We start from the raw sequence: 55,454 nt of genomic DNA, 5'->3' as shown, positions 1-55,454 counted from the left end.
TGATTTGCTCCTTCCCGCGCTCGTCCGATCCGCGTGCCTTCACCGACAAATACCTTGCCGGGGAAATCGAGCTGGAGCTCGTGCCGCAGGGAACGCTCGCCGAGCGGATCCGCGCCGGCGGAGCCGGCATTCCTGCTTTCTTTACGCCGACCGGCTATGGGACCGATCTTGCAGAAGGCAAGGTCATCGCCGAGTTCGATGGCCGCCACTATGTGCAGGAACGCTGGCTGAAGGCCGATTTTGCGATCGTCAAGGCGCATGTCGGCGATACCCACGGCAACCTCACCTACAACAAGGCCGGCCGCAACTTTAACCCGCTGATGTGCATGGCGGCTGCCAAGACGATCGCGCAGGTCTCGAGCATCGTGCCGGCCGGCGGCATCGATCCTGAGCATGTCGTTACACCCGGCATCTTCGTCGACCGCCTCGTCGAGATCGCCAATCCGCAACAGGAAGAAGAGCTTATTCGAGCCGGGGTGGCCTACGTATGACCGTCGACATCAGAGAAGACATCAAGCTCTCCAACGCCCAGATCGCCTGGCGCGCAGCACAGGACATCGCCGACGGCGCCTATGTGAACCTCGGCATCGGCTTTCCGGAAATGGTTGCCCGCTATCAGCCGCCGGGCCGGCAGGCTATCTTCCATACGGAAAACGGCATTCTCAACTTCGGCGAGGCGCCACCATCAGGCGAAGAGGATTGGGACCTTATCAATGCCGGTAAGAAGGCAGTGACGCTGAAGCCGGGTGCAGCCTTCTTCCATCACGCCGATAGCTTTGCCATGGTACGCGGCGGCCATCTCGATGTCGCAATTCTCGGCGCCTATCAGGTCGCTCAAAACGGCGATCTCGCCAATTGGCGCGTCGGCGCCAAGGGTGTGCCGGCCGTCGGCGGCGCCATGGATCTGGTCCATGGTGCCAAGCAGGTCTGCGTCATCACCGAGCATGTCACCAAGAATGGCGAGCCGAAGCTGGTCGACAAATGCACCTTCCCGCTGACGGGGGTGGCTTGCATCACCCGCATCTATACGAGCCATGCCGTCATCGACATCAAGGACGGACGTTTCGTGCTGCGCGAGAAACTTGGCGCGATGTCGGTCGAGGAACTGCAGGCCATGACCGGTGCGCCGCTCCATATCGAGGGGCCGGTTGCCGATCTCGTCGTTCCCGAACTCTGAGGACAAGTCCATGACCGAAGCCTTTATCTGCGATTATATCCGCACGCCGATCGGCCGCTACGGCGGCTCGCTCTCCTCCGTTCGTGCCGACGATCTCGGCGCCATTCCGCTGAAGGCGTTGATGGCGAAGAACGCTTCCGTCGACTGGGAAGTGGTCGATGACGTCGTCTTCGGCTGCGCCAATCAGGCGGGCGAGGACAACCGCAATGTCGCCCGCATGTCGCTGCTTCTCGCCGGCCTGCCGGTCTCGGTGCCGGGCACAACGATCAATAGGCTCTGCGGCTCAGGCATGGATGCCCTCATCACCGCGGCGCGCGCCATTCGATCAGGCGAAGCCGAACTGATGATTGCCGGCGGCGTGGAAAGCATGTCGCGAGCCCCCTTCGTGATGCCGAAGGCCGATACCGCTTTTTCACGCTCTGCCGAAATCCACGACACGACGATCGGCTGGCGCTTCATCAATCCTCTGATGAAGAAGCAGTATGGCGTCGATTCCATGCCGGAAACCGGCGAGAACGTTGCCGAGGATTACAAAGTGAGCCGCGAGGATCAGGACGCCTTTGCCGTACGCTCACAGGCCAAGGCTGCGGCCTCCCAGGCGAGCGGCAGGCTGGCCAAGGAAATCACCTCGGTGACCATCCCGCAGCGCAAGGGCGATCCGATCATCGTCGAGAAGGATGAACATCCGCGCGCAACCAGCATGGAAGCGCTCGCCAAGCTGCCGACGCCCTTCCGTCAGGGCGGTACGGTGACAGCCGGTAATGCCTCGGGCGTCAATGACGGAGCGGCTGCCCTCATCATCGCTTCGGAAGCGGCGGCTAAGAAATATGGCCTGACGCCGATTGCCCGTATTCTCGGCGGTGCGGCCGGGGCCGTCCCGCCGCGCGTCATGGGCGTTGGACCTGTCCCGGCTTCCCGCAAGCTGATGGCGCGGCTTGGCATGAAGCAGGAACAGTTCGATGTGATCGAGCTTAACGAGGCCTTTGCCAGCCAGGGGCTTGCCGTTCTGCGCGAGCTCGGCATTGCCGATGACGATCAGCGCGTAAACCGCAATGGCGGCGCGATTGCGCTCGGCCATCCGCTCGGCATGTCGGGTGCCCGCATCTCCGGCACCGCAGCACTAGAGCTTGGTGAAACCGGCGGTCGTTATTCGCTATCGACCATGTGCATCGGCGTCGGCCAGGGCATTGCTGTGGCGCTCGAACGGGTCTGAGAGGGGCCTATTCGGGGATCGACTGCATCATGATTTCGCTGCGCAGGGCCGGTGCCTCGGCGCCGAAATAGGCCTTGAGCAGTTTTGGGAAATCGTTCGAGGTGTAGAAGCCCGTCAATGTGCGGTCGACGAGAAGCCGGAAGGCGGAATCGTCGCGCCGCATCGCGATGCCATAGGGTTCGTGTGTGAAAAGGCGGCTGCCGAGCTCGAGTTCGGAAGGGTTGCCCGCCCGGTCGGTAAGGCCGATGAGAAGGGACCGGTCGGCGAAGTAGGCATCGATCTTGTGATCCTCGAGCGCCTTCAAACCGTCCTCATGCGTCGGGAAATCGACGATGCGGGTCTGCGACACGTCGGGACCAATGGCATCGCGCAGCGTTGCACTGGTCGTCGTGCCGGCGCGCACGCCGATCGAGCTCTGGGCGGGCGACTTCAGGTCGACGGCGCTGACGGGGCGCTTGTCGAGAAAGAGAATCTGCAGGTAATCAGGCGAATCCTTGCGCAACAGCGCACTGGCACCTGTCAGGAAGATAGGCTGGGAGAAGTCGACGCTTTCACGCCGGGCAAGATTGATCGTGGTCGCACCGCAGAGCAGATCGATCTTGCCGTCCTTCACCGCGCCGAAACCATCAGACAGCGTCGTCTCGATATAATTCTGCCTGAGGCCTGAAACGTTAAGGCCGACCTCATCGGCGATACGGCGGCAGAGATCGATCGCATAGCCAGCAGGGCTGCCATCCGCCTTCTTGAAGGAGAAGGGCTTCTCGTCGGCGATATAGCCGAGACGGATGATCTTGCTCTGCTTGATCGCGTCGAGTGTCTGGGCATCTGCAGCCCCATAGGCAGAAGGACCGAGGGCAAGGCCCAGAAAAAGCAGCCATCTCACGCGCTTGAGCATGTCTTCCCCTCAAAGAGCGGTAACCCTCACCGCGAACCGAAGGCCGAGACTATGGGCTGCCGGTCATTTGTCAACGGGAGCACCCGTTGCCGCAGGCATGCCATCTCGCTCTTTCGTGCATTGCCCTTCTGCAATCTCGCCTGCTAAGACTGGCACATATCGTTTCATCACCTATGTCCTTGGTTTTTCGGGAGGCTATCGTCGCCATGGCAGATCTTGCTCAATTGCTTGCATCCATCAAAATTCCAGACCTCGCCGGCAAGGCCGTGCTGATTACTGGCGCTTCGACGGGCATTGGCGCTGCTGTCGCCCGCGCTCTGGCCGCTCAGGGCGTCAAGGTCGGCGTGCACTATAATGCCAGCCGTGAACCGGCCGAAAAGCTTGTCGAAGAGATCAGGGCAGCCGGGGCTACGGTGCATCTGGTGCATGGCGACGTCTCGCGGGAAGGTGAAACGGAGCGTGTCGTCGAAGAGACGGCCAAGACCTTCGGCCATCTCGACGGCCTGATCAACAATGCCGGCGGCATGCTCGGCCGCAAGCCGACTTCGGAATATACCGATGAGCATTATGAGAAGGTCATGAACCTCAATGCCCGTTCGGTGCTGGCGGCAACACGCGCTGCCCATCCCTGGCTGAAGAAGCAGGGCGGTTTCATCATCAACACGACCTCGATTGCGGCGCGCAACGGCGGCGGTAACGGTGCAATTCTCTATGCTGCTTCGAAGGGTTTCGTCTCGACGATCACCCACGGCCACGCCAAGGAATTCGTCGCCGACAAGATCCGTGTCAATGCGGTCGCGCCGGGCGTCATCGCCACGCCCTTCCACGAGCGCTATACGAATGACGAGCAGATGGAACTGCAGCGCAAGTCCATTCCAATGGGCTTCGTTGGCACGTCGGAAGATTGCGTCGGCGCTTATCTCTTCCTCGCCTCGCCGACCTTGTCAGGTTACATCACCGGTCAGATCATCGAGGTCAATGGCGGCCAGCTGATGCCCTGATCTGGGCCAGAACGACGCAAACTGAGGGAACTTTCGCACTGCAATGACGTTTCCCGCTTGGCCATTCAGCAAACGGGGGCGTCATGAGCTTTTCCTTCTCCGAACTCGACTTCCTGAAACCGGAGCTGGGGGCGGAATATATCGGTTCGGGCACACATTTTGCGGTTTTCTCCGCACACGCAGAACAGGTGGAGCTCTGTCTGTTCTCTCCCGATGGCAAGAAAGAGATTGCCCGGCTACCGCTGCCGAAGCGCGAGGGTGATATCTGGTCGGGCTACATCGCCGGCGTCGGCCCTGGTACGGTCTATGGCTACCGCGCGCACGGTCCGTACGATCCGAAAAACGGCCATCGCTTCAATGCCAACAAGCTGCTGCTCGACCCCTATGCCAAGCAGGTGCTCGGCGATCTCAAATGGGACGACGCGCTCTATGGGTATACGATCGGCAAGGACGATCTTTCCTTCGACGAGCGCGATAGCGCGCCTTACATGGTCAAGGGTGTCGTTCAGGATCCGGAATTCGACTGGGCCGGCGAACAAGCGATCCGGCGGCCATGGCCGGAGACGATCATCTATGAGGCGCACGTCCGGGGACTGACGATGCTACATCCGAAAGTGCCGGACAGATTGCGTGGCACCTTCCCCGGCATGTGCAGCGATCCGATCATCGATCATCTCTTGAAGCTCGGCATTTCCGCGATCGAGCTGCTGCCGATCCAGTTCTTCCCGAACGACCGCTATCTCGAAGAGAAGAAACTCACGAATTACTGGGGCTACCAGACGCTCGGTTTCTTCGCACCGCAGGCACGCTATCTCTCGGGTGACAAGATCACTGAGATCAAGACCATGGTGAGGAAGTTCCATGCCGCCGGCATCGAAGTCATCATGGACGTCGTCTATAACCACACGGCCGAGGGCAGCGAGAAGGGGCCAACGATGTCTTTCCGCGGTCTCGACAACGCAAGCTACTACATCCTCTCGCCCGACGATCCGCGCCATACTTTCGATACGACAGGCACCGGCAATACGCTGAACGTCGCTCATCCGATGGTCATGCGTATGGTGCTGGACAGTCTGCGTTATTGGGTCGGCGCCATGCATATCGATGGTTTCCGCTTCGATCTTGCCAGCACGCTCGGCCGCCAGGATATGGAATTCGACCGGCAGGGCCTGTTCTTCGGCGCGATCCGTCAGGATCCGATCCTTGCAGGGGTCAAGCTGATCGCCGAACCTTGGGATGTTGGAGCCGGCGGCTATCAGGTCGGCGGCTTCCCGCATCCTTTCCGCGAGTGGAACGATAAGTTCCGTGACGATGTACGCCGCTTCTGGAAGGGAGACGGCGGAATGGTGTCGGAGATCTCGCAGCGCATCACCGGCTCGGCGGTGCAGTTCAATCACTCGGCTCGCGGGGCGACGTCATCAATTAATCTGCTATCGGCGCATGACGGCTTCACGCTGACGGATACTGTTTCCTTCGACGACAAGCACAATGAGGCAAATGGCGAGGACAACAGGGACGGACATTCAGACAATCATTCGGACAATATGGGTGCCGAGGGCGTGACCGATAACGAGGACATCAACAGGCTGCGAGTACGCCGGCGCCGTAACATGATGGCAACCTTGATGCTCTCTCAGGGCGTGCCGATGATCCTTGCCGGCGATGAGGTCGGCAACGGTCAGGGCGGTAACAACAATGCCTATTGTCAGGACAATGAGATTGGCTGGACAAAATGGGACGGCCTCGATGATCCTTTCCTTGATTTCTGCCGCAAGGTCGTCGCGTTCCGCAGGGCGCATCCGGTGCTGAGGCAGGAACGCTTTCTGACAGGTGACAGTACCGAAGACGGCCGGATCGAAATCGCCTGGTACAAGCCGGACGCCAGTTTCATGGATGACGGCGCCTGGAACGACGACGGACTTCAAGTGCTCGGCGTCTACCTCTCGAAGAGTGCGCATTCCCCAGATACCGAGGAGATGGACGATCTCTATCTGGTTTTCAATGCTGGCGGCGATTGCGAGGTGCATTTGCCCGAGGTCAATGGCCTGAAGCACTGGGCGCGTGTACTCGATACCGGTGCTGAGGAGGATGCTTTCAAGCTCCATGAGCAGGAAGGTCCCGTCATGGTTTATGCCCAAAGCATTGCAGTCTTTGCGCCGAAGGGGCAGACCCGCCCGCCAAAGGATGCAAGCAAGGCCGAACGGCGCAGGTGGTTCCATTTCGGTCGGCGGAGCAGGTGACGGATCAATAGCAAGCAATGAATGCCAACGTCATCGCCGAGCTTGGTCTGATTTATGTCAGCGATACCGAACCGGGTATCCGCAGACGACGAAAAGGCAAGGGCTTCAGTTATACGCTGCCAGACGGGAAAACACTGGCCGACGAGGTCCAGCGGGCGCGTATCCATGCGCTCGGCCTGCCGCCGGCCTATGAAAATGTGTGGATCTGCATCGACGAACGGTCATCTGCAGGCCACCGGCTTCGATGTGCGTGGCCGCAAACAATACCGCTATCACAAGGATTGGCAGGCCTTCCGCAGCACCGGCAAATTCCATCAACTCATCGAGTTCGGCAATGCACTGCCAAAGATCCGGCGAACAGTGCTGCGCCATCTCGATACCGGCGCAGAGGACATCAACGGTGTGCTTGCCGCGCTGACGATATTGCTCGACGAAGCGCATCTGCGCGTCGGCAACCAGGCCTATGTAAAGCAGAATGATACCTATGGTGCAACAACACTGCTGAAGCGCCATCTGAAGATCGTTGACGGTCGCATCGAATTGAAATTCCGCGCCAAGGGCGGCAAGCGCGTGCAGCGCAGTCTCAAACATCCACGCCTGCAGAAGATATTGGAGGAGATCGCCGATCTGCCGGGCAGGCAGCTCTTCGTCTGGAAAGACGAGACAGGTGCGCTGAAACCGATCGATTCCGGCCGACTGAATGCCTATCTCGCTGACATCTCGGGCATTGCCATTTCCGCCAAGACCTTCCGCACATGGGCAGGTTCGCTTGCCGCTTTCTGCGCGGCACGCAGTGCCGCCTCAGAAGGACGACGGCCGACCGTCAAGGAGATGTCGGAAGCTGCGGCCGACGTCCTGCATAATACGCCGGCGATCTCGCGCTCCAGCTACATCCACCCGGCAATCATTGCGCTTTCATCCAAGGATGAGACGCTGGAGGAGGGCAGTAGCGAGCCCCTGCGTGGGCTTCGGGCGGATGAGAACCGCATGCTGGATTTCCTGGCACGCCAGAGCGTTCCCGAATGAACAAAAGAACCCGAGGTTGCACCGCAGGTTTTTGAGTTTACAGGAGGGTAAATGTCAGGCGGCGCACTTCTCGTCGCAGCCTTCCTCGACCTCTTTGGTATCTTGAAATCGGGATCGAAGGCAAAATCGATGGCGCTCCTAATCGTTCCCGAAATACTTAGCAATGCGGCTCAGGACGCATCGATATCGAGTTCTGGATAATGGCGGAAAATCCCCTCGGTACTGAAGGGAAGACGGCGGTCGGATTTCAGATAGCGGGCTATGTTGGGACGCTGCTCGACGCTGTCATGGAGGGCCGCAAGCAGCGGATATTTGCTGCGGTAGCTGCTCATCGCTCTCGGGAAGGCATAAAGCAGTCCCTCGACGACCTGGAATAGCGAGAGGTCCACATAGGTCAGCGCATCGCCGGCTATATGTTTCGCGCCCTCCGGGTTCTGTTGCAGAACGCGTTCGAAATAGTTGAGGAATTTCGGGACGCGTTCCTTGATGAAGTCGGCTGAGCGCGCCTTCGCTTCGTCCTTCTGATCCTCATAGTAGAGCGAGGTTGCAATCGGGTGATGTGTGTCATGCACCTCGGCCACGAAGTCGGTGATTGTCAGCTGCAACCCGTTCACGACATAGCGCAGCCCCTCGTCATCAGGCGCAAGCCCAAGTCTGGTGCCGAGATAGAGGAGGATGTTGGCGACATGCGGAATGATGAGATCGCCGTCCCTAAGGAAGGGCGGGGCGAAAGGGATATGTGCCTCGCTGTCGCTCTGCATAATGGCGAACATCGCGCCGGTGCCACGCCCGCGGCCGGATTGGCGGGTAATGTCGATATAGTCGGCACCCGCTTCCTCGAGTGCCAGCCGCACAAATTCTCCACGGCCCTGGATGCCGTCCCAATAATAAAGCTCGTAAGTCATTTGCCCTCGTAATGTCTTTAACGCCTTGTTTCGCGGCCGAAATCCTTGCGAAGTTCGTCCTTCGTCTTTTCAAGTGTGTCCTTCTGCTTCTTCGTCAACTGCTCTCCGGCACGGTTGATGTAGAAATTCAACATCGACATGGCCGACCGAAAGGGGCTCGATTTGCGCCGGTCGCTGTCGTCGGCCGAGTGTTTCAGGGAAGCGGCGATCTTCTTCGGATCGTTGGATGTGAAGACACCTTCCTTGAGGTCCATGGCGTCACTGTTTTCGGTGACATCCTGTGACCATTTCTTCTTGCTCTTCGCCATTGCGAGTGTCCTTTAGAGCGGCGGCTGGTGGCCTCGCGCCACCTGCCGCGTTGCTGGCGCCTGATGGTGCCGTCAGTGATGGGCGTGGTGTTCGTTGCGCTTGCGGGTGGCGGCTGCCTTCTTGGCGGAAGCGGAGCGTTCTTCTTTCGAGCGGGATGCGGAGGCATGGCCGCCGATCCGTCCGCCTTTTTCGGAGGATTCGTTCGTATCCTTCTTGCCGCGCCCGGAGCCTGATTTGTTGCCGCCGCCGCTTTCCTTGTTGACGGTTGCCCATGCACGGCGTTCAGCCTCCCCTTGGGATACGCCGCGGTCCTCATAGCCTTCCTCGATATGCTCGGCCTTTCTCTTCTGCTTGTCGGTATAAGCGGATTTGTCACCTCTCGGCATGGCTGCCTCCTCTGGTTCGAAAGAGGCTCAACCGCCGGCCATCCAAAAAGTTCCGAGGCCGTCTCGGCCGCCGCCCGTTTGGGAAATATCCGCAACTTGAAGGTTCTGACGCAGTCGGGGCCTAGGCAATGGGACGCTGGCGGGAAGCGGTCTTCACCGCGCGGTCGAGTGCTGCGGTGGTAAACGGCTTTGGCAGCAGCACGGAACCGGAAAAGCGGTTCGCATCCGGCGGATTGCTGTTGCCAGTCGCAAAGACGAGGCCGACCGACGGGAAGGCTTCGCGCGCCAGCGCTGCGAAGGCCGGGCCGGACATGCCCGGCAAGCCGACATCGGCAACGATAATATCTGTATTCGTATCTGCGCTGCGCAGGAGTTCGATGCCCTGTTCTCCGCTGTCGGCTTCGATCACGTCATAGCCGAGATCCCGCAGGATTTCGGCAGTATCCATGCGGATGAAGGCATCATCCTCGACCAGCAGAAGCTTCAGCCTGGGCTGGACGATGCCGCGCGGTTGCTCGCTACCCGGCAGCGGTGCCGGGTTGGTATGGCGGCGTTGCACCTGGTTGGCAAGGACGTGGCGGACTTTCCGCGCCAATGCCTCCCGTGTGTATGGCTTGGAGAGGAGCTCCAGGCCAGGATCGAGCCGGCCGCCATGGACGATCGAGTTTTCGGTATAGCCTGACGTATAAAGCACGGCGACGTTGGGCAGGCGCTCGCGGGCCATGCGTGCGAGCTCCGGGCTCTTCAGCGGACCAGGCATGACGACGTCGGTAAAAAGCAGGTCGATATGCGCGCCGCTTTCGATCACGGTCAATGCGCTTTGCGCGTCCTTGGCCTTAAGTACGTGGTAGCCGAGATCGATCAGCATCTCGACAACGGCTGCGCGCACACCTTCGTCATCCTCGGCGACCAGAATCGTCTCGGTGCCGCCGGTTGCGGGAACATTGTCGCCAGTGGTGATCCGGTCTTCGCTTTGGAAGGAGCGGGGAAGATAAAGCTTCACCGTCGTGCCTTCGCCGATCTCGCTGTAGATCTTCACATGGCCCCCGGACTGCTTGGCGAAACCGTAGACCATGGAGAGGCCGAGACCGGTGCCCTTACCCTCCGGTTTGGTGGAGAAAAACGGTTCGAAAGCCTGCTCGATGATCTCCGGTGGCATGCCTGTGCCAGTGTCGGTCACAGCGAGCACCACATATTGGCCGGCTGCGACCTCCGGATGAGTGCGGCTATAGGAGTCGTCGAGAAAGGCGTTGCCCACTTCGATCGTCAGTTTGCCTGCTCCATCCATTGCATCGCGGGAGTTGATCGCAAGGTTCAGCAGCGCGTTCTCGATTTGGATCGGGTCGGCGAAACTGTTCCAGAGGCCGCCGGAGACCATGGTCTCCACTTCGATTTCCTCACCGAGCGTGCGGCGCAGCATGTCATCCATTGCGGAGACGAGGCGGCCGATATTGATCACCTTCGGCTCCAGAGGCTGGCGGCGGCCGAAGGCGAGAAGCTGGCTGGCGAGCCGCGATCCGCGCTCGACGGCGGATAGAGCGTTGGAGATGCGATCCTTGGCCCGGCCATTATTCGTCACATCCTTGCCGAGAAGCTGGAGATTGCCTGAAATGACCTGCAACAGGTTGTTGAAATCGTGCGCGACACCGCCGGTGAGCTTGCCGATCGATTCCATCTTCTGCGCCTGCTGCAGGGCTGCTTCCGCCTGCTGGCGTTCGAGAATTTCGGCGGCGACACGGACTTCAAGCGTTTCGTTCAGCTTGCGGAGCTGATCCTCGGCCTCGCGGCGCTGGACGATCTCAAGCTCGGCAGCGCGGATGAGCCGGGCGTTGTCGATTGCGACGGCAGACTGGCCAGCCACGCTGACGAGGCTTGCCTCCGCCGCATCCGAAAAGCGGGCGGGCTGGCTGTGACCGAAGAACAGCCCGCCAATGACGTTGCCGTCGCGCGACTTGACCGGCACGGCGAGATAGCTGCGCACAGGAAGGTGGCCGCTCGGCATCCCGGAATGCGGCGCATTCTGCCCGTAGCGGGGATCAAGCAGGATATCGTCGGAGCGCACGACGCCCTCGCCGCTGAAAGTCGGTGCAAAAACCTTGGTGTTGCGCGGCATCGGAAGCCTGTCGAAATGTTTCCGGTCGACACCCGACAGCGCGTAAAGCATGTAACTGCCGCCTTCACCATCATCGACATTGTAGAAGAAGGCGCCGAATTCGGCGCCCGTCAACGCTACCCCGGCATCGACCGCGATCTGTGTCAGGCGATCGACATTGAGTTCGGCGGTAATCGCCGAGCCGGCCCTGTTAACGACGGCGAGTGTTGCGGATTTTTCCCGCGCCTCATCCAAAGCGAGGCGCTCCCGGTGCTTGGCAAGCACCTGGTCCGTCACTTCCATCGTCGCGCAGAGAATGCCGGCGACCTTGCCGTCATCGTCCCGCAGCGGCGTATAGGAAAAGGTGAACCAGGTATCTTCCGTCTGTCCGTCGCGCCGCATGGGCACGTGCAGCTCCTTGTAGAGCTGCGACTGCCCCTTAAGCGTGGCTTCCACGATCGGCTCGAACTGCGGCCAGATATCCGACCACACCTGCTGAAATGGTTTTCCGAGGGCGGCAGGATGCCGTTCGGGAAAGATCGCGACATAGGCGTCGTTATAGATGAAGGCGAGTTCGGGACCCCAGGCGACGAATTTCGGCTGGCGTGAATTGACCACCATTTCCGCGATATGCCGGAGTGAACTCGGCCAGGCTTCGACTGACCCGATGCCGGAAGCATCCAAACCATTCCGGCGCAGCAGATTCCCGATTTCGCTATCGCCTTCCGGCCAGCGGCCCCCAACCCGTGCCATCAAAAATCGCTTTCAATCTTACTGTGGCATCACCCGAGCCGGGTCTGCCGGTCCACCGTCGACAAAATAGAGGCGTCGGGCAGGAGGGAAAGAGCGAGCTGCAAATATCGTTAACCGGGCAAAGCGTCCGATTACGCGCAAAAAAGCTGTTTATGTTTGTTATTCCTGGTCCAGCTTCTGCGAGGCGATGAAGGCGCGGCTCAAAGCAAAAGAACGAAGCTGTATCGGCTTGCGCGGATCGCGAAAAAATACGCCGACTATATTGTCAACCAGAAGGATGAGCCCCAGTGCGAAACCGACATAGAGTAAAGCGGCGATCAGAAGAAGCGACATCTCCATCCCTCACACCTGTGCTGGAAAACCCCGGCCGGAGGCCGCAGGAACTGGGATGGCAAGGGAATGGGCGAAATGGTTGTTCATGGCAACTTCCCCTGTTTGCCCATAAACAGCCGGAGGATACTCTTGTTCCCCGTTTCGAGGGGTGGACGCAGCTTTTTAAAAAGCTGTCCAGACGGACGTTTCATTCGGCTTGTGGTCACCCCCGCATAGAAGCTGGCGCTTCATGAGTTTCTTAGCGCGCAACTAATTCAAACTTATGACAAAAAAAGCTAAGGGGCGCCGCGAAGGCGCCCTTTTCATTGCAATTTGAATATTTCTCTTCAGGAAGCCGACTTGCGTACGGCTGTCCGTTTCGGGGCCGGTTTGACGATGCCGTTGGTCTTTGTGTTTGTTGCCGCCTGTTTGGCAGGTTTCTTGGCTTCGCTGCCATTCGTGACCTCAGCCGCTACTGCCGGTGCCGCCGTCTTGGCTGCCGCCCGTTTCGCCCGAGGTTTCACTTCCTTGCCGTTTGGAGATTTTGAAGCCCCCTTGAGCGTGTCATGCTCGGCCCTTGCTTGTTCCCAATGAACGGAATCCCGTCCCGTCGGGTGTCCCTCTTCTTCCCAGAGGGCATATGCACGTTTCTTTATCCACTCTTCCCGAGTTTCTGCCATCGCTGATCTCCAGTCACAACATGCCGTCGTTCGAACGCGATACCGTTGAAAAGGTTCCAGACTATGGGGCCGGTTTCAAGTGGATTTGCCAAGTAAATCGGGAATATTTTTGCGTTGCAGTATTTATAGGCAATAACTCGTTCTAGTTGCCTTGATATTGGACAGCACGGTGCAGGTCCTCGACGAAATTCGCACGTTGGCGCGCGACATCCTCTTCCTCGCGAATCCGCAGGAGGAAGGAAGGGTGAATGGTCACGAGCACCGGCGGACGGTTCTCTGGCGTGAGGATGTGGCCGCGCTCGGGTGTCAGTTTCACCCTCGAGCCAAGGAGAGAATAAAGTGCTGTCGCACCGAGCGCGACAAGGAGATTAGGCCGCACGACGCTGATTTCGGCACCGAGCCACCAGGCGCAGCGCTGGATCTTCCCGGCATTGGGTTTCGAATGCAGGCGGCGCTTGCCGTGAGGCTCGAACTTGAAGTGCTTGACCGCATTGGTGACGTAGCATCGCGAGCGGTCGAGCCCAGCCTCTTCGAGGCAGATGTCGAGCAGGCGTCCCGCCGGGCCTACGAAGGGGCGTCCCGCGATATCCTCCTTGTCGTCGGGCTGTTCGCTGACGAGCATGATCTCGGCCTTTTGTGATCCCTTCGCCGAAGACGAGCTGGGTGCCGTTCTTGTAGAGTTCGCAGCGCGTGCAGCCTTCCGCCTGATGTCTAAGCTGATCGAGGCTGGCGGCGTCGGCGCTTTCAAGCGTGAAGGCGGGGCCGAATTTCGGTGCGACGTTCATGGCGGCAATATCTTGGCTTTCAACCTCAACCGATCGCGCCGCGGATTGTTCCTGCTCGTTCGGAACAACCCGCAGCCTCAGGAATTTGATGCTGATTGGAAATCACACGGGGTGAGGGATGAACCAGATTTCACAGACAGGCACGATCACGGAAGGCACGGGACGCTGGGGTGCCGCGCTGCTCGCGGCTGGCGGCGCACGTTTTCGTCTCTGGACGCAGGGTGAGAATGCGATCTCGCTGCGGCACCTCGGCCGGGATATCCCGATGCAGGACGTCGGTGGCGGCTGGTTCGAAGCCACTGCGGCGCAAGCATCCGCCGGCGATGAGTACATGTTCGTCCTCCCTGATGGAAAAGCCGTGCCGGACCCTGCGTCACGGGCGCAGACAGGCGACGTGCATGGGCCGTCTCTGATCGTCGATCCAAGCTATCAATGGCAGAGCTCGCGCTGGCGCGGCCGTCCCTGGGAAGAGGCCGTCATCAGCGAAATCCATATCGGTGCCTTTACGCCTGAGGGTACGTTCCGGGCTGCTGCGGAGAAACTGAAGCATCTTGCGGAAACCGGCATCACGGCTGTCGAAGTGATGCCGGTTGCGCAATTTGCCGGCAATCGCGGCTGGGGTTACGATGGCGTGCTACACTATGCGCCGCATTCCGCTTACGGCACGCCAGCCGATTTCAAGGCCTTCATCGATACGGCACATGGCCTCGGCATCATGGTGCTGCTCGACGTCGTCTACAATCATTTCGGACCCGAGGGCAATTATCTTCACACCTATGCGCCCAGCTTTTTCCGCAAAGACCGAGAAACACCCTGGGGGGCGGCGATCGATTTCGGGCGGGAACCGGTGCGGCGCTTCTTCATCGAGAATGCGCTCTACTGGATCGGTGAGTTCCGGTTGGACGGGCTCAGGCTCGATGCCGTGGAGCAAATCCATGATACCTCTGAAAAGCATGTGCTTTCGGCCATGGCCGAAGAAGTGAAAGCCACCTTCGCCGACAGGCAGGTTCATCTCGTCGTCGAAGACCAGCGCAATCTCGTGGAATTGCTGGTCCGCAACGAGAACGGCGCTCCCAAAGCTTACGAGGCCGAATGGAACGATGATTTCCATCATGTGGCACACATCATCGCGACCGGCGAAACCATCGGCCACTACAAGCCTTTCGCCGATCAGCTCTGGCATAAGCTTCGCCTTGCGCTTCAGCATGGCTTCATCTATCCGGATCGCACCGATACGCCGGAACTACCTGTCGGCGATCGTCGCTACGTGCCGCCGACCGCCTTTGTCGATTTCCTGCAGAACCACGACCAGATCGGCAACCGCGCTTTCGGCGAGCGGTTGGTGAGCCTTTCCGATCCCGATATGCTGGATGCGCTGACAGCGATACTCTTGCTCTCACCGCACATTCCCTTCCTCTTCATGGGGGAGGAGTATGGGGAGAGGCAGCCCTTCAATTTCTTCACTGATTACACGGGTGAGCTCGCCAAAATAGTCCGCGAGGGTCGCATGGCGGAAGCCGAGGGTTTCGGTGGATTGAAGGCTGGCAGGACCGCGGCCGAACTGCCCGATCCGAATGCCCTTTCGACCTTCGAGAATTCGAAACTCGGCTGGCAATGGCGGGAGAACGAAGAGGGCCGGAAAAGCTTGGCTTTCGTCGCTGAGCTCCTGAAGCTGCGCAAGACCTATATCGTACCGCTGCTGCGGCAGAGCTGGACCATCGAGAGCGGCGCGCTGGAGGCGTCCGAAGGGACGGTGGCCATCTGGTGGAAGTTTGCGAATTTGACTCTGGCGCTACGCGCCAATTTGTCGGGGCAGGCGCTGGTCTTGCCGTCGGTCGCCGGGACGGTGATCTACGAGCGCTACGGCAAGGAAGCAAAGTCCGCCGAGAATGGCGCGCTGCCGCCGCATTCGGTTGTCTTTGCCATCGATATTGAGCCGGCAAATTAAGCATCTGAAAATTTCGCGTTGAGAGCGAGCCGCGCACTGATTGAACGCAGACGATTCGCGGCTATATCCTGTGGCGATGTTCCAACTGCTGTCGACCTACTGGCCGCATATCCTCTTCGTCATCTCCATTGCCATGGGGGCAGCGGCGGCGATCCACGCTACCATGACCAAGGAAGAGGTCCGGGCTGCGACCGGCTGGGTGGGTGTGATCATCCTCTCGCCGATCATTGGYGCGCTGCTGTACATGATTGCCGGCATCAACCGTATCCGCCGCAAGTCGCTGAGCCTTCGCCGCGACGCGTTGCTGCCTGCCGCTGATCTGGACGAGCTCGAAAAGTTTGACGCGGAGACCGATGCCGTCATCAGCCAGTTCGGCCGGCGTTTTGCTGCCCTGCAGACGCTCGGCGATCGCGTCACGCGCTATCCGTTGACGACGGGCAATACGATCGACATGCTGGAAAATGGCGACGAAGCCTATGCGGCGATGAAGACCGCAATCGATGGCGCCGAGCGCAGTATCCTGCTGGAAACCTATATCTTCGACCGTGACAGGATCGGACTGCGCATCGCTGATGCGCTGATTGCAGCCGTCAAGCGAGGCGTGGAAGTGCGCGTGCTGATCGATGCGGTTGGTGCGCGCTATTCGGTGCCGAGCATTCTCGGATACCTGAAGGACGGCGGCGTGACCGTCGATGTCTTCAATGGCAATGTCATCATGGGCCTGAGGTTGCCCTACGCAAACCTGCGCACACACCGCAAGATCCTGATCGCGGATGGAAAGATCGCACTGACGGGTGGCATGAATATCCGCGAAGGCTTCAGCGAGGAGGCGGTCGGCGAGAGTTTTGCCCATGACACGCATTTCAGCGTCAGCGGCCCGGCGGTGGCCGATCTCTTCGACGTCGCGGCCGAGGACTGGCGCTTCACGACAGGCGAAGTCCTGAACGGCGAGGCCTGGCGCAGCGACCGACTGGAGCGCAAGCGCGGCGATCCGGTCTTCTTGCGCGTCGTCGCTTCCGGACCGGACCGGAGCGTGGAGACGAACCACAAGATGCTGATAGGTGCCTTTTCCGTAGCGCGCCAGTCGATCCGGATCATGTCGCCTTACTTTCTGCCGGACCGGGAGCTGATCAGTGCGCTGACGACGGCGGCCCGGCGTGGCGTGGAGGTTGATATCGTTGTGCCTGCCGCCAACAATCTCGTTCTGGTCGACCGGGCGATGACGGCGCAGTTCGACCAGATCGTCAAGAACTACTGCCGCATCTGGCGTTCGACCGGCAGCTTCAGCCATTCCAAGCTTCTCTCTATCGACGGAACCTGGGCCTATGTCGGTTCCTCCAATCTCGATCCGCGCTCGCTGCGGCTGAATTTCGAAGTCGATCTCGAAGTGCTGAATGCCGGCTTTGCCGCCGAAATCGATGAGCGCATCGACGATGCCATCAAGTCCGCCACGCCGGTTACGCTCGAGGGGCTGTGGTCCCGGCCCTTCCTGGTGCGGCTCCTCGAAAAGGTGCTGTGGCTCGGTTCCCCATATCTTTGACAGAGTTTTCGTGATTGCGGCATGGCAAGTTTTGTTGCGCTGCCTATAATCCTGAAAAAGAGCTTTTCGAGCAATGGAGCCGGCGTTCCTTCCGATGCAAGTCAAGAAGAAAGACAGTCTGCCCGCCAGTATCATCGCTTCCATCAAGAACAGGAAGAAGCGCGTTGAGACCTGGCGTGCGGGGCCGAAACCGCGCAATGACGGCACTCTTATCGCCTCCTACAATGTCCATAAATGCGTCGGCACTGACCGACGCTTCGATCCGGAACGCACGAGCCGTGTCATCCATGAGATCGATGCCGATGTGATCGCGCTGCAGGAAGCTGATACACGTTTTGGCGAACGGACCGGCATTCTCGATCTTGCCCGGCTGGAGCGGGAGACCGGGCTGGTGCCGGTTCCGATCCCGGGTGTGACGAAGGCGCATGGCTGGCACGGCAATGTCGTGCTTGTCCGCAAAGGTCTGGTGCATGATGTGCATCAGGTGAAGCTGCCGGGGCTAGAGCCGCGCGGCGCGCTGGTTGCGGAAATAGAGCTCGAAGCTGGCGGGACGCTGCGCATCATCGCCGCCCATTTCGGCCTGCTGCGGCATTCGCGGGCGCAACAAGCAAAGACGCTGGTTGATCTCATCAGCGACCGTCACGAAATGCCGACAATCCTGCTTGGCGATCTCAACGAATGGCGGCTCGGCGACCGCTCGTCCCTCAATACTTTCCAGATGGCCTTCGGTCCGCTGCCGCCCGCCGTTCCAAGCTTTCCCGCCGGCTTGCCGGTCCTGGCGCTCGACCGCATCATTGCCAACCGGAAAGGCATCATCTCCGCCGTGGAGGTGCATGACACTCCACTCGCCCGCATGGCGTCCGACCACCTACCGATCAAGGCGGTGGTCGATCTGCAGCAGGAAGTGGCAAGGGCTTAGCGCCGTGCAGGCTCTCAGGCCCGGACGGGAGCGGGAAGAAGCTTGCCTCTCACCAGCAGCCAGAGCGTCCCTACTGCAATGATCGCAAGCGCGATGTTGACCAGCACGAAGATAACGGGCGCAAGCTCGCTGATCGCGCCGGTGTCGCCGCGTGCCGTCATACGCAGTGCTGCTGTCGAAAGCGCTGTAAGGCCGAAGGTGAAGGCCCAATAGGAGCCGGCGAAGGGTTGTTGCATGATCCAGGGCAGCTGGCGGCTGATGATCAGGACCTGCAGGATCGCGTAGCCGAACATGGCATGCACGAACATATCGGGCGTGCCGGTCGTCACGCTCAGATAGGCGACGCTACCGACTGCGGGCGGGGCAAGCTGGATGCCCAGAGTCGGGCGCAGCGGTGCGGCTAGCTCCGGCGCCATCAGCAGCCGGTGCAACAAGACGGATTCGATTGCCAGCCAGGAAAAGAAACCGGCGCCGAAGGCGAGCTGGCCCCAGTCGGCATAACCAAGCGTGCCTGCCGCGATGGCGGTGACGAAGGAACCGGCAACAGTCGGCAGATAGAGAACCGGCGTGTTGGTGACCGGATCACGCCCACCCCGCCAGAGCAGACCGGTTCGCCACAGCAGGAAAAACAGGGTGATGGCGAACCCTGCCAGAGACAGAACTTCAGTCGCGATGCGCGAATAAGGAAGGATCGCAAGTCCCGCCAGCATGGTCGCGACGCCGATCAGGCCGACGAAGCAGCACTGGATGGGATGTTCGAGTTCCGCCGTCACCTCCTTCGGCGCGACAAACCATTTTGCGGCGTAGAGGAGGATGAGGACGAGCCAGATCGCAAAGCCAAGAAGGCTGATGGCTTCACCTACGCTGGCCGGAACCGGCCAGATGGCAGCGGCGGCGCGCCAGCTGTTGCCGAGCCCGACAACACCAAGAACAATGCCAAAGAATGCAGCGGGTATGCGGGGGAGCGACATATTCGTTTCTCCGGATTGGTCCGGCAGGGTCATTTGCCCCGCCGGTGCGGCAAGCGGTTCACGTTGGACGTTTTACCTTGCAATGGCATCGGCAGCGTCCATCACGCGGGCCGAATAGACAAGAGCAGCACCGGCATTAACGGAGATGGCGACACCGAGGGCCTCAGCAATTTCCTCCTTGGTGGCGCCGACCTTCTGGGCCTCGGTCGTATGTACGGCAATACAGCCATCGCAACGGACGGTGACGGCGACGGCAAGGGCGATCAGTTCGCGCTGCTTGGCGCCGAGATGGTTGGTCTTCTGTCCGGCCGTCGAAAGGGTCTGGTAGCCTTTGATGGTCTCGGGCGCGATCTTGGAGAGTTCGCCTATCCGGCCCAGGAGTTCGCCGCGATATTCCTTCCAGTCCAACATGAAAATCATTCCTTCTCATATCAGCGACGGCGTGATTGCCTTGGCTGTTGGAAGTGACTATGACCTTCAAGGATGATAGTTTGAATGCTCAGAAAAGTCATTTTCTAGCGCGATCGTCTCATGGATGTTTTAAGCCGCCTTATCGAACTTGCCCGCCTGCAGCCGACGCTCGACATTCGCTGCCGGCTGCAGGGCGCGTTTCATATCGACCACGAGCCCGTTGCAGCAGGTACGTTGCCGTTTCATCTGATCCTCGGCGGCGATTGTCTCATTCGCCTCGGCTCCGGTCGTGAGATCACCTTGCGCTCTGGCGATTTCCTGCTGCTGCCGCGTGGGGATGCGCATACGATCGTTGGCTTGCGGCCACGCGGCGAAGCACAGCCCCTGCGCATTGCCGCGGGTGGCATGCTGCCTTTGCGCGAAAACGGCGAAGGCGAGGCCGATGTCGACCTGCTCTGTGGTCATTTCGATTGCGCGCCGGGGTCGGCTGCCTTGCTGCTCGACAGCCTGCCTGACGTCTTTCACGTATCGCTCGCCGAGGAGTCGGAGGAGCTGCTGAAGACGCTGGTCGCGATGCTTTATAGGGAAACGGCTGAAGAGAGGCCGGGAGCATTGGCGATCATCACCGCAACCTGTCTCTCGCTTTTCATCATGGCGGTGAGGGCAGGCAAGGTCTCGCCCGTCGCATCCTCGGGGCTGCTGCAATTGCTTGGGGATGCCAGGCTCGGCAAGTCCGTCGTGGCAATGATGTCCTCGCCGGCCTTTGGCTGGACGATCGATGATCTTGCCCGTCATTCGGCCATGTCGCGGGCTACCTATGCCCGGCAATTTCGCGAGCGCGCGGGAATGACGGTCGGCGCGTTCCTGACCGATATCAGGATGATGCTGGCGAGTGACCTGCTGCTCAGGACGCGCCGAACGGTTGCAGATATCGCTGCAGAGGTCGGTTATGAATCGGAAGCCGCCTTCGGCAAGGCTTTCAAGGCAAGACGCAGCATAACGCCGGCGCGCTTCCGCGCTGCGGAGCAGACAAGACAGAATGGGCAGGGGTGATGCGCGGGGGAGGCTAAGCACCTTGCCGCTCGACTTCCGTCAGCACGGATATGAAAGCCCTGAGGCTTTGCGGCACATGCCTGTGACCGGGATAATAGAGGCAGAGTCCGGGGATCGACGGACACCAGTCGTCAAGCACAGAGATAATCTCACCGCTGGCAAGATAGGGCCGCGCGACCCTCTCCGGCACATAGGCGATACCGAGCCCTTTGACCGCCGCTTCCGCCATCAGCTCTACATGATCGAGCGTGAGCGCACCCGATACCTCGATAGTCACTTCCTGGCCGTGTTTCTCAAATTCCCAGCGGTAGAGTTTGCCGCTCGGCATACGTAGGCGGATGCAGCGGTGGCGCTTGAGGTCTTCAGGCGTCTTCGGTCGCTTGTGGTTTTTCAAGTAGGCTGATGAGGCAACCGCGAGGAAACGTGCCTCGCCGCCGAATTCGACCGCTATCATATCAAGCGGCACGGATTCCCGCAGACGGATGCCGGCATCGAAGCCCTCGCCGACAATATCGACCAGTCGGTTTTCGGTGACGATATCGAGCGATATCTCCGGATAGCGTTCGAGAAAGAGAGGAATGGCGGCATTCAATAGCACGCGGGCGGCAATTTCGCTAGCGTTGATGCGTAGTGTACCGCTCGGCTGCCCGCCGAATTCGCCGACGGCATCGAGCGCCAGATCGAGATCGCGCAAGACCGGTTTCAGCCTGTCGAGAAGCATTTCGCCGGCTTCGGTGGCTGCGACACTGCGTGTCGTGCGATGCAGCAGGCGCACGCCCATGCGCGCTTCCATGTTGCGCATCATGTGGCTCAGCGTCGAAGGCGAGAGGCCGAGTTCGCCGGCCGCCTTGCGAAAGCTGCGATGGGCGACGATTGCCGAGAAGGCATTGAGGTCATCAAGTGTTGGCCGATAACTCATGGGTATTTTTCAATAGCTCATGCAAGTTTGAACGGATTATCACATCAATAAACGTCTCTATCTTTGCTGTCATCAAGCCGCGACCCAGCGGCGTCAGAAAGGTAGAGACGATGACAAAGACATGGTTCGTCACAGGCACATCCTCCGGTTTCGGCCGGATCATGACTGAGAAACTGCTGGCGCGCGGCGATCGCGTCGCAGCAACCTTGCGCAAGCGCGAAGCCCTGGCTGACCTTGAAGCGCAGTATGGCGAGCAGCTCTTGGTCTCGACCCTCGACGTCACCGACGACCGTGCCGTTCATGCAGTCGTCGACGCCGCCTTCGAGCAGATGGGACGCATCGATGTCGTTGTCTGCAATGCCGGTTATGGCCTGTTCGGCGCCTCAGAAGAGGTGAGCGATGCACAGATCCGCCATCAGATCGATACCAACCTGATCGGCTCCATCCAGGTGATCCGGGCGGCCTTGCCGCATCTGCGTCAGCAGGGCGGTGGTCGCATCCTGCAGGTCGCTTCGGAAGGCGGGCAGATCGCCTATCCGAATTTCAGCCTCTATCATGCCACCAAATGGGGGATCGAAGGCTTCATCGAGGCTGCGGCGCAAGAGGTCGCCCCTTTCGGCATCGACATCACCATTGCCGAGCCGGGACCGGCGGGCACGGATTTCGGCGCCGGCCTCGTCAGGTCGCCGCAGATGGATGTCTATGAGGATACGCCGGCCGGCCAGGTGCGCAAGGCAATTGCTGACGGCTCGTTCAAGATCATGGGCGACCCCGTGAAGATGACCGACGCGATGATCGCGGCGGCCGAAAAACAACCGGCCCCCAAAAGGCTTGCGCTCGGCAGCACGACCTATCAGTCGATCCGCAAAGCGCTGAACGAGCGGCTTGCCGAGCTGGAAGCGCAGAAGGACATCACGCTGTCGACCGACATCGACGCGTGAACCCCCTCAGCGATCGATAGTCGACAGGATCGTGTCGTTGTAGCGCTTGCCCGAAACCTTGCCGGGGGCAAGCGCTTCATCGAGCGCCTTCATCTGCTCGGCATTGAGGGCGATGGAGRCGGCGGCGATATTATCTTCCAGGTAGGTGCGGCGCTTGGTACCGGGGATCGGCACGAAGTCGCTGCCCTTGTGCAGGATCCAGGCGAGCGCCACCTGGCCGGGCTTGACGCCGAGCGAGGATGCAACCGAGCGGACGGCCTCGGCTGCGCGGACATTGGCGTCGTAATTTTCGCCCTGATAGCGCGGATCGCCGCGACGGAAATCGCCCTCCGGATAATCCTCGGCGCGCTTGACCTCGCCGGTCAGGAAGCCGCGGCCGAGCGGGCTGAAGGGGACGAGACCGATGCCGAGCTCCTTCAAAGCCGGGATGACGTCGGCTTCCAGATTGCGCTCCCACAGCGAATATTCGCTCTGCACGGCAGAAACTGGGTAGACGGCGTGGGCGCGGCGGATATTGGCAACACCGGCTTCGGAGAGGCCGAAGTAACGAACCTTGCCTTCCTTGACGAGCTCAGCGACCGTGCCGGCGACATCTTCCATCGGTACAGCCGGATCGACGCGGTGCTGGTAGATGAGGTCGATGTGGTCGGTGGCAAGACGCTTGAGTGAGCCTTCGACGGCGCTGCGAATGGTTTCCGGCCGGCTGTCACGCTCGGTGCCAACCTGCTTGCCGTCCTTCAGGCGAAAGCCGAACTTGGTGGCCAGCGTCACTTCATTGCGGCGGCCCTTGAGAGCTCGACCGAGCAGCTCCTCATTCCTATAGGGGCCGTAAACTTCGGCCGTATCGAGGAAAGTGCAGCCGAGCTCGATGGCGCGGTGAAGGGTTGCGATGGATTCCGTCTCATCGGCCGGCCCGTAGGACTGGCTCATGCCCATGCATCCGAGGCCGATGGCCGATACTTCAAGTCCCTGGCTGCCGAGTTTGCGCTTCTGCATCGTGATGCTCCTGCTTCTCAAGTAAGGAGAGGTCTATATAGACCCCGGTGCAGGATTATGAATGCGCGAAAATCCCGATAAGCTGCGTGAGCGTTCAGCAGTCCCGGCGCCGCCGGCTGTTTTTGCCGTCCGATGCGAAGGTGACAAGGCGAATGGCATCCATCAAGATGGAGACGATTTGCTTCCACATGGCTTCTCTCCTTTTCCTTTGTTCTCCTCCCCTTGCGCCTGGTCTTCAAACGAGCTTATCGTCGACTTCGGATGACTTGAGGTTATGGGATGAAACGTGGTCGGCTGCCGCTGACGGCATTGAGAAGCTTCGAGGTCGCGGGACGGCTCGAGAGCTTCACGCTTGCGGCCGAGGAGCTGTTCATCTCGCAGGCCGCCGTCAGCCGGCAGATCCGCGAGCTGGAACAGCTATTGGGTGAGCCGCTCTTTGAGCGGCGCCATCGAAGTGTCATCCTGACTGGAAGCGGCCGGAAGTTGCTTGCCGTGCTCACCCCTTCCTTCGACCGGATCGATGAGTGCCTTGAGGATATCCGCAGAGCTTCAGTGTCTGCGGATCTGAAAGTCAGCGTCGAACCCTCCTTTGCCGCTTGCTGGCTCGTGCCTCGGCTGCCGGAATTTCGCAAACGTCATCCTGACGTTGAGATATCGCTCGATGCCGATCCGCGGACGATCGAATTCCGCACCGGCCAGGCGCAGATCGCGATCAGGCACAGCGCCACCGTCACCGCGTGGCCACGGACAGAAAGCCGGCACCTGATCGATGTCCGCATGGTGCCGGTGATCGCCTCCGATCTTCTGGAGCGTGGCCCACCGATCTCCTCTCCGCATGACATTTTTACTTACGGGCTTTTGCATGAGGAAACCCGCGACGCCTGGAGCCGGTGGTTCGAGGCGGCCGGCATCGCCATGCCCGAGACGGGGAGGGGGCCAGTCTATGCTGATGACGGGCTCGTGCTGCAGGCGGCGCTGCGCGGCCAGGGCGTTGCACTCCTGGATGAAGCCTTTGCCGAGGAGGAAATCCGGGCTGGCCGCTTGCGTCAGCTCTTCGACGTCACTGTTCCGAATGGCGCCTACTGGCTGGTCGCCCGCAGCTTCGACCGTCTTGCGTCCCCGGCTGCGGAATTCGCGCGCTGGGTGGCCGAGAGCTTTCACAAACGCTGACCCCTACCCGCCTGTCGCCATCTGCTTCTTGGCCGCCTCGCGGACAAGCTTCCATCGGGTAAGCTCAAGCGTGGCGTCCGCCAATGCGCGATGCGCCGGGATTGCCTCTTTGCTTTCCTCGACGATGCCGTCGACGAGCTTCGATAGCTCTGTCTCCGCGATGGTCGCTCCCGTCAATYCACGCGCCGCGGCCATAAAGGCGTCATGTGATTTGCCGAGCCGGAGGGCATGCCGAGGAAAGCCGGCGGCGCGCAGGAGAACGCTCAGCCATTTCCCATCCCACGAAGGGGCGCTCGCATAGAGATCGTGCCCGGTCAAAACCTCGACCATTTCAGTGGCGACCTGCTCTACCGGCACGCCCTCCGATGCAAGCAACTCCCGAGAAATCCCATGGATTGCTTCCGCATCGGCCGCCCAGTCGTCCCAGTCGGCGGCGGGACGGATTAGGGCCGAGCGCGAGCGACCGTCCTCGAACACCCAGGCAATTTCGATGGGAACGCTTTTCTTGCTGAGGGACGAGGCCTCGAAATCCAGGAAAACGATCAATGCAACGCGACAGGCGGGTGCTGTCCTCCAGCGAAAGACTTGTCCCGATCGACCGGCGCTCATCACCTCGAAATCTATTCAAGCCTTTGGGACCGGTTCGAGCGAACAGGACGCAGCCTATAGCTGCCTGCGTTTATTTGTCGAGCCGCATGCCATCGGCATTAAAGATGTGCAGATCGGCGGGATCGCAGGTGAAGGCGAGTTGGCTGCCGGTCTCAATGTCAACCGATCCTCTGTATTCGACGGTCAAAGGCTGGCCGTCGCCAAGCTGGCAATAGAGGAATTGCGTGCCGCCGAGATACTCGTCGAAATCAACCCTAGCCCGCAACACGTCATCCTCCGGTCCCGAGACGATGCTCAGATGCTCCGGCCGCGCGCCGAGAGTGATCTTCTGGCCGGCCGCTAGACCGGCGCCGCCGATCGGCGAACGAATGCGATTTCCGGCCGCCAGGATGGTGCCGTCACCTGCCCAGCTTGCCTCGAGCAGGTTCATGCGCGGCGAGCCGATGAAGCCCGCGACGAAGACATTGTTCGGCCGTTCGTAGATCTCGCGCGGCGTTCCTGACTGTTCGATATGCCCATCACGAAGCACGACGATCTTGTCGGCGAGTGTCATCGCTTCGGTCTGGTCGTGCGTGACATAGATCATCGTATTGCCGAGCTCGCGATGGAGTCTGGCGATTTCGATGCGCATGGAGACGCGCAGTTCCGCGTCGAGGTTCGACAGGGGCTCATCGAAGAGAAAGACATCCGGCTTGCGGACGATCGCACGGCCGATCGCCACGCGCTGCCGCTGGCCGCCGGAGAGCTGGCCTGGCCGGCGATCGAGGAGGTGATCGATCTTCAGGATAGCCGAGGCCGCCTTGACGCGGGTCTCGATCTCCGATGCCTGCGTTCTGGCCATCTTCAGACCGAAGGCAAGGTTATCGCGCACACTCATATGTGGATAGAGCGCGTAGGACTGGAAGACCATGGCGATGCCGCGATCGGAGGGATCGAGATCGGTGACGTTGCGTCCCTTGATCTCGATCTCGCCGTCGGTGACATCTTCCAGCCCTGCGATCATGCGCAAGAGCGTCGATTTTCCGCATCCTGAGGGGCCGACGAAGACGACGAAGGATCCCTCCGTTATTGTCAGGTCAATGCCATGGATGACTTCCAGATTGCCGAAACTCTTGCGAATTTCGGTCAGCACGACGCCCGTATCCGCCATGTTATTCACCGCGCCTCGCCCGCTCTGACCCAGACGAGCATCTCGCCCGGTTCGCGATTATCCCAGAAAGGATAGGGCACGAAACGTGCGCTCGCCTGTTGTGCGGCAGGCGGAGACGTACGGTACAGCGCAGAGCCCCAATCTGCCGTGTCGCGGCTGACGGGAAGGTCGAGCGCGACGGCGCCGCGAAGGCCGGCAATTTCTGATGTCTTCGCCTGCGAGACATCGGCGGAAAGGGTAATGCCATTCAGCCCCTCGCCATTGTCTGTCTCTTCGACGCAATAGACGAGCGGACCGCGCATCAACGCCGTGCGGCCGGCATCCTGACGGACCAGCGGATTGGCAAAGAGCTTGCGGGCAGCAAGCGGGATCGACAGATCGACCTTATCGCCGCTCTTCCAATCCCGTTCGATCCGGGCATAGCCGTCCACAACAACGGATTGAAGACCGAGCTTTTCGCCGTTGACGGAGAGCGCAGCACCCTCAGCCCATTCCGGGATGCGCAGCGACAGCGCGAAATGCGCGGGACGATCGAGCGTCAGGTCGAAATGGATCGCGCCATCCCAGGGATAGCGGGTCTGTTGCGAAAGCTCGACCTTGGCGCCGGCGAGATCGAAGCGTGCCTTGCTTTCCCCGTAGAGGTGGACGGCAATTTCATCCTCGGCGATCGCATACATGTAGGAGCCGACGGAGGCCAGCAGACGGGCGATGTTCGGCGGGCAGCAGGGGCAATGGTGCCAGATCCAGCGGTGATGCTTGCCCGCGCTTTCCAACGGGTTCTCATAGAAGAAACGGGTGCCGTCGAGTGAAAGGCCGGCCATGGCGCCGTTGTAGAGCGCTTGCTCCATGATATCGGCATAGCGCCGGTTCGGGCCGCGGCCGAGCATGCGGTTTGCCCAAAAGACAAGGCCGACCGAGGCGCAGGTTTCGGCATAAGCGCTTTCGTTCGGCAGGTCGTAATAGTCGGTAAAGCCCTCGTTGGAGGCGGCCGGGCCGATGCCGCCGGTGACGTACATCTGCTTGGTCGTCAGGTCGTCCCAGAGGGTTTCGAGTGCAGCCGTCAACGTGTCGTCGTTATATTCGGTGGCGATATCGGCCATGCCGGCATAGAGATACATGGCGCGTACTGCGTGGCCGACGACCTTCTTCTGCTCGCGCACCGGCCGGTGCGCCTGGCCATATTCATAGGTCTTCTGGTGGAAGTCGGCCGCACTGCGGCCATCACGTGCCGCTTCGTCGGTGAAGAAATGCGGTTCGGTGCCGCGCTCGTCGATGAAGAACTTCGAGAGATCCAGATATTTCTTTTCGCCGGTGACGCGGGCGAGCTTGACCAGCGCAAGTTCCACCTCTTCGTGACCGCAATAGCCGGGGATCTGGCCCGGGCCGTGGCCGAAGACGATGATCAGGTAATCGGCATAGCGGCTCATGATGTCGAGCAGCTTCTTCTTGCCGGTCGCCTGATAATAGGCGACGGCGCCTTCGATCAGGTGACCGGCGCAATAGAGTTCGTGATGGTCGCGCAGGTTCGTCCAGCGCCGGCCCGGCTGCACGCGCTGGAACCAGGCGTTCAGATAGCCGTCCTTGTCCTGCAGTTTTTCATACATGTCGATGATCTCATCGACGCGGGCTTCAAGTTTCGAATTGGGCCGCCGGTAGAGCGAATAGGCGACTGTCTCGATCGACTTGCCGAGGTCACTGTCCCAGAACATCTGCGTCGTGCCGCCCCAGGGGCCGATCGGAATAACCACGCCGGGGCTCGGCTCGGTCACGTCGATCGCCTGCAGCATACCGGCCTCGACACAGCGGTCGAGCAGCGTTTCGGCGGTGGAATCGCAGATCGCATCCTGGCGATCGCCAAACAGACCCTGCAACTCGACGCTCGGCACGGGCAGGGGACGGAACTGGCGGTCTCTCTTCAGTTTGTTCATGGCTTCATCCATTTCGTTGAAAGATCATCATTTTACCGCGCCGGCCATCAGCCCGCGCATGTAGTAGCGCTGCAGGAGCAGGAAGACGATCAGGCAGGGGATCGTCATGACGACGACACCGGCCTGAACCGCACCCCAGTTGATGGCGCCGAGGCGACCGGCGCGCACCGCCGTCATCAGGACGGGAAGCGTGTATTTCTCGTTGCTGGAGAGCAGCACGAGGGCGGCCAGGAATTCGTTCCAGGCATTAAGGAAAGCAAAGATTGCGACCGTCGCAATACCCGGCAGCACCAGCGGCAGAAGCACGCGGACGAGCAGTCTCAGATCCCGCGCGCCGTCGATGCGGGCTGCTTCCTCGATCTCCTTCGGCACAGCGTCAAAGGCATTGCGCATCATGAAGACGGAGAAAGGAAGTTGCAGCGTGACGTAGACGAGGGTGAGCCCCAGCAGCGAGTTGTTGAGACCGAGCTTCGCTAGGATGATGAAGAGCGGCGTCAGGATCGACTGGAACGGGATCATCAGCGTCGCGATGATCAGCACGAAAAGTGCGTTCTTCAGCGGGAAACGGTAGCGCGAGAAGCCGTAGCCTGCGAGCAGGCTGACGATGACGGTCAGCAGCACTGTCGCCAGCGAGACGAACAGTGAGTTGATCATGTGCTGCCAGATGCCGGCGCCGAACGTATCGAGCAGCGCATAGGCATCGAAGCTGACCCCGGTCGTTGGCCAAGGCGGCAGCGGCGGCAGGCTTGCCTCCGTGCCGTGCCGGAAGGAGGCAAGCAGCGTGATGATGAAGGGCGCCAGGAAGAAGATCGAAATGGCGATGCCGGCGACATGATAGGTCGATTGCGATCTGAAGCGCTTGCGAGCGCGGAGTTGTCGGGAAGAGATCATCAGCGTTCCTCCCCGACGCGCAGCAGCCAGAGCTGGACGATGGAGATCGCAACGAGGATCGCCAGAAGTACGATCGAAAGGGCGGATCCGTAGCCCAGATTGAAGGACACGAAGGATTGGTTGAAGATGTAGTAGACGACCGAGATCATCTTGTTCTGCGGCCCGCCCGACGTCATGATGTAGAACTGGTCGAAGGCGAGGATCGAGCCGGTGACCGAGACGATCAGCGCCAGCGCAATCGTCTTTCGCATCAGCGGCAGGGTTAGATGCCGAAAGCGCTGCCAGCGGCCGGCCCCATCGATGCGGGCTGCCTCCGTCAGTTCGGACGGAATGGCCTGCAGGCCGGTCAGCAGGATGATCATCGTAAAGCCCGCGATCTTCCAGACGACCATGACGATGATGGTTGCAAAGGCGGTATCGAAGCTCGCCATGATATTGGGGCTTCGCTCGACGAGGCCGAGCGCGCGAAGGGCAGGGCCGAAGAAGCCGCTATCAACATTGGCAAGCCAGACCCAGAGAAGCGAAGCCGTCGCGAGCCCTACGACGACGGGCAGAAAGATGATCGTCCGGTAGGTGCTGACGAAGCGGCGCTCCTTCTCCACGAAAATCGCCAGCGGGAAGGCGATCGCAAAGATCGCGATGGTCACGATGACCGTGTAATAGGCAGTAAAATTCAGGGCCGCCATAAAGCGGCTGTCGTTCCACATGCGGGTATAATTGGCAAAGCCGATCCAGCGCGAGGCGCCCATCAGCGGCCAGTTGTGCAGGCTCATCCAGCCGGTGAACAGCACGGGCATAACGAAGAAGACGATGACGAGCGCCATGGCTGGCGCGATATAGAGAAAACCGCGCCATTGCGACTTTCGCCGTTTTCGGACAGCGCGGATACGCTGCGGACCGGAACCGGTCATCAAAACCTCCGCATTTTGCGATTTCTTCGATCTGTGGATCGGCCGGGGAACTGCCACCGTCCCCCGGCCACGGCCGGGAGAGTTATTGGCCGCTGTCGATGATGGACTGCATCTCGGATTGGGCATTCGAGAACGCGCCATCGACGTCGTCACCGAAGATCGCGGCATTGGTGAAGGTCGCCCAGGGCCCATTGGCGCTGTTGATCAGATCGTTGAACTGCAGCGTATAGGGTGTCTTGGCAACGGAGATCGCCTTCAGACCCACCTGCATGCGGGGGTCGAGCCCGGCAAGAACCTGATCGGCAATGTCCCCGCGTGTCGGCAGGCTGCCGTATTTGGCCAGGACTTTCTGGCCGTCCATCGAATAGATATATTCGAGGAATTCCTTGACCGCATCGATCTTCTTCGTTCCCTTGGTGATGACGAAATTGTCGCCGCCGGCAAAGGACGATGTCTTGCCGTCGACGCTGGGGATCAGCGTCACGCCGAAGTTGATATCCGGGTACTGGGTGACCAGCGTGCCGATGGCGAAGGCGCCGAGGCTCTGCTGGCCGATCTTGCCGTTTGTGAAGGTCAGGAAGTTCGTGCCGTTATCGCTCGCAGCACTTGCCGGAACAAGATCCTTCTTGACCATGTCGCGATAGAAGCCGACGGCCTTGCGCATCTGCGGCGTATCGAGCGTTGCAGTCTTGCTGTCCTCAGAGAGGATATCGGCACCAGCGCCCCAGACGAGCGGTGTGAAAGTGAAGATCATGCAGCCGCCACAGCCACCGCCCGAGAAGTAGAAGCCATAGGTATCGTCGCCGAGCTTGCGGATCTTCTCGGCGTTGGCTTCGATTTCCTCCCAGGTCTTGGGCGCCTTTTCGGGGTCGAGGCCGGCCTTCTTGTAGAGGTCCTTGTTCCAGGCGAAGACAGAGGTTTCGACCGATAGCGGCAGGCCGTAGATTTTGTCCTGATAGGTGCCGAGTTTGACATGCGACGGCGACAGTGAATTGAAATAGGGCAGGCTCTTTGCCCAGTCCGTCAGGTCCTCGAGCTGACCCGCAGCGGCGAAGGCCGGGTTATAGATCAGATCCATCGACAGGGCGTCGGGCGCCTGACCGCCGGCGATTGCGGTTGCGTATTTCTGCACCAGTTCGCCGAAGGGCACTTCGGTCGTGACCACCTGGTTTTCGTGGCTCGCATTATAGGCCTCGACGACCTTCTTGAAGGAATCGCCGATACCCGTGCGGACCCACATTTCGATCTTTTCGGCAGCCGAGGCTGTCGAGACTAGGCAGAGGGTGGCAATACTGGTTGCCACCAATAGACGCTTCATCATGGCTCTCCTCCCAAGTTGGCGCGTCTCCTTCGCGCCGTTGCTATATTCCGAGGGTGTCACCCCCGCATGATTGTCGCACGACGAGACGGCACGGCAGTTTCCTGATGCCGGGCTCCACCGAGCGTCCCTCCGCAAGCGCCAGAACCGTCAATCCGGCCTGCCGCCCCAGTTCCTTCAATTCCATATCCACCGTCGTCAGCGGCGGTCGCGTCTGGGCGGCGACAATCTCCCAATTGTCGAATCCCACCACCGAAACATCCTGCGGCACCCTGATGCCGCGTTCGCGCAGCGCATCGATGACACCACGCGCAATCTGATCATTGCCGCAGAAGATGCCGTCGGGCCTTTCGCCGCTGCCGCTCCACAATCTTGCGACGGCTTCGTGGCCCCAGCTTTCCGACCAGACCCCGAACAGGACCGGCCGCTCTTCTCCTGCGACCCTGCGATAGGCATCGGCACGCTCGCGCACCGAGAAGAAATTCTCCGGTCCGGTGACATGCACCATCCGCTTGCGCCCGAGCTTTGCCAGCCACTCGACGGCAAGCCGCGCGCCCTGCGCATCATCGGAGCGGAAGGTGACACTTCCGGGCGCTCCTTCCGTAAATGCGTAGACTACAGGCACATTCAAATTCGACAGATCGACCGGTAACCGTCTAACCAGACGCTTTCCTGTTGCGATGATGCCGTCGACCTGTTTGTCGAGCATGGCCTCGACATGAATCTGTGCCAGCGCCGGGTCCTCCTCAATCGCGCACAGAAAGACCGAAACGCCGTGGTCAACGAGAGCATCCGATATGCCTGCCATGACCGGCAGGGTAAAACGGCCATAGGTATCGTTGGTGAGAAGCCCGATCGTGAAACTACGCTTGCTGAGCAGGCCTCTCGCCAAAGCGTTCGGCCTGTACCCGATCTCCGCCGCAATGCGCTTGACCCGCTCGCGCGTTTCCAGTCCCATCCGCCCCGTGTCGTTCAGCGCCTTCGATGCCGTCGAGATGCTGATTCCAGCAGTAGCCGCGACATCATGAATGGTGATCCGGCCTTTTTTCCCTCCTGTCGTGTCCAGCAGCTCCTCCATCGAACCTGCGATGAGAAAAGCTTTTCCCTGTAAAATTGTCAAGTGAGAAAAGGTTTTCTCAGCTGTCGTTGACCAGATCTAGGGCCGATGAGCAGAGATGAACTGGTGTCAATGATGAGCCGGCTTCTGATCGAAGCCAGGCGTGTTGGACTTGTCAGTGTGTGATCGCAATCACTTACAGATATCCGACATGGTCGCCGAACGGGACATCCTCATCCAGGTTGCCGCTGCCGATGCGCTCGCTTTCGCCTGACAGGCGTTCTTCGTCCGGATCGGAAGCCTCTGCGTGGGGATGGGTGGAATGATGGTCCAGATGCCGGTCCGCTGCCCGATCATCATCCGCATCGATACGATCTTCATCGCTACCAGCGGTATGGTGATCGTCTTTTTTCCCATTGCCAGCGGTGATCTTTGCCTGTCGCTCGGCGACCCAGGCATTGTCAGGTTCGGAGCCGATGGAGGTGCTGTGGTTTACGTGCGTGGCCGAGGAGGCTGCCGTGGGCGAGGTGGGCGCAATCTTTTCGACCATTCAAACTCCCTGGCTTATGGCCCGACTTGCTATGATGTCTGTCGCCCAAGCGGGTGCGCATGGGGATCGATGCTGATCTGGTCGCGACCTCTCATCTTGGCCGCGTAGAGCGCCAGATCGGCCCTGCGATAGATATCATTGGCATAGTCTCCGCTCATGACACAGGCAATGCCTGCAGAAAAACTGTAGCGGAAACTGAGCTGGTCAGCCAGCGGGCGAGACTGCCTCACGGCAACCAGCATGCGATTGACGATCTCTGCCGCTTCTTCGGGAACCGTGTTCGGAAGAACCAGAACAAACTCTTCGCCGCCAACGCGACCGAGAATCTCCGTTTTGCGCACCATTTTCTGCAGCGTGGCCGCGAAATCCTTGAGAACGGCATCGCCTGCAGTATGGCCGAAACGGTCATTGATATATTTGAAATTGTCGATGTCGAGAACCGCGAGGCAACCGACCTTCTCCTGCTGGTTACCATAGCTGCGCACCAGCTCCTCGAGCTTCGACATGACGAAACGTCTGCTCGGGATACCGGTCAGCTCGTCGGTCTGGGAGGCTTTGATCGCGCTGTCGCGATCTTGCCGCAGCGTCCTCTGATCGGAGCGGATCGATGTAACGTCGCTTGCGACACAAAGCATCCAGCCATTGGCCTGCATGGTCTCGGTCATCCATAACCACCGGCCGTCATGAAGATCGGTCTCAAAGGCGCGAAATCCGCTTTTGCCTCGACGGGCAAGCGTCGACATCAGCCAGCTCTCAAAGTCGGCCGCTGCAATAATCGTTCCACGGCGGGCGTTAAAGTTGCGCCGCATCAGCTCGGACCAGAGTGGTTGTTCGTCCTCTGCGATAAACCAGGCATCGCGAAATGCGCGATTGGTAAAACGCAACCGGTCATCCTGGTCGTAGACCGCAACCATGACGCCCGCAGCTTCCATCAGCTGCGCCATTTGCAACATTGCTTCCGTGTCACCCAAGGTCATCATGCCCTCAGACCAGATCATCATCTGCTTGAACTATCTGCCTGGCGTGAAGAAACAGTTAGCTGGTTTGCATATGCACAGGTGGTTCTGCGCCGTCACCGCTGGCTGGATCACGATTCCCGCCCGTAACGGACTGCGAATTCTTCCTGTAAGTGGAATAATACCTTCCACGTTCTGCCGATTAACGGATTCCGGTGAATGGCTATGTTGGTGCCAGGCCAGCAAGGGCTGTTGGTGAATTTGTCAAAACGGAGAACTGAGATGAACAGACTGATCCTTTCCCTGATGCTGGCAACCGTCAGCATCGCTCCCCTTTCCCAAGCCGGCGCCGCTCCTGCCAAGCAGGTTGCGATCACCCAGCAGGTGCCGGTGACAGTGCACTATCGTTCGGCCAAGATCGATAGCGTCGACATGTTCTATCGTGAAGCCGGCCCGGCCGACGGCCCGGTCGTCCTGCTTCTGCACGGCTTCCCAACATCCTCGCACATGTTCCGCAACCTCATTCCGTTGCTGGCAGATCGCTATCACGTCATCGCACCCGACTATCCGGGCTTCGGTCAGAGTGATGCACCCGATCACACCAAGTTCGCCTATACCTTCGGCCATTATGCAGACATGGTCGATACGCTGATGACCCAGCTCGGCGCCAAGCAGTATGCCATGTATGTCATGGATTACGGCGCGCCGGTCGGCTACCGTCTGGCTCTCAAGCACCCGGAACGGGTGAGCGGGTTGATCGTACAGAACGGCAATGCCTATGAAGAAGGCCTGCGCGAGTTCTGGGATCCGATCAAGGCCTACTGGGCCGACGATTCGAAGGAGAAGCGCGAGGCGCTCTCCAATCTGGTAGTCCTCGAGACCACCAAGTTCCAGTACACGGACGGCGTCAAGGACCTCACCCGCATCAGTCCCGACAACTGGGTTCACGATCAGGCCTTGCTCGACCGGCCGGGTAACAAGGATATCCAACTCGACCTCTTCCACGATTACGGCACGAACGTCCCGCTCTACCCGCAGTTCCAGGCCTTCTTCCGCGAACGCAGGCCGCCGACGTTGATCGTCTGGGGCAAGAATGACAAGATCTTCCCGGAGGTCGGCGCACATCCTTACCTGCGTGATCTTCCAGACGCTGAAATGCACCTCCTCGACACAGGTCATTTCGCCCTTGAAGACAAGCTGGATGAGATGGCGCCCCTCATCCGCGATTTCCTCGATCGCAAGATCGCAAAGTAACAATCGCCTACATGAGAGCCCGCGCATTCAGAGATGAATACGCGGGCCTTTAGTTATCAATTGAAGTGCCTGTTGGACCTCAGCTTTTCCACCGAAAAATCGATGAAGCTTCGCACTTTTGCCGAAGCATACCGGCCTTCCGGATGGACGACATGGATCGGTAAAGCCTCCTCCTCATACTCAGCCAGGATCGTGCGTAATTCGCCGGCCTCAAGCTGCGGCGCAATCTGGTAGGACAGAACGCGCGTCAGGCCCCAGCCGGAAGCCGCCGCCGAGATGGCAGCTTCGTTGGTGCTGCAGAAGAGACGGGGACTGACGTGGACGGTTGACTTCTTGTGTATACCGAAACGCCATTCGAGCGATGTCCACGCACTGGTAGAGGCGACAATGCGATGGTTCGACAGATCGCCGGGCGTCATCGGAACGCCATGCTTTTGAAAATAGACAGGGGATCCGCAGATGACGCGTCTCACCTGGCCGACGCGCGTCGCGGTGAGGCCGGAGTCGGGCAGATGACCGATGCGGATCGCAACATCGATACCTTCTTCGACCATGCCGACAACACGGTCGACGAACAGGCCGCGACCGATCACATCAGGGTAGAGATCCAGATATTCGGTCATTAGCGGCAGGACGAACATTGTGCCGAACATGGCAGAGGTAGTGACGGTGAGGGTGCCCGTCGGTCTGCCGTAGGCGCCGGCTGCGGCAGCTTCCGCCTCCGAGAGATCGGCGAGCAGCCTCTGGCAGTCCGCAAAATACTGGGCACCTGCTTCCGTCAGCTTGACGGACCGCGTCGTGCGCGTCAGCAGGCGCGTACCGATGATATCTTCCAGGGCAGACACCATGCGAGTGACTGCGGGAGGGCTCATGTGGAGTTGCCGTCCTGCGTCTGCAAAGCTCTCAGCCTCCGCGACCTTCACGAAGACCCTCATTGCCTGCCATCGATCCATGCGGTTCACACTGTCTTCAAAAGCTTAAGTCCCTGGCAAAGATTTAAACGCTTTTATTCCGATCGCAATCTATCGGCCCCATAGCGGCAAGCCGCTGAACGCCCGGCTTTTGATCTCGCCGTCGACGGCTTCAGCTTCTTGACGAAGGCTCGCAGTTCCGAAGCGATGTCGGGAGCGCCGAAAGCCCTCAATTGCCGACTTGCGAGGGCGCCTGCCGCTCCGTCACGGGCTTCTATCGCCAGCGCGAATTTGACGGCGATTTCGACAAACAGGTCGAAACTGCCTCCGCGCTTTGCAGCGTCGATTTCAGCTCCACTCAGCGCCATTTGCTTCGCCTCGAGCTCCAGGGATCGAAGAGCATCGAAATCGCTTCTCGAGTTTGCAAGTGCAAGTTCGATTTGTACGCGCACGAGGGGAGTAATGAGGTTCTTGCTCAAGTCATTCTCCATAGGCTGCAATAGCCATCGTCTCTTCGGTCGCCGTTTCGAACCTGCCGGAAGATATCGCTTGACGCTTGGCAGGCGGGCCGTTCGCAGACGGAATATTGTCGGTGGACCATACACCCGGCCGCAGCCAGCCTGAACTGACGTTCTGCTGAAGGCTTTCTTCCCCGTGACGCAACAATCGAACGAAGCCACCTCGCGAAGCCTCTCCACAAAACGGACCCACACCAAAGAACAGTTCCTGACATTGGGAGGCTCTGCTAACCGTCGCAAAGATCCGACTGAGTGCTATAGACCAGAGAACCGAATACCACTTCGAGGAACGCCATGCCCCAACCCGTCCTGTTTTCCCCCTTCTCCGTGCACAATCTCGAACTCGCCAACCGCATCGTGATCGCGCCCATGTGCCAGTATTCGGCCGTCGACGGCTGCATGACGGACTGGCATCTGATCCATCTCGGACAGCTTGCGCTTTCCGGCGCGGCACTGCTGACTATCGAAGCGACCGCTGTCGTTCCCGAAGGACGCATTACCTTTGCCGATGTCGGCCTTTATGATGACGCTTCCGAGGCCGCGATGGCTCGTACGCTCGAAAGCATCAGGAAATGGTCGGATATGCCGATTGCCGTGCAATTGGCGCATGCCGGCCGCAAGGCCTCGACCGAGGTTCCCTGGAGAGGCGGCGGTCAGTTTTCGCCGACCGATCCGAACGGATGGCAGACCGAAGCGCCTTCCGCTATCGCTTTCAACCCGAACTACGTGCCGCCGACCGCACTCGACCGCGATGGCATGAAGCGTGTCCGCGATGCCTTTGCCGCTGCCGCGCGGCGGGCGGCGAAAATCGGCATTGATGCCGTCCAGATCCATGGCGCCCATGGCTATCTGCTGCACCAGTTCCTGTCGCCTCTATCGAACGAGCGAACCGATGAATATGGTGGCTCGCTGGAAAACCGTGCCCGGTTCCCGCTGGAGGTTCTCGACGCGGTGAGGGATGCTTTTCCCTCCGATCGGCCGGTGACGATGCGCGTTTCCGCCACCGACTGGGTCGAAGGCGGTCTGGAGATTTCCGAGAGCGTCGCATTTGCCAGGATGCTCGAAGCGAGAGGCTGCGATGCCATCCATGTATCGAGCGGAGGCCTGCACCCCTCTCAGGCGATCCCGATCAGCCCGAGCTACCAGGTGCCGCTCGCCAGGGCTATCAAAAGCGCCGTAAAAATGCCGGTCATCGCCGTCGGCCTGATCACCGAGCCGACGCAGGCCGAGGCAATCGTGGCGACAGGCGATGCAGACCTCATCGCGCTTGCTCGCGCCGTCCTCTACGATCCGCGATGGCCGTGGCACGCAGCCGCCGAGCTCGGCGGGCAGGTGAAAGCGGCCAATCAATATCTCCGTTGCCAGCCGTCGCAGCTCAAAAGCCTGTTTGCAAAATAAGATGGAGCGCGAATATCCGCGCGAGGAAAACGCTGTCTGCGTGATCGTCTAAGCTGCTGTCTGGCATTATGATTATGATGTACCCTCCCTGCCACGTTAAATGGGCAGGGAGGGGCTCATGACCGTTGCGGGCACAGTAATTGTCGGCGCAGGCCCCGCTGGGCTCGCCTGTGCGGCAGCGCTCGGGGCCAATGGCCGCTCCTCTATAATCCTCGAACGTGCGGACAATCTGGCTGCCTCGTGGCGAAGGCACTATGACCGGCTGCATCTGCACACCGCCAAGGCGCATTCAGGGCTGCCCGGAATGCCCATGCCGAGGGAGTTTCCAAGATATCCGTCGCGGCTGCAGGTGATCGACTATCTCGAAGCCTATGCACGCGCCAACGATATCAGGATACGGTTTGGCAAATCCGTCATCAGCATCAGGCGAGGCCAAGACTGGATCATCGAGACGAATGATGGAGACGCCTTCGAGGCCGAAACCGTCGTGATCGCGACCGGGCTTTCCAAAGCTCCCATAAGGCCGGCCTGGAAAGGCCAGGAAAACTTCACCGGAAAGCTCCTGCATTCCTCCGAGTTCAGCAATGCGGGAGCACTCGGCGCGGGCAGGGTGCTCGTCGTTGGTTTTGGCAATTCGGCCGGCGAGATCGCGCTCGAATGCGCGGAGGTGGGTCTTGAGGTCGGCATGTCGGTGCGTGGGCCGGTAAACATCGTTCCGCTGGAAATGTTCGGAATTCCAACCGCGACAATCGCCATCGCACAACAGCATTTTCCATACGGCTTCGCTGACGCGGTCAATGCACCATTCCTGCGCTTGCGCTATCGCGACATGGGAAAATTGGGACTGCAAAAGTCCGCCAAGGGTCCTCTGACCAACATGGCGGAGAAAAGCCGCACGCCCCTGATCGATATCGGAACCATGGCTGAGATCAGAACTGGCAAGATCAGGATATATCCAGGCATTGAAAGCTCGGATCGTCAGCAGGTGCATTTCGCCGATGGCCGATTGGCGAATTTCGATGCGATCATCCTGGCAACGGGCTATCGGCCCTCGCTGGAGGCAATTTTACCTGATTTCGCCGAGAGGTTTGAGGGCGCGGAAAGGCCGAAAAGAGGAGAACTCCAGCCCGGGAACGACGGCCTGTATTTCTGCGGATTCAACACGGCCTCCACGGGCCTGTTACGTCAAATCGGCATCGAGGCCGTCAGTATTACCCGATCGATAGCAGAGCGCTGAACGCAGATGAGCCCGAGACTTTGGGAGCGCTTGGTCTGTCCCGTTCAGAGAAGCGGGCGGCACAAATCGATTTCATCCCGGATCGGAATCCCGTGATCGCCGATATCGGGAATGGTGGGCTTCAGTAATCGCGCCTCATGAACTGCACCAGGGCGAACCCGCCGCAGCTCGAAGCCTCGCTGTTGGTAGAAGCGCAATGCGGCGAGGTTGTCGTTGGTCGTCATGACCCAAAGGAACCCAATACCCTGCTCGCGCAAAACATCCGCCAAGGCTTCGATCAATAGGGTACCGACCCCCTGGCCGGGAGAGACCGCGTCCAGCGACATCAATTCTGCATCGTCGCCCTCTAGCCGATACGTCGCCAGCCCACGCTCGGGGTCGGCCACCAGCGCCGGAAGCGTCAGCAAGTCGAAGGCTTCGCCGTGAGCGATAATCGTCGTGCTACCCCATCGTTGCACGAGGAGTTTCGCAATCCAGCCAGCATCCTGTTTGGTAGCCGCGCGAGCCGTCATGCCCCATCATACCAAGGGTCAGGCCCCGTGACCATCGTGCGGAGGTCCCGGATCAATCCGCCGGGGCCATTCTCGGTCGCCGGATCCAGGCCCAGCCTCGTCAGCCAGCACCACATGCTGACCCGATGGAAAAGCGTGTAGAGCCAAAGCGCCCTGTCGATATCGGGATGATCGACCGGACCATAGCCTTCTAGAATGGGTCTATAGCTGCGCGGGTCTTCATGTGCCGAACAGAAGAGGGCCTTGGCAAGATCAAAGAACATGTCTGCTGCCCGTGCATTGCCGAAATCGACAAGCCCGCTGAGCTGAAGCCGGCCCATGTCGTCACGCAGGGCCAGCACATTGCCTTGGTGAAAATCGTCGTGGCAGAGCACTGCGCCGCCGCTTTCCTGCAGAAGGCCGAAGTTTCCTTCTGCCAGCTGTTGCAGACGGCGCCCGAGATTGGCATCGCCGCCCAAATCGCGGAAGCGCCGGAACACGTCTTCGAACGCTGACGTCATATAGTCCGCATTCATCGATATCGGTCTGTGAATCCCTCGGCCGAGTATGTAGCCATAGGCAGGCATCGGCATCGTATGGATGCGTCTCAGCAACTCTCCCATCTGGCGGTAAGCATTTTCAATATCCGGCTCAGCCATCCAGTCGCGCAGCGAGCGGCCGGGCATCAGCGGCAGCAAGGCGTAGCGCAGCGGCAAGAGGCTTCGCGACTCGTCGATCTCCAGCCACTTTGGAGCGAGCGCTGTCAGCTCCGCGAACCAGCCCGCCACAAGCCTCTCCTTCGCCGGCCCCCATTCAGGTTCCTCAGGATAGATTTTCAGCACCAGCGGTTCGTGGTTCGCGTCGGCAGGATCGATCCTATAGACTTCCGTACTGCCGCCGTGCAGACGGGAAAAGCCGCCGGCGATAAAGTCGGGATCGAGGTTTTGGACGATCCGCTGAACAGTTTCCCTATCAAGCTCCAGGGTCATCCTTCTTTCTGGTGCCATGTCTAAACGCCCCCTGCGCGACGTCCGTGGCTGATTTTGAGAGGCGGAGCCAGAAATAGCGGACCAGAAAACGCCGCCCGGATGACAGGACGGCGCAACGATTGATTCAGAGTGCTTTGACTTGTCTTGCTGGTCAATCTCGTTCGGCAGTGATCACACTTTGAGCTGGACGAGTTGCTGGAAGTCGGAATGTGTTTCAGGGAAGATCCTGACGCCGCCGCAGTGGACTGGCGATCATTGAGCCGAATACCCATATAGGCGTCAGCGGAGCGCACCTGACGATTCCCGCCCATCTCGCGTACATTTGGAAAGGACATGTTCATGACAACAGAACGTGCAGTACTTGCTGGCGGCTGCTTCTGGGGAATGCAGGACCTTATTCGACGGCTGCCCGGCGTTGTTTCAACGCGTGTCGGTTACACGGGCGGTGAAGTTCCCAATGCAACCTACCGTAACCACGGCAACCATGCCGAAGCGATAGAGATCATTTTCGATCCGCAAAAGACGAGCTATCGCGATATTCTGGAATTCTTCTTCCAGATCCATGATCCGTCGACACGCAATCGCCAGGGCAATGACATTGGCGCAAGCTATCGGTCGGCAATCTTCTATGTGGATGTAAACCAGCGGCAGACGGCCGAAGATACGATCGCCGATGTGGATGCTTCCGGCCTCTGGCCAGGCAAGGTCGTGACGGAAGTCGTTCCCGTCAGCGATTTCTGGGAAGCCGAACCGGAACATCAGGATTATCTCGAGCGCATTCCAAATGGCTACACATGCCATTTTGCCCGCCCCGGCTGGAAATTGCCGAAGCGGCAGGCAAACGTCGCTTAAACTCGCTCTTCAGCGCGTTAAATTGACCCGACTTCATTAGCGGTGGCCTCTCGGCCACCGCTTTCCTTTTTAAACCGTCCGATCCGATCTAAACAGCCGCTGGAGATCGTACATTTGTCCGCCGACAATGCGGATAACGTGTGTTATCGTTCGCTTTGAACAGATGTGATTATCGATATCTGAGGGCAGGAGCCGCGTATGACTCGCGACGCGCCAATCGATAAGCAAGGGCGGTCCGCAAGCATCTCGACAGGCGATAGCCGCTCTTCTGAAAATCACGGCGAACGGCGGGTCGTGACCGCGCTTTGCTATGATCTGGTCGGCTCTACGAATCTCTTCAATCTGATGGATATCGAAGACTATCAGGACCTGATGGCTGCCTTCCTGCAGGCGGCGCGCCAATCCATCAATGCGCATTCCGGCGTCATCCGGGTCGAAGCCGGGGATGGTGGAGTGGCGCTTTTCCCGATCGAGCTTGGACCGAGGGATGCCGCATCGGCGGCGATCCGCGCCGGGCTTGGAATCGTCGAAGCGTGCCAGCGCCTCGCCCGTGATCTTGTTCGTGACGATATACAAGTGCGCGTGGGTGTCGCGACTTCGGTTGCCCTGATCCGGGAGGCGCAGCTGCAGAACTGGATACATGAGCCTGTCACGAGTGCAGCACTCGCTCTTGCGACGCGGCTCGAGGCCGCTGCCCAGCCAAATACCGTGTTGGTTTCGGACGAGACCAGAAACCTCGCCGGCCGTTCGCACGCCTTCGTATCGGAAGGCGCCCGCTTATTGAAAGGCTTCTCGGAGCCAGAAAATGTCTGGAGAGCAATCGGCCACAAACGGGAGGTCGATCGGTTCCACGCCTTCGGAAGGCTGGACAGCACGTTCATTGGCCGCGTCGGGGAGCTTGAGCGGATCAGGAAAGCGTGGAAATCAGCCGTTGGCGGCCAGGGCAGGGTCCTTGTCATCACCGGCGAGGCCGGTATTGGCAAATCGCGGATGCTTCGGCAAGTCCGGCAAATGATCCACACAGAGCCCGCAAGGTCGCTGCTCTTCCAATGCCTGCCGGGAGGAGTACGCTCGACGCTTCACCCGCTGCTCAACAGTTTTCCCCAGCGCTCGTCCGACGCTGCCGGTGGCGGGCGGCTGACGGTAGATATGGTCGCCGCCCAGTTTGCGCGTCAAGGCATCCATGATCCCGAAGTCATCGACATTTTTTCCCATCTGCTCGGTGCGGATGGGCGCAATGAAACTCTCTCCGACAGTTCTCCCAAAGCGATACAGCAACGCGCACGACAGGCCCTGTCAAAAGCACTGAGCGTCATCTGCGAACAAGCGCCGCTGGTCATTGCGGTCGAAGACATTCACTGGATCGATCCTACTTCAGAGCATTTACTGCGCGAAGCGGTCCGGCTTGTGCCCACGCTTCCCTTACTGCTGATCGTCACCTGCCGGCCAGGTTCCCATGCCGGCATGTTCGACGGGGACGGGGCGGAACATATTTCGCTCGGTCCGCTCGATCACGATGAAACACGACTGGCGATCGCCGCGCGCTGGCCAGGGGATCGCCAGGACGCACTGCCGCAACTGCTCGAAGTAACCGAGCGCATATCCGGCGGTGTGCCGCTTTTCATCGAGGAGATATGTCAGTGGGCCGCCGAAATGGCGTCCGAAGACGTTATGCACGTGCCGCCAAATCCATCCCGCAATCATGTTTCTGCTTTCGAAGGAATTTTGGACTTGCGGCTCGAACACCTGGGTTCGGCCAGAGACGTGGCACGCGCCGGGGCGGTGGTAGGTGACCGTTTCACCATTTCGCTGCTTCGCGCATTGCTGCCGGACGCGAGCAGGAAATCTCTTTTGCATGCCGCCGAAACGCTCTGCGAGACCGGATTTTTGACCCGCATGCGTGCTCATGGTGGTGTCGCGTATGGCTTTCGCCATGCTCTGATCCAGGAGACGATCTATAACGGCCTGCTTAAAACGCAACGCCAGCTTCTCCACCGGCGCCTGTTCACCGCTGCAAACAGCAATCGTCCGATCGCCAATTGGCTGGATGCGGGCGCACTTGCCCGGCATGCAGAGTCGGCGGGCCTTCGGGAGCATGCGATTTCGTTGTTTATAGCGGCCGGAAAGGAACACGCTAGCCGTTCGGCAATGGTGGAGGCACGCCACCATTTTGAACGCGCCTTGGCACTGTGTGAGGGCATGCCCGGAGGCGCTGCCGATGGCTTGTATCTCTCGGTTTTGACTGAGCTCGGACCGCTCCTGACGGCAACGGTCGGTCCCAACTCGGCACCGGCACGAATCCTTTACGAAAAAGGTGTCGAGGTCGCACGCCGCCAAACGAAGGAGGATCAGCCCAAGTGGTTTCCAGTCTATTGGGGCTGGTGGCTGACCGGGCAGAACTTCATGGAGATGCGCAGTCGCGCTCGTGAAGTTCAGATGATGCTGTCAGGAATTGTCGATCGCGAGATCCAACTACAGGTCAATCATTCGATCTGGGCGATCGAGTTTAATGTCGGAAGGCAGGAGGACGCCCAAAATGCGATACGGGCGGGGCTTGCGCTTTACAACGATGAGGCGGCTAAGGCGAGCCGCAATGCCTTCGGCGGCCATGATGCGAAAGTCTGTGGTCTCGGGCAGCTGGCGCTATCCCTCTGGCTGACGGGTCAGACCGAGGCTTCCAGCAAAGCGGTTGCCGACATGGTCGCCTTTGTGGACAGCATCGCCCATATGCCGAGCAAGGCGCACTCGCTGGACACCGAGGCAGTATCGGCGTTCTATCGCAACGATCATGCTCGTCTGATCGAGATTTCCGGCAGGATGGGTGATTTTGCGAAAAAGCATGAACTGCAATCCCTGTCGGCACTCGCAATGCTCTTTCGTGGATGGGCGACAGCGCATGTCGAAAACCTGTCTCACGGTCATGAGATGTTTCGCGCGGGCCTGGCGCTTCTGAAGGAGCTAGGAACCGTCGCCGATCTGCCGATCTATCTCTACATGCATGCGACCATGCTCGGTCATGCACGCAAGTATGAGGCAGCCATTGAAGTCGCCACCGACGCCATTCGTGAAGCGCGGGCGACGGGCCATGGTTACTGGCTCGCCGAACTCCACCGCCGCCGCGCACTGCTGCTATCAAGCGCCAAGGTGGAGACGCCGGCTATCCTCTCGGATCTGAAGACCGCGATTGCCATAGCGGAAGAACAGGGCGCGGTTGCCCTGCTGCACCGGGCGCAACGGTCCGTGAAGGAGCTTGGCCTTGCTGGCGAGTTCTAACGATTGCTCCGCGGACGTGAGTGAAATGCTCTCGGCATTTTATGCTGATATCAGGGACGGGAACACGTCTCTTGCATCGCCGGAACGTGGCCCCGGGGATGCCGAGGTTTATTTCCGCTCCCTGTTGCCGCTCTGCCGTCGAGCCCGGATCACCCGCATTGCCGATCTGACCGGCCTCGACCGGATCGGGCTTCCAGTCATCCAGGCCATAAGACCGGCGGCGTTGTCGGAAGTCACCTCGCTCGGCCGCGGAATGTCCAAAACGTCTGCTGCAATCGGAGCAATCATGGAATCGCTCGAGCGCTTCTACGCCGAGGCGATCCCTACCCCTCGTGTCTTCCTGTCGACCGCGGAAAGGCTGAGGATTAGGACCGGGTCCTTCGAAGGTTTTTGCCTTTCTGCCTGCAGCGTGAATTGGCGTGAGCGTGAGATCGACTGGATCATGGGTGTCGATATGGCAACCGGCGCTGCCGCACCCATCCCGTTTGAACTTGTGCATACGATCTACACCGATCCGCCGCCGCCCCGCGACGGCGTGTTTCTGCGCAGCACGACAGGCCTTGCATGCCACCGGTCAGATTTGGGCGCGTTTCAGCATGGGCTGCTGGAGTGCGTGGAACGGGATGCGATTTCGCGGGCTTTCGAAACCCACGGCTTCATGGACCGGATGAGGCTGCCGATCTCCGCATTAGGCGCAGCAGTGCAAAATGTTCTGTCACGCCTTGCCGAGCACGGAATATCGGCTGCCTTCTGGTATGCGCCGTCACCAGCACGGGTCCCGGTCGTCTGGTGCCAGACGATTGAAGCTGGCGAAGGCGAAACCACGTTGGCCCTCCCGACGGAAGGTTATTGTGCCGGCCTTGATCTTCATCAGGCGGCGTTCGGCGCCTTGCTTGAAGCACTGGCGGCCCGTGCCGGCGCGATATCGGGTGCGCGTGACGATCAGACGTGGAAACATTATGCGAGACCGAGCAAGACAATGCTTGCCGACGCGCGCGATCTTATCCTTGGGGAAAATGTTCCATCGATCGACTTTCCGGGTGTTTTGCCAGCGGTTGCCGACCTCGCCGATCTCCTGGAACGGGTCATGGTCGCTGGACTGGGGCCGGTTCTGGCTGTTCCAATCGCTTCGCAGAACGATCCGAACATTCATTGCGTACGCACGATCCTCGCTGGCATGCGCCCTTTTGCAGTCGAGCGGTGAGGATCGGGGATGGATCAGAAAACGGACGGCCCGATACTTGTCTTTCTCGGCCCGACCTTGCGTCTGCCGGAAGCGCAACGCATTCTCGACGCCATATACCTGCAACCCGTTTCGCAGGGAGACATCATCCTTGCCGCGCACGCATTTCGTCCGAAAGCGATGGTCTTGATTGACGGTTTTTTCGAAGACAGACCTGCCGTGCGCCACAAGGAAATTCTCTGGGCGCTGTCGCAGGGCATCGTGATGATCGGTGCTGCAAGCATGGGCGCGCTCCGGGCTGCCGAACTGCACCCATTCGGAATGATTGGTGCAGGCCTCATCTATCGCTGGTACAGGCGGTGGCCGCTGACGGCGGAAGATGCGGTCGCGGTCCAATGCGGCCCTGCCGAACTCGGCTTCACGCCTCTAACCGAGGCTCTCGTCGATCTTCAGCGTAGTTTTAAGGCACTCTTTCGTCGCGGCCTGATCTCGAAAGCCGAGATGGATGCCGGGATCGCAGCAGCCCAACGGCTTAACTTTCGGGAACGATCCTTTCGAAAGGTGCTGGCCGCCGCGCAATGGCTGCCGGAGAAGTCGGCCTTGCTGCGCAGCCATCTGATTGCGCAGAAGAAAACCGATGCTCGATTAGCGCTGCGGCTAGCTCCTGAACTGTCGAAGTCAAACCTGGCAAAGTTGCCCTATACGATAACGAATACTTTCCTGCGCGATCTAGAAGCTGGATCTATTGACATAAGATTAATTAGAAACTACTAATATTGTTTGATTGCCATACAACTCATCTCTTCGAGTAGTTGAGCTATGGAATTGTCTCCTGACATATCACTTAAAAGGTCCGCGCCGGCTCTTGGAACGCGATGCTGGATATTTCCCCAGCCGCCTTTTATCCTTGGATATGAGCAGCCTGACCGTGTCTTGCTGTCGATATTGCCTGACGAGATTGGTGATGGTCCGAGTGACATATCGATGTATGTCGCCGATCCGCTGTTCGACAAGGAACCCTATGGTTTCAGCGGTTTGCCCCCTTATCGCGGCCCTCAGCGGCAGTCAGTCCAGTCAGGACCGGACCGCCATTTCGATAGCCTGGATCCGAGATCGCGCGACTATCTCGGTGTCCATGCTTATGCATGCATTCATTTCGTTCTGGATGTCTGGCGCAATTATCTTGCCCGGCCGATGCACTGGTTCTTCTCCGATTTCTATCCGCGACTCGAAATCGTTCCCTTTGTTCGGTGGAACAACGCACATGCGGGCTTCGGCTTCATCGAACTCGGCTATTCGGAAGCGGCTGGCGAAGAGTCGCCTTACGCGCTGAATTTCGACACGATCGCTCATGAGATCGGCCATCTCATCACGCTCTCGCAGATGGGGTTTCCCGGCAATCTTTCCCGTGATGCGGATTTCTTTCCGTTCTCCGAGGCCATCTCGGATAGTATATCTCTGATTTCGTTTCTACATTTCGATTCCGCCATCGACCGGCTGCTGCGCAGAACGAAAGGAAATCTGCTTCTTTATAACGAACTCAATCGCTTCGCCGAGACGAGCCCGGAGACGCAGATCCGCCTTGCGACCAACTTCCGGCGCATGTCGGAAGTCACGAGCGAGGCTCACGATCGCTCACTGCCTCTTCTCGGTGCGATCTTCGATACCATCGTCGAACTCTATCATCGGGAACTGGTCGCCAGCGGCTGCGCCGATCACCGTCTGCTCTCAGTCAATCTTCGCGATCTGACACAGGACGAGTTTGACTGGTTTCGGCAAACGACGGCGGAAGCATTTCGGGACAGACCGCTCTTCTTCAAGCTCGCCTTGATCAAGGCGAGGGATTCAGTGGGAGCGGCAATCGGTGCTGCGCTTCACAGGCTGGATCCGGACACGATGCGTCTTCGGGATGCCGCGCTGGCAATCGTCTCAGCTGCCGATCTAAGCGCTGCCGCGCAACTGGAGGAAAATTTTGCATGGCGTGAAATCATCGGCTCGAGGTGAGCCAGAACAGGAGGGGGAAATGAGCTGCTGCTCCGAAAATCCGTTCATTGGAACAGGCGATCTGCCATTCAATCCAAGCGAGGTTCGTCTCTATGGACGAAACGAATATTGTCCACCCGGGGATGCCCCGCGACGGCCTGAAGCTGCCAAGGTAAAACCGATCCGGGATGGCGACGTTGAAGCAGGCAAGGATAAAATCAGCCTTAAAGTGGGCAACTGCTTCATTCTGATCGATCCCGGCAAGGTCGAGATAGAGAGCATCGGTGTAATCTATGGCTATGCCTATGAGGGCCATTGCTACAAGCTCCCGAAGCCGCGGATCATGTATCTCCCGGTCAAGGCCACGGAAATACCGGGGGATGACTGCGGATGCGATTGCGGCTACTCGAACGCACTTGGCTATTCGGTCTGGTCGTTGGACAAGCTCGAACGCGTGATCGCGCTCGATGTCCGCTCTGACGACATCAAGACGCTGATCCTTGATGAAAACCTGCCCGGAAACCGTTCGCCGCTCGCCTATGCACAGACGCAATCGCTAGCGCCGCAGCGGCCTCGCGATTGAGACCACGCAAGCGTCTGGATTGAGATCGGGCTGCTCTCCTTTCGAAGCCCGGATGGGAGATACGACATCAACTGCTCGTCTCGGACCGATACTACGCTGCAGCCCGTCTTCGAGGGGAGGAGCTCCGCGTGCTCTGCGCGAACGCATCGGCGTCGACGGCTCTTGCCGGCAAAGTTACTAGACATCCCGGCATCGGAAGTTTAGTAGGTGCCCCGCTAACCGGTCGCAGCCCACCCGGTTCAACAAAACAAGGGACCCTAAAATGAAAATACTTGTCGTCTGCTCAGGCGGACTCGACTCTATTTCGCTTGCATACAAGATTGCGGCGAACCACCAACTGATCGGCCTGATCTCCTTCAACTACGGTCAACGGCATGTCAAAGAGCTGGAATTCGCGGCTCTCTGCGCGCGAAGGCTCGACGTGCCACATGACATTGTAGACATATCGAACGTGGGCAAGCACCTGACCGGCTCCGCCCTCACGGACGATATTCAGGTTCCTGACGGGCACTACGCCGAAGAGACGATGAAGGCAACGGTCGTGCCGAACCGCAACGCCATCATGCTGTCAATCGCGTTCGGCCTTGCTGCTGCTCGTCACGCAGATGCCGTGGCGATTGCAGTCCATGGCGGAGACCACTTCATCTACCCAGACTGTCGGCCGGGCTTCATTTCGTCGTTTGAGGTCATGCAACAACATGCCCTTGAGGGATATGCTGATGTCAGCCTGTTTGCTCCCTATGTGAACGCCACGAAGGCCGACATTGTCACCGACGGTGCGAAGCATCGGACGCCTTTTGAAGAGACCTGGTCTTGCTACAAGGGCGACCGTTTCCACTGCGGGAGATGCGGTACATGCGTCGAGCGTCGTGAAGCTTTCCATCTCGCCGGTGTCGAGGATCCAACCGTCTATGACGATCCGGATTTCTGGATTGCTGCTACCGGTGCATTCAGAGCAGACGAGGCCAAGTAATGTACCGGATTACCAAGGAATTCCATTTCTCCGCCTCGCATCAGCTGTCCCACCTTCCTGACGACCATCAGTGCGCGCGTCTCCATGGCCACAATTACATAGTCGAGGTCGAGCTTTCCGCCTCTGAGTTGAACGAGGATGGCTTTGTCCGTGATTATCACGAGCTTTCGCCACTCAAACGCTACATCGACGAGAGCTTCGATCACCGGCACCTCAATGATGTACTGGGCCATGACCGGGTGACATCCGAATGGCTCGCCAGGCATTTTTACGACTGGTGTAAGCAACGCCTGCCGGAAACCTCTGCTGTCAGGGTGAGCGAGACGCCGAAGACATGGGCGGAATATCGTCCATGACAGGCAGGGAACAAAAGATCCGCATCAGCGAAATCTTCGGACCGACGATCCAGGGGGAGGGGCCGCTCATCGGCCTCCCTACCGTCTTCGTCAGAACGGGTGGCTGCGACTATCGCTGCGAATGGTGCGATACCCTCCATGCCGTCGACAGCGCCTTCCGCGACGAGTGGACGCCAATGTCGGTCGACGATATCTGGTCGAAAGTGGAATTGCTCTCTCAAGGCTGTCCGCTGACGATTTCTCTGTCCGGTGGAAACCCGGCAATTCAGCCGCTCGGGCCACTGATAGCTCGGGGAAAGCGCGATGGCTATCAATTCGCTTTGGAAACGCAGGGATCGATCGCCCAGGACTGGTTTGCAGAGCTGGATCACTTGATCCTCAGTCCCAAACCACCGTCCAGCGGTATGGAATTCAAGCTGGACGAACTAAGGGATTGCGTGGCGGCCGCACGCAACGGTCCCGGGATCGCGATGAAGATCGTCATCTTCGATGACACTGACTATGCGTTTGCAAGGTCTGTCGCGAAGGAGTTCAAAGAGCTTCCGATCTTCCTGCAGCCCGGCAATCACACGCCGCCGGTCGAAGATGAAGCCTTGATCGATCTCGAGGGTATTCTCAACCGTATGCGGTGGCTGGTCGACAGGGTCGCCTCGGATCGGTGGTTTGATGCACGCGTTCTCCCGCAGCTCCATGTCCTGCTTTGGGGAAACATGCGGGGTGTGTGATCACCTTTGAGGAGGGTTGCGGCCCGCCGTGTAGGAGCGGGAGCACCGATCTGAAGTTGATCCTTCCGAGGCTTTCAGTCTCTCGACACACTGCCCCGACTGGGATGGTCGCGCCCGTTAGTACCTACAGGCGCTCGGAGGCTTCGCTCAGTTGCTCCGCGACGAAGGTTGCGCAGGTCCCTTCTCAATCTCTCGCCCCTCGCCAAAGACCCGAAAAACAAGCTTATTTTAGTGTTTGCTGCGGCATCGGGTAGCAGTTGGTTCGCTGCCGCTAAATTGACCTCATTGCTCCGCGACTTTTGCTCGACCGGGTGCCGAAAGCTCAAGGCATCCGGCATGGCGCATACCCCATGCGCCAAATAAATCGGAGGAGAAAAACATGTACAGACTTGCTTCTCTCGCTGTCGCCGCAGCACTTGGTGTCGGCGCCTTCATTGCCGCGTCAAGCGCCGATGCTATGAGCATGCAGGACTGCAGTGCCAAATATAAAGCGGCGCAGGCAGCCAATAGTCTCAATGGCATGAAGTGGAACGACTTCCGCAAGGCGCAATGCGGAGCGGATACTGCCGCAGCGACACCGGCAAAGCCCACTGCAGCGACGCCCGCAAAGCCCGCCGCGACCGACGAGCCGACGACCGCCAATACCGACAACGCGGCTGAGCCCGCGCCAACCAAGGCCGTGGCTCCGAAGGGCGTGGTCTTCCCAACGAAGGTCGATGCAAAATATGCGAGCGAGACGCCCGGCAAGGGCCGGATGCATACCTGCCTCGATCAATACAATGCCGATAAAGCCAACAACAGCCTGAACGGCCTGACCTGGATCAAGAAGGGCGGTGGTTATTACAGCATCTGCAACAGCAAGCTGAAGTCCTGAGATCACATATTGCATCAATAGGCGTGGAGATGAAGCGGCGCCTCATCTCCACGCAAGGAGGACGTGATGAGTCTTCTCGACGATGCCGGCAGCCTCATCGGCAACGCGATCGACAGTCATCCCGGCGGCCTCAGCGGCGTGATGTAGGAAGCCTTCGCCGATTTCGGCAGGCTTGGTTTGCTGCGATAGAACGCGGATCAGTTCTCGATCTGTTGGTCCGAAACAACGCTGACGATGACCTCGTCGCTTCCGTTCGGATAAAGTGGCAGGTCGAGCGTAATCGCTTCCCGGCGCTCTGGGGACGATGCTTTGAAGAACTTTCTGGCGCGCCCCTGTCCATTCCCTTCTCCGGACGCTTTAGCATGCGTCTCGCTGACCAGGCGTCGTTCGAAGGCCGCAGCATCGATTTCCGCGAACGCCATGGTGCAGCTTTCGACGGTGTTGTCGCCTACGGACGCCCGTGCCACCACCAGCGCCCTGAATGGTACATCTTCGCCAGCGCTCAGATTCCAGCCCTCCAACGCGACAGGATTTTCCACCGGCACCAGACTTGTAGTCATATCCTCCGCAAGTGCTGGCCAATCCCGTTCCTTTGCTACGGCGACCGTCCGTTGAAAATCCGTTCCCCGGTTGAGGCAGCGTTCATTGAACTGGTCAAAGGGATCTGGCTCGTTTGCCGCAACGACATCGGCAATGCTGGCAAGAAGAAACGTAATTGCGAAGCCATATGTCATCCATCGCATTAAAACCATGGGGTCTGCCTGTGGCCTTCGTCGGTTGCTACTCCGCCGCCTATATCTATCATCCCAATGAAAAAGGAAAAATCATGTCTCTCCACACCGGGGCTAAGTATTCCCGCACTGCGGCAGACATTTGATCGCCCTCAACCGGCTGGAAGATCAACCAACAAACACCTACATGTTGAGATACCAAAACATCGCGTTCGCGACTAATCCAAGCGGCCAAGAGCCAGGCGATGACAAAGGCCTCATATCACGTCGTCCTTTTGGACAGCACAAAAGTAAAGAAACGAGACCCGCCATATGATTTTACTGATAGTCGCGGTGGTGATCGTTATCGTCTTCTTCTTTCTGTTTCCAAAGCCGACGCTGCTTACCCTCACCGCACTCGTGGTCGTGGGCGGCGGTGTTGCGACCTTCATCTACTTCCAGCAAACAAACCGCGATGGATCGAGCGCCTCGATAGAAGGCACAAGCAGTGGAACTAAGGGATGCGTAGATCCCGCTAGGCCAGTTTTCGTTCGGCTTTTCAACGGTTCTCGGCAGCAGGTGGATGTCGTCCGCTTCCGGCTGATCGCAAAACGTCGCGGCTTCAGCATTGAGTATTATTCCGACCACCTCACGAGTTATAAAATTATCGAGCCTGGCGGCACCTATGACGACTGCTGGGCGCTAAACCAATATCGAGGCCTGCAGACTTTGCCGGATAAATTGACACCACAGGAACTGGATTGGTCAGTCGAAATATCGTCGGTTGAGTTCGCAAGTAATCGGTAGGTGTGGCGGCTCCGCCTTTGTAGAGGCCGAGTTAGAAGCGAGCTTGAACTATCTTTTCATGGGAGCCGAGTTAAGGCCGCTGTCTACTCAATGTGATCGGTGACTGGGAGTTGCCGCCCAGTCCGTTGCAATTAGCGCTCACGGAACTAGCTTTTATACCCCGTACCCTTTGAAACGGCGGCGTGACGAAAAGGAAAGCAAGGCATGTGCCGAAATATCAAGCCCCTATTCAACTTCGATCCACCAGCGACGGACGAGGAAATCCATGATGCGGCGCTTCAGTTCGTACGCAAGTTGAGCGGAACCACCAGGCCATCAAAACGCAATGAGGCCGCTTTTGAACACGCGGTGATGTCGATCGCGAAATGCGCCAAGGAACTGCTTAATTCGCTAGAGACCTCTCAACCTCCTCGCGACCGCGACGAGGTTGCCGCGAAGGCCCGGGCACGGTCGGCGATCCGGTTTGCCTAAGAAAGCCGCGTTGCAATTCTTCCATGGTGGTGATTCGCCCTCGGACAGCGCCGTCCGATCGGCAACTCCGAGGGTGTTTTATGGCGCCGAGACACGTTTCGAACACGACAATCGCAGTCTTATCATCCGTTGCCAGCAAACGATTCTCTTGCGGGCAGGAGCGGCGGTCATGCGGCCTTGAGATCAGGAAATAGCTTCTTGGACCAAGCTAAGGGAACATTGGTGCAAACCAATGGCCAGCCGGGAAGATTCAAACGAGCGTCGCCACAATCGTAAATACCGCCTTGACGCCTCTCCATCTTTGAGAAATGCTAAGATGTCAGACCAATTTTGGGGTCGGCTGCCTTAGAAAAGAACTTGGGGAACCATGAAGGCAAATGGTAGTGATAGGCCGGTAATCCGGCCGCTTCCGGCGATGGACCGCGCCCGTCAGGTGACGGAAGCGCTGGCGCATTATGTCGAGGATGCCCGGCTTCAGGCGGGCGACCGGCTGCCGGCGGAGCGTGAATTGATGGCAGCCCTTGCCGTCGGGCGGTCTACCATTCGCGAGGCAATCCGGCATTTTCAGGCGCTCGGCGTCATCGAGACGCGCAAGGGCAGCGGAACTTATCTGCTGAAACCGGTTTCTCGCGATACGATTCATATGCCGCTATCGTTCGAGACGCCGCATCTGCGCGATGTGCTGCTGCAGACGCTGGAGGTTCGCCGCGGCATCGAATGCGAGGCCGGCATGGTGGCGGCTCGGCGGCGCACGGCGAAAGATCTCGTCGTCATCGAGGAAAAACTCGACGAGATGGAGCGGGTGCATCTTTCCAAAGGCGCCTCTGGTCCGGAAGATCTCGCCTTCCATTTGGCGGTCTACGACGCCACGCACAATCCGCTGTTCCGCCAGCTTCTCGAACAGATGCGCGAGACCTTCGAGCGTTTCTGGACGCACCCTTTCGACCGGCAGGATTTCGCCCGCCGGTCCTTTCCCTTTCACCGCACCCTTTTCAACGCCATCGCCGCCCAGGACACCGAGGCGGCACGGCGTGAGACACTGAAAATCCTCGACGTGGTCGAGGAAGACATCAAGGAAATGTCCCGATGACTGACGGCCTCGAACCGTTCGACCTCGCTTCGCTGATCACCGCCCATGACGAGGGCAATTTCGCCGAGGCGGTCGTTCCGCCGATCTTCCAGACCTCGCTTTTCACCTTTTCCGACTACGACGACATGATCGCCTCCTATCGCGGCGAAAAGGTGCGCCCGATCTACACGCGCGGGCTGAACCCGACCGTGCGCATGTTCGAGGAGATGCTGGCAAAGCTCGAAGGTGCGGAGGATGCGCTGGGTTTTGCAAGCGGCATGGCGGCGATCTCGTCTGCGGTGCTCAGCTTCGTGGAGCCGGGTGACCGTATCGTCGCCGTCAAGCATGTCTATCCCGACGCCTTCCGCCTGTTCGGCACGATCCTGAAGCGCATGAAGGTCGAGGTGACCTATGTCGACGGCCGTGACGAAGAGGCCATCGCCAAGGCGCTGCCCGGTGCCAAGGTCTTCTATATGGAGAGCCCGACGAGCTGGGTGATGGAAGCGCATGATGTCGGCGGGCTGGCTGCACTCGCCAAAAAGCATGGCGTCGTCACCATGATCGACAATAGCTGGGCGAGCCCGTTCTTCCAGCGGCCGATAACACTCGGCGTCGATCTCGTCATCCATTCGGCCTCCAAATATCTAGGCGGCCATAGCGATGTCGTGGCCGGTGTCGTTGCCGGCTCGAAAGAGATGATCGCGCGCATCAAGGCCGAATCCTATCCCTATCTCGGTGGCAAGCTGTCGCCCTTCGATGCCTGGCTGCTGATCCGGGGCCTCCGG

54 protein-coding genes and 2 pseudogenes (2 of these 56 running past the window's edge) are annotated in these 55,454 nt (G+C 59.4%); 30 read left to right on the top strand and 26 right to left on the bottom strand.

Annotation, left to right across the window (positions count from 1 at the left end; all coding sequences use genetic code 11):
• The 3 genes in view from AC1DM5_RS07880 to pcaF are tightly spaced (at most 10 nt apart) and all read left to right on the top strand, a layout consistent with a single transcriptional unit that may run on beyond the window.
• On the top strand, positions 1–491 hold the 3' portion of the coding sequence (locus tag AC1DM5_RS07880) for a 3-oxoacid CoA-transferase subunit A (protein ID WP_477818683.1). 217 nt of this gene lie to the left of the window's left edge; only the last 491 of its 708 coding nucleotides appear in the window; its start codon lies beyond the left edge, outside the window; the stop codon is at positions 489–491.
• On the top strand, positions 488–1,177 hold the full coding sequence (locus tag AC1DM5_RS07875) for a CoA transferase subunit B (protein WP_477818682.1): 690 nt from the start codon (positions 488–490) through the stop codon (positions 1,175–1,177). The genes AC1DM5_RS07880 and AC1DM5_RS07875 overlap by 4 nt, the downstream gene beginning before the upstream one ends.
• Positions 1,178–1,187: 10 nt before the next feature.
• A complete protein-coding gene (gene pcaF, locus AC1DM5_RS07870) occupies positions 1,188–2,390 on the top strand; it encodes a 3-oxoadipyl-CoA thiolase (RefSeq protein WP_477818681.1) in 1,203 nt (400 codons plus the stop codon).
• A 7-nt stretch (positions 2,391–2,397) separates the two neighbouring features.
• Here the strand turns inward: pcaF and AC1DM5_RS07865 are convergent, their stop codons facing one another.
• Positions 2,398–3,285: an amino acid ABC transporter substrate-binding protein gene (locus tag AC1DM5_RS07865; protein ID WP_477818680.1), complete on the bottom strand. Its 888-nt coding sequence runs from the start codon at positions 3,283–3,285 to the stop codon at positions 2,398–2,400.
• Between the two features lie 206 nt (positions 3,286–3,491).
• Between AC1DM5_RS07865 and AC1DM5_RS07860 the strand changes: the two genes are divergently transcribed.
• From AC1DM5_RS07860 to AC1DM5_RS07850, 3 genes and pseudogenes are all read left to right on the top strand, one after another.
• On the top strand, positions 3,492–4,286 hold the full coding sequence (locus AC1DM5_RS07860) for an SDR family NAD(P)-dependent oxidoreductase (RefSeq protein WP_477818679.1): 795 nt from the start codon (positions 3,492–3,494) through the stop codon (positions 4,284–4,286).
• An 83-nt stretch (positions 4,287–4,369) separates the two neighbouring features.
• Positions 4,370–6,526: a glycogen debranching protein GlgX gene (gene glgX, locus AC1DM5_RS07855; protein WP_477974825.1), complete on the top strand. Its 2,157-nt coding sequence runs from the start codon at positions 4,370–4,372 to the stop codon at positions 6,524–6,526.
• A 17-nt stretch (positions 6,527–6,543) separates the two neighbouring features.
• A pseudogene (locus tag AC1DM5_RS07850) lies at positions 6,544–7,552 on the top strand (DNA topoisomerase IB).
• Positions 7,553–7,722: 170 nt separating this feature from the next.
• Here AC1DM5_RS07850 and AC1DM5_RS07845 read toward each other — a convergent pair.
• The 7 genes and pseudogenes from AC1DM5_RS07845 to AC1DM5_RS07815 form a co-directional block, all read right to left on the bottom strand.
• Positions 7,723–8,457 (bottom strand): glutathione S-transferase, encoded by a 735-nt coding sequence (locus AC1DM5_RS07845; RefSeq protein ID WP_477818676.1) that lies wholly within the window; start codon positions 8,455–8,457, stop codon positions 7,723–7,725.
• A gap of 17 nt (positions 8,458–8,474) precedes the next feature.
• Complete coding sequence (locus AC1DM5_RS07840; protein WP_113182963.1) at positions 8,475–8,765, bottom strand: DUF3175 domain-containing protein; 291 nt, start codon at positions 8,763–8,765, stop codon at positions 8,475–8,477.
• Positions 8,766–8,837: 72 nt separating this feature from the next.
• Positions 8,838–9,152: a hypothetical protein gene (locus AC1DM5_RS07835; RefSeq protein ID WP_007821013.1), complete on the bottom strand. Its 315-nt coding sequence runs from the start codon at positions 9,150–9,152 to the stop codon at positions 8,838–8,840.
• 121 nt (positions 9,153–9,273) lie between these two features.
• Positions 9,274–11,997, bottom strand: coding sequence for a hybrid sensor histidine kinase/response regulator (locus tag AC1DM5_RS07830; protein ID WP_477818675.1), 2,724 nt, complete (start codon positions 11,995–11,997; stop codon positions 9,274–9,276).
• A gap of 159 nt (positions 11,998–12,156) precedes the next feature.
• Positions 12,157–12,336: a hypothetical protein gene (locus AC1DM5_RS07825; RefSeq protein WP_477818674.1), complete on the bottom strand. Its 180-nt coding sequence runs from the start codon at positions 12,334–12,336 to the stop codon at positions 12,157–12,159.
• Between the two features lie 320 nt (positions 12,337–12,656).
• Positions 12,657–12,989, bottom strand: coding sequence for a DUF2934 domain-containing protein (locus AC1DM5_RS07820; protein WP_477818673.1), 333 nt, complete (start codon positions 12,987–12,989; stop codon positions 12,657–12,659).
• A 142-nt stretch (positions 12,990–13,131) separates the two neighbouring features.
• Positions 13,132–13,774: pseudogene (locus AC1DM5_RS07815) on the bottom strand (UdgX family uracil-DNA binding protein).
• Between the two features lie 118 nt (positions 13,775–13,892).
• Here AC1DM5_RS07815 and treZ point away from each other — a divergent pair.
• The 3 genes from treZ to AC1DM5_RS07800 all read left to right on the top strand — a co-directional run bounded on the left by treZ (position 13,893) and on the right by AC1DM5_RS07800 (position 18,181).
• Positions 13,893–15,722 (top strand): malto-oligosyltrehalose trehalohydrolase, encoded by a 1,830-nt coding sequence (gene treZ / locus AC1DM5_RS07810; RefSeq protein WP_477974823.1) that lies wholly within the window; start codon positions 13,893–13,895, stop codon positions 15,720–15,722.
• 76 nt (positions 15,723–15,798) lie between these two features.
• A complete protein-coding gene (locus AC1DM5_RS07805) occupies positions 15,799–17,262 on the top strand; it encodes a phospholipase D-like domain-containing protein (RefSeq protein WP_477818893.1) in 1,464 nt (487 codons plus the stop codon).
• A gap of 94 nt (positions 17,263–17,356) precedes the next feature.
• Positions 17,357–18,181 (top strand): endonuclease/exonuclease/phosphatase family protein, encoded by an 825-nt coding sequence (locus AC1DM5_RS07800; protein WP_477818671.1) that lies wholly within the window; start codon positions 17,357–17,359, stop codon positions 18,179–18,181.
• A gap of 14 nt (positions 18,182–18,195) precedes the next feature.
• Here the strand turns inward: AC1DM5_RS07800 and tehA are convergent, their stop codons facing one another.
• Entirely contained in the window at positions 18,196–19,152 is a 957-nt protein-coding gene (tehA, locus tag AC1DM5_RS07795; RefSeq protein WP_477974821.1) for a dicarboxylate transporter/tellurite-resistance protein TehA, read from the bottom strand.
• A 72-nt stretch (positions 19,153–19,224) separates the two neighbouring features.
• On the bottom strand, positions 19,225–19,563 hold the full coding sequence (locus tag AC1DM5_RS07790; protein WP_477818670.1) for a carboxymuconolactone decarboxylase family protein: 339 nt from the start codon (positions 19,561–19,563) through the stop codon (positions 19,225–19,227).
• Between the two features lie 120 nt (positions 19,564–19,683).
• Between AC1DM5_RS07790 and AC1DM5_RS07785 the strand changes: the two genes are divergently transcribed.
• Positions 19,684–20,616: an AraC family transcriptional regulator gene (locus AC1DM5_RS07785; protein WP_477818669.1), complete on the top strand. Its 933-nt coding sequence runs from the start codon at positions 19,684–19,686 to the stop codon at positions 20,614–20,616.
• A 13-nt stretch (positions 20,617–20,629) separates the two neighbouring features.
• Here AC1DM5_RS07785 and AC1DM5_RS07780 read toward each other — a convergent pair whose 3' ends face one another.
• Entirely contained in the window at positions 20,630–21,535 is a 906-nt protein-coding gene (locus AC1DM5_RS07780; protein WP_477818668.1) for a LysR family transcriptional regulator, read from the bottom strand.
• Positions 21,536–21,645: 110 nt separating this feature from the next.
• Between AC1DM5_RS07780 and AC1DM5_RS07775 the strand changes: the two genes are divergently transcribed.
• Complete coding sequence (locus AC1DM5_RS07775; protein WP_477974819.1) at positions 21,646–22,476, top strand: SDR family oxidoreductase; 831 nt, start codon at positions 21,646–21,648, stop codon at positions 22,474–22,476.
• Between the two features lie 6 nt (positions 22,477–22,482).
• On the opposite strand, the gene AC1DM5_RS07770 is transcribed toward AC1DM5_RS07775, so the two are convergent.
• Positions 22,483–23,478 (bottom strand): aldo/keto reductase, encoded by a 996-nt coding sequence (locus AC1DM5_RS07770; RefSeq protein ID WP_477974857.1) that lies wholly within the window; start codon positions 23,476–23,478, stop codon positions 22,483–22,485.
• 55 nt (positions 23,479–23,533) lie between these two features.
• Between AC1DM5_RS07770 and AC1DM5_RS07765 the strand changes: the two genes are divergently transcribed.
• Positions 23,534–23,737: a hypothetical protein gene (locus tag AC1DM5_RS07765; RefSeq protein WP_477818666.1), complete on the top strand. Its 204-nt coding sequence runs from the start codon at positions 23,534–23,536 to the stop codon at positions 23,735–23,737.
• A 14-nt stretch (positions 23,738–23,751) separates the two neighbouring features.
• On the top strand, positions 23,752–24,642 hold the full coding sequence (locus tag AC1DM5_RS07760) for a LysR substrate-binding domain-containing protein (RefSeq protein WP_477818665.1): 891 nt from the start codon (positions 23,752–23,754) through the stop codon (positions 24,640–24,642).
• 3 nt (positions 24,643–24,645) lie between these two features.
• Here AC1DM5_RS07760 and AC1DM5_RS07755 read toward each other — a convergent pair whose 3' ends face one another.
• The 9 genes from AC1DM5_RS07755 to AC1DM5_RS07715 all read right to left on the bottom strand — a co-directional run bounded on the left by AC1DM5_RS07755 (position 24,646) and on the right by AC1DM5_RS07715 (position 34,033).
• Entirely contained in the window at positions 24,646–25,188 is a 543-nt protein-coding gene (locus tag AC1DM5_RS07755) for a 3'-5' exonuclease (protein ID WP_477974817.1), read from the bottom strand.
• A gap of 133 nt (positions 25,189–25,321) precedes the next feature.
• Positions 25,322–26,401: an ABC transporter ATP-binding protein gene (locus tag AC1DM5_RS07750; RefSeq protein ID WP_477818663.1), complete on the bottom strand. Its 1,080-nt coding sequence runs from the start codon at positions 26,399–26,401 to the stop codon at positions 25,322–25,324.
• A gap of 5 nt (positions 26,402–26,406) precedes the next feature.
• A complete protein-coding gene (locus AC1DM5_RS07745) occupies positions 26,407–28,329 on the bottom strand; it encodes a glycoside hydrolase family 127 protein (RefSeq protein WP_477818662.1) in 1,923 nt (640 codons plus the stop codon).
• Positions 28,330–28,356: 27 nt separating this feature from the next.
• Complete coding sequence (locus tag AC1DM5_RS07740) at positions 28,357–29,220, bottom strand: carbohydrate ABC transporter permease (RefSeq protein WP_477818661.1); 864 nt, start codon at positions 29,218–29,220, stop codon at positions 28,357–28,359.
• Positions 29,220–30,131 (bottom strand): carbohydrate ABC transporter permease, encoded by a 912-nt coding sequence (locus AC1DM5_RS07735; protein WP_025669883.1) that lies wholly within the window; start codon positions 30,129–30,131, stop codon positions 29,220–29,222. Before AC1DM5_RS07735 ends, AC1DM5_RS07740 begins: the two co-directional genes overlap by 1 nt.
• Positions 30,132–30,213: 82 nt before the next feature.
• On the bottom strand, positions 30,214–31,452 hold the full coding sequence (locus AC1DM5_RS07730) for an ABC transporter substrate-binding protein (RefSeq protein WP_477818660.1): 1,239 nt from the start codon (positions 31,450–31,452) through the stop codon (positions 30,214–30,216).
• A 40-nt stretch (positions 31,453–31,492) separates the two neighbouring features.
• The gene (locus AC1DM5_RS07725; RefSeq protein ID WP_477974815.1) at positions 31,493–32,527 is read right to left on the bottom strand and encodes a LacI family DNA-binding transcriptional regulator; all 1,035 of its coding nucleotides are present in this window, start codon (positions 32,525–32,527) and stop codon (positions 31,493–31,495) included.
• A 175-nt stretch (positions 32,528–32,702) separates the two neighbouring features.
• Positions 32,703–33,056 carry a hypothetical protein gene (locus AC1DM5_RS07720; RefSeq protein ID WP_477818658.1) on the bottom strand — a complete coding sequence of 118 codons (354 nt, stop codon included), beginning with the start codon at positions 33,054–33,056 and terminating at the stop codon, positions 32,703–32,705.
• A gap of 29 nt (positions 33,057–33,085) precedes the next feature.
• On the bottom strand, positions 33,086–34,033 hold the full coding sequence (locus tag AC1DM5_RS07715; protein WP_477818657.1) for a GGDEF domain-containing protein: 948 nt from the start codon (positions 34,031–34,033) through the stop codon (positions 33,086–33,088).
• Between the two features lie 261 nt (positions 34,034–34,294).
• Between AC1DM5_RS07715 and AC1DM5_RS07710 the strand changes: the two genes are divergently transcribed.
• Positions 34,295–35,266 (top strand): alpha/beta fold hydrolase, encoded by a 972-nt coding sequence (locus tag AC1DM5_RS07710; RefSeq protein ID WP_477818656.1) that lies wholly within the window; start codon positions 34,295–34,297, stop codon positions 35,264–35,266.
• A 56-nt stretch (positions 35,267–35,322) separates the two neighbouring features.
• Here the strand turns inward: AC1DM5_RS07710 and AC1DM5_RS07705 are convergent, their stop codons facing one another.
• Together AC1DM5_RS07705 and AC1DM5_RS07700 are read right to left on the bottom strand one after the other, a co-directional pair.
• Complete coding sequence (locus AC1DM5_RS07705) at positions 35,323–36,219, bottom strand: LysR family transcriptional regulator (RefSeq protein WP_477818891.1); 897 nt, start codon at positions 36,217–36,219, stop codon at positions 35,323–35,325.
• 53 nt (positions 36,220–36,272) lie between these two features.
• Entirely contained in the window at positions 36,273–36,656 is a 384-nt protein-coding gene (locus tag AC1DM5_RS07700) for a hypothetical protein (RefSeq protein ID WP_477818655.1), read from the bottom strand.
• A 333-nt stretch (positions 36,657–36,989) separates the two neighbouring features.
• Here AC1DM5_RS07700 and AC1DM5_RS07695 point away from each other — a divergent pair, with 333 nt between their 5' ends.
• Entirely contained in the window at positions 36,990–38,093 is a 1,104-nt protein-coding gene (locus tag AC1DM5_RS07695; RefSeq protein WP_477818654.1) for an NADH:flavin oxidoreductase/NADH oxidase, read from the top strand.
• Between the two features lie 100 nt (positions 38,094–38,193).
• Positions 38,194–39,330, top strand: a complete 1,137-nt coding sequence (locus AC1DM5_RS07690) for a flavin-containing monooxygenase (protein ID WP_477818653.1) — start codon at positions 38,194–38,196, stop codon at positions 39,328–39,330.
• 44 nt (positions 39,331–39,374) lie between these two features.
• Here the strand turns inward: AC1DM5_RS07690 and AC1DM5_RS07685 are convergent, their stop codons facing one another.
• Together AC1DM5_RS07685 and AC1DM5_RS07680 are read right to left on the bottom strand one after the other, a co-directional pair.
• The gene (locus tag AC1DM5_RS07685) at positions 39,375–39,842 is read right to left on the bottom strand and encodes a GNAT family N-acetyltransferase (RefSeq protein ID WP_477818652.1); all 468 of its coding nucleotides are present in this window, start codon (positions 39,840–39,842) and stop codon (positions 39,375–39,377) included.
• Positions 39,839–40,828 carry a phosphotransferase family protein gene (locus AC1DM5_RS07680; protein WP_477818651.1) on the bottom strand — a complete coding sequence of 330 codons (990 nt, stop codon included), beginning with the start codon at positions 40,826–40,828 and terminating at the stop codon, positions 39,839–39,841. Before AC1DM5_RS07680 ends, AC1DM5_RS07685 begins: the two co-directional genes overlap by 4 nt.
• A 321-nt stretch (positions 40,829–41,149) precedes the next feature.
• Between AC1DM5_RS07680 and msrA the strand changes: the two genes are divergently transcribed.
• The 10 genes from msrA to AC1DM5_RS07630 all read left to right on the top strand — a co-directional run bounded on the left by msrA (position 41,150) and on the right by AC1DM5_RS07630 (position 51,612).
• Positions 41,150–41,662, top strand: a complete 513-nt coding sequence (msrA, locus tag AC1DM5_RS07675) for a peptide-methionine (S)-S-oxide reductase MsrA (RefSeq protein ID WP_477818650.1) — start codon at positions 41,150–41,152, stop codon at positions 41,660–41,662.
• Between the two features lie 198 nt (positions 41,663–41,860).
• Positions 41,861–44,935 carry an ATP-binding protein gene (locus tag AC1DM5_RS07670; RefSeq protein WP_477818649.1) on the top strand — a complete coding sequence of 1,025 codons (3,075 nt, stop codon included), beginning with the start codon at positions 41,861–41,863 and terminating at the stop codon, positions 44,933–44,935.
• Between the two features lie 25 nt (positions 44,936–44,960).
• The gene (locus AC1DM5_RS07665; RefSeq protein ID WP_477818648.1) at positions 44,961–46,139 is read left to right on the top strand and encodes a YcaO-like family protein; all 1,179 of its coding nucleotides are present in this window, start codon (positions 44,961–44,963) and stop codon (positions 46,137–46,139) included.
• Positions 46,140–46,148: 9 nt separating this feature from the next.
• Positions 46,149–46,892: a TfuA-like protein gene (locus tag AC1DM5_RS07660; protein ID WP_477818647.1), complete on the top strand. Its 744-nt coding sequence runs from the start codon at positions 46,149–46,151 to the stop codon at positions 46,890–46,892.
• A gap of 45 nt (positions 46,893–46,937) precedes the next feature.
• Complete coding sequence (locus AC1DM5_RS07655) at positions 46,938–48,122, top strand: gluzincin family metallopeptidase (RefSeq protein WP_477818646.1); 1,185 nt, start codon at positions 46,938–46,940, stop codon at positions 48,120–48,122.
• A gap of 19 nt (positions 48,123–48,141) precedes the next feature.
• Positions 48,142–48,684 carry a hypothetical protein gene (locus AC1DM5_RS07650; protein ID WP_477818645.1) on the top strand — a complete coding sequence of 181 codons (543 nt, stop codon included), beginning with the start codon at positions 48,142–48,144 and terminating at the stop codon, positions 48,682–48,684.
• Positions 48,685–48,946: 262 nt separating this feature from the next.
• Complete coding sequence (queC, locus tag AC1DM5_RS07645; RefSeq protein WP_477818644.1) at positions 48,947–49,657, top strand: 7-cyano-7-deazaguanine synthase QueC; 711 nt, start codon at positions 48,947–48,949, stop codon at positions 49,655–49,657.
• Entirely contained in the window at positions 49,657–50,013 is a 357-nt protein-coding gene (gene queD / locus AC1DM5_RS07640; protein WP_477818643.1) for a 6-carboxytetrahydropterin synthase QueD, read from the top strand. Before queC ends, queD begins: the two co-directional genes overlap by 1 nt.
• On the top strand, positions 50,010–50,738 hold the full coding sequence (queE, locus tag AC1DM5_RS07635; RefSeq protein WP_477818642.1) for a 7-carboxy-7-deazaguanine synthase QueE: 729 nt from the start codon (positions 50,010–50,012) through the stop codon (positions 50,736–50,738). Before queD ends, queE begins: the two co-directional genes overlap by 4 nt.
• A gap of 379 nt (positions 50,739–51,117) precedes the next feature.
• The gene (locus AC1DM5_RS07630; protein WP_477818641.1) at positions 51,118–51,612 is read left to right on the top strand and encodes a hypothetical protein; all 495 of its coding nucleotides are present in this window, start codon (positions 51,118–51,120) and stop codon (positions 51,610–51,612) included.
• Positions 51,613–51,809: 197 nt separating this feature from the next.
• Here the strand turns inward: AC1DM5_RS07630 and AC1DM5_RS07625 are convergent, their stop codons facing one another.
• Entirely contained in the window at positions 51,810–52,364 is a 555-nt protein-coding gene (locus tag AC1DM5_RS07625) for a hypothetical protein (RefSeq protein WP_477818640.1), read from the bottom strand.
• 291 nt (positions 52,365–52,655) lie between these two features.
• Here AC1DM5_RS07625 and AC1DM5_RS07620 point away from each other — a divergent pair, with 291 nt between their 5' ends.
• From AC1DM5_RS07620 to AC1DM5_RS07605, 4 genes are all read left to right on the top strand, one after another.
• Positions 52,656–53,129, top strand: a complete 474-nt coding sequence (locus tag AC1DM5_RS07620; RefSeq protein WP_477818639.1) for a hypothetical protein — start codon at positions 52,656–52,658, stop codon at positions 53,127–53,129.
• Between the two features lie 204 nt (positions 53,130–53,333).
• Positions 53,334–53,600, top strand: a complete 267-nt coding sequence (locus AC1DM5_RS07615; RefSeq protein WP_007820917.1) for a DUF2277 domain-containing protein — start codon at positions 53,334–53,336, stop codon at positions 53,598–53,600.
• Positions 53,601–53,967: 367 nt separating this feature from the next.
• Positions 53,968–54,690, top strand: a complete 723-nt coding sequence (locus AC1DM5_RS07610) for a FadR/GntR family transcriptional regulator (RefSeq protein ID WP_025668775.1) — start codon at positions 53,968–53,970, stop codon at positions 54,688–54,690.
• A protein-coding gene (locus AC1DM5_RS07605; RefSeq protein WP_477818638.1) for a PLP-dependent transferase crosses the window boundary here: on the top strand, positions 54,687–55,454 show its 5' portion. Its footprint extends 399 nt past the window's final position; 768 of the gene's 1,167 nt are visible here — the first part of the coding sequence; its start codon is at positions 54,687–54,689; its stop codon lies beyond the right edge, outside the window. Before AC1DM5_RS07610 ends, AC1DM5_RS07605 begins: the two co-directional genes overlap by 4 nt.

It is taken from the genome of Rhizobium sp. 01T437, from assembly GCF_056398505.1.
Note: the sequence above shows the minus strand (reverse complement) of the source record. Positions and strands in the feature narration are given on the sequence as shown.

What these genes read in the sequence shown, in the direction of transcription:
- queC (WP_477818644.1), top strand. Translation starts at nt 48,947, where the DNA reads ATGAAAATACTTGTCGTCTGCTCAGGCGGACTCGACTCTATTTCGCTT.
- AC1DM5_RS07670 (WP_477818649.1), top strand. Translation starts at nt 41,861, where the DNA reads ATGACTCGCGACGCGCCAATCGATAAGCAAGGGCGGTCCGCAAGCATC.
- AC1DM5_RS07835 (WP_007821013.1), bottom strand. Translation starts at nt 9,152, where the DNA reads ATGCCGAGAGGTGACAAATCCGCTTATACCGACAAGCAGAAGAGAAAG.
- msrA (WP_477818650.1), top strand. Translation starts at nt 41,150, where the DNA reads ATGACAACAGAACGTGCAGTACTTGCTGGCGGCTGCTTCTGGGGAATG.
- AC1DM5_RS07790 (WP_477818670.1), bottom strand. Translation starts at nt 19,563, where the DNA reads ATGTTGGACTGGAAGGAATATCGCGGCGAACTCCTGGGCCGGATAGGC.
- AC1DM5_RS07865 (WP_477818680.1), bottom strand. Translation starts at nt 3,285, where the DNA reads ATGCTCAAGCGCGTGAGATGGCTGCTTTTTCTGGGCCTTGCCCTCGGT.
- AC1DM5_RS07705 (WP_477818891.1), bottom strand. Translation starts at nt 36,219, where the DNA reads ATGGATCGATGGCAGGCAATGAGGGTCTTCGTGAAGGTCGCGGAGGCT.
- AC1DM5_RS07785 (WP_477818669.1), top strand. Translation starts at nt 19,684, where the DNA reads ATGGATGTTTTAAGCCGCCTTATCGAACTTGCCCGCCTGCAGCCGACG.
- glgX (WP_477974825.1), top strand. Translation starts at nt 4,370, where the DNA reads ATGAGCTTTTCCTTCTCCGAACTCGACTTCCTGAAACCGGAGCTGGGG.
- AC1DM5_RS07715 (WP_477818657.1), bottom strand. Translation starts at nt 34,033, where the DNA reads ATGACCTTGGGTGACACGGAAGCAATGTTGCAAATGGCGCAGCTGATG.
- AC1DM5_RS07760 (WP_477818665.1), top strand. Translation starts at nt 23,752, where the DNA reads ATGAAACGTGGTCGGCTGCCGCTGACGGCATTGAGAAGCTTCGAGGTC.
- AC1DM5_RS07765 (WP_477818666.1), top strand. Translation starts at nt 23,534, where the DNA reads ATGCGCGAAAATCCCGATAAGCTGCGTGAGCGTTCAGCAGTCCCGGCG.
- AC1DM5_RS07625 (WP_477818640.1), bottom strand. Translation starts at nt 52,364, where the DNA reads ATGGTTTTAATGCGATGGATGACATATGGCTTCGCAATTACGTTTCTT.
- AC1DM5_RS07875 (WP_477818682.1), top strand. Translation starts at nt 488, where the DNA reads ATGACCGTCGACATCAGAGAAGACATCAAGCTCTCCAACGCCCAGATC.
- AC1DM5_RS07860 (WP_477818679.1), top strand. Translation starts at nt 3,492, where the DNA reads ATGGCAGATCTTGCTCAATTGCTTGCATCCATCAAAATTCCAGACCTC.
- AC1DM5_RS07730 (WP_477818660.1), bottom strand. Translation starts at nt 31,452, where the DNA reads ATGATGAAGCGTCTATTGGTGGCAACCAGTATTGCCACCCTCTGCCTA.
- AC1DM5_RS07710 (WP_477818656.1), top strand. Translation starts at nt 34,295, where the DNA reads ATGAACAGACTGATCCTTTCCCTGATGCTGGCAACCGTCAGCATCGCT.
- AC1DM5_RS07655 (WP_477818646.1), top strand. Translation starts at nt 46,938, where the DNA reads ATGGAATTGTCTCCTGACATATCACTTAAAAGGTCCGCGCCGGCTCTT.
- AC1DM5_RS07630 (WP_477818641.1), top strand. Translation starts at nt 51,118, where the DNA reads ATGTACAGACTTGCTTCTCTCGCTGTCGCCGCAGCACTTGGTGTCGGC.
- AC1DM5_RS07740 (WP_477818661.1), bottom strand. Translation starts at nt 29,220, where the DNA reads ATGATCTCTTCCCGACAACTCCGCGCTCGCAAGCGCTTCAGATCGCAA.
- AC1DM5_RS07845 (WP_477818676.1), bottom strand. Translation starts at nt 8,457, where the DNA reads ATGACTTACGAGCTTTATTATTGGGACGGCATCCAGGGCCGTGGAGAA.
- AC1DM5_RS07820 (WP_477818673.1), bottom strand. Translation starts at nt 12,989, where the DNA reads ATGGCAGAAACTCGGGAAGAGTGGATAAAGAAACGTGCATATGCCCTC.
- treZ (WP_477974823.1), top strand. Translation starts at nt 13,893, where the DNA reads ATGAACCAGATTTCACAGACAGGCACGATCACGGAAGGCACGGGACGC.
- AC1DM5_RS07620 (WP_477818639.1), top strand. Translation starts at nt 52,656, where the DNA reads ATGATTTTACTGATAGTCGCGGTGGTGATCGTTATCGTCTTCTTCTTT.
- AC1DM5_RS07665 (WP_477818648.1), top strand. Translation starts at nt 44,961, where the DNA reads ATGCTCTCGGCATTTTATGCTGATATCAGGGACGGGAACACGTCTCTT.
- AC1DM5_RS07775 (WP_477974819.1), top strand. Translation starts at nt 21,646, where the DNA reads ATGACAAAGACATGGTTCGTCACAGGCACATCCTCCGGTTTCGGCCGG.
- AC1DM5_RS07690 (WP_477818653.1), top strand. Translation starts at nt 38,194, where the DNA reads ATGGGCAGGGAGGGGCTCATGACCGTTGCGGGCACAGTAATTGTCGGC.
- AC1DM5_RS07720 (WP_477818658.1), bottom strand. Translation starts at nt 33,056, where the DNA reads ATGGTCGAAAAGATTGCGCCCACCTCGCCCACGGCAGCCTCCTCGGCC.
- queE (WP_477818642.1), top strand. Translation starts at nt 50,010, where the DNA reads ATGACAGGCAGGGAACAAAAGATCCGCATCAGCGAAATCTTCGGACCG.
- AC1DM5_RS07825 (WP_477818674.1), bottom strand. Translation starts at nt 12,336, where the DNA reads ATGGAGATGTCGCTTCTTCTGATCGCCGCTTTACTCTATGTCGGTTTC.
- AC1DM5_RS07745 (WP_477818662.1), bottom strand. Translation starts at nt 28,329, where the DNA reads ATGAACAAACTGAAGAGAGACCGCCAGTTCCGTCCCCTGCCCGTGCCG.
- AC1DM5_RS07830 (WP_477818675.1), bottom strand. Translation starts at nt 11,997, where the DNA reads ATGGCACGGGTTGGGGGCCGCTGGCCGGAAGGCGATAGCGAAATCGGG.
- AC1DM5_RS07680 (WP_477818651.1), bottom strand. Translation starts at nt 40,828, where the DNA reads ATGGCACCAGAAAGAAGGATGACCCTGGAGCTTGATAGGGAAACTGTT.
- AC1DM5_RS07685 (WP_477818652.1), bottom strand. Translation starts at nt 39,842, where the DNA reads ATGACGGCTCGCGCGGCTACCAAACAGGATGCTGGCTGGATTGCGAAA.
- AC1DM5_RS07725 (WP_477974815.1), bottom strand. Translation starts at nt 32,527, where the DNA reads ATGGAGGAGCTGCTGGACACGACAGGAGGGAAAAAAGGCCGGATCACC.
- AC1DM5_RS07650 (WP_477818645.1), top strand. Translation starts at nt 48,142, where the DNA reads ATGAGCTGCTGCTCCGAAAATCCGTTCATTGGAACAGGCGATCTGCCA.
- AC1DM5_RS07660 (WP_477818647.1), top strand. Translation starts at nt 46,149, where the DNA reads ATGGATCAGAAAACGGACGGCCCGATACTTGTCTTTCTCGGCCCGACC.
- AC1DM5_RS07780 (WP_477818668.1), bottom strand. Translation starts at nt 21,535, where the DNA reads ATGAGTTATCGGCCAACACTTGATGACCTCAATGCCTTCTCGGCAATC.
- tehA (WP_477974821.1), bottom strand. Translation starts at nt 19,152, where the DNA reads ATGTCGCTCCCCCGCATACCCGCTGCATTCTTTGGCATTGTTCTTGGT.
- AC1DM5_RS07735 (WP_025669883.1), bottom strand. Translation starts at nt 30,131, where the DNA reads ATGACCGGTTCCGGTCCGCAGCGTATCCGCGCTGTCCGAAAACGGCGA.
- pcaF (WP_477818681.1), top strand. Translation starts at nt 1,188, where the DNA reads ATGACCGAAGCCTTTATCTGCGATTATATCCGCACGCCGATCGGCCGC.
- AC1DM5_RS07750 (WP_477818663.1), bottom strand. Translation starts at nt 26,401, where the DNA reads ATGGCGGATACGGGCGTCGTGCTGACCGAAATTCGCAAGAGTTTCGGC.
- AC1DM5_RS07615 (WP_007820917.1), top strand. Translation starts at nt 53,334, where the DNA reads ATGTGCCGAAATATCAAGCCCCTATTCAACTTCGATCCACCAGCGACG.
- AC1DM5_RS07840 (WP_113182963.1), bottom strand. Translation starts at nt 8,765, where the DNA reads ATGGCGAAGAGCAAGAAGAAATGGTCACAGGATGTCACCGAAAACAGT.
- queD (WP_477818643.1), top strand. Translation starts at nt 49,657, where the DNA reads ATGTACCGGATTACCAAGGAATTCCATTTCTCCGCCTCGCATCAGCTG.
- AC1DM5_RS07695 (WP_477818654.1), top strand. Translation starts at nt 36,990, where the DNA reads ATGCCCCAACCCGTCCTGTTTTCCCCCTTCTCCGTGCACAATCTCGAA.
- AC1DM5_RS07800 (WP_477818671.1), top strand. Translation starts at nt 17,357, where the DNA reads ATGCAAGTCAAGAAGAAAGACAGTCTGCCCGCCAGTATCATCGCTTCC.
- AC1DM5_RS07610 (WP_025668775.1), top strand. Translation starts at nt 53,968, where the DNA reads ATGAAGGCAAATGGTAGTGATAGGCCGGTAATCCGGCCGCTTCCGGCG.